Raw genomic sequence first — 57,671 nt, 5'->3', positions numbered from 1 at the left:
TAGTATCTGGCCTTTATATATAGAAAGCCGTTTTTTCATTAACCATTTTGGGTGTATTTACTTCTTCGTAATAAGCCGGTTTAATTGCTTTTGCCAATAAAGCTTGTTTATGATTATCCAGCAAACGCTTCCACCAAAATTTATAAACTCGCGGATAAATTACTTTTTCCATATTCTCCTCCCTGGTGAGGTTCTCCAATACAAGTAGTTTATACATTACCCTGCGCGAATGATCAACCAGGCAGTGTGATCGTTTAGTGTAGCCAAATTGTTTATTTAGCTCCCAATTTGTTTTACCTGAAACAAGTATCTGTTCAAATATTTCAATATGCAGTGTTGAGAACTGTTTGGTTCTTAAATTGGGGCGTGTTCCTGTTTTTATATTCCTATCCATCACTTTTCTTTTTGTGTTGTATGTTATAAAACTTTTGGCGTTGAGCTTGCCTCGCCAAAACGATAGCTAAGCATAATTTCATGTGTAGCATTATTATAGCCACCCAGGTTCGCGCTATTGGTGCCAAATTGGTAACTATAGCCTATATGTATGGCGCCCGCATTCAAATCGAGCAAGATTGCAGCCTGGCTGTTAGTTGTATAACTTGCTCCAAGGCCTAATACATCTTTTATATAAAATAAGCCTGCGAAATCAGCTGTTACAGGCGATCCGCTTGCGTAGGTTGCTAATACCGAAGGTTTAAGTTTAAAATCATCACTTAATTCGGCTATGTATGCTCCCGCGAAATAATAGTGGTTTTTGAAGTAATTGTTATTTTGTAATGATGCTGTACCAAGGCTGCGTAAAGTAAGCTCCGGCATCGAAATACCGATATAATAAGTATCGCTGTACAGCAATACACCAAAGCCTAAATTGGCTTTAGTTTCACTGATATTACTATCAAACAAAGGGTCATTATTGTCATCAATTGATAAGTAGTTGGCTTTGTATGATCGTATACCCGCATTGGCAGAAACAGCCAAAAAGTTCTGATCATCCAATTGTATCGATTTGGCGAAAAAGAAACTGGCCTCGGTTTGTTTCTCAATAGCGATCTGGTCATTCTGTACAATAAAACCTGTTGAGGCGCCCATGTCAGGAAGTGGGATACTTGCATCAATAAGATAGGTTGATGGTGCCCCGTCTATCCCTGTAAACTGTTTCCTTATCACCCCGGTTACTGATCCAGCCTGGTCAATTAAGGAATAGGCCGAATTAATAGGAGTAAGGTTATTCATGTATTGTGTGTAACTGAATGGCGCAATGCTTTGAGCCGATGTATTAAGCGCATAAAGTACCAAAGTAACCGCTAGTGCAAACAGTTTTAAAGCCTTTTGCTGTAAGCTTTGGATAATATTGAGTCTGTATATAATTAGGTCCATTTAATATTCCCGGTAAAATTTTTGAAACTGTCGGCGGTTTAATTCAGGTATTCGATGGGTAATTAATAATGCCAGCAGTAAGGTTTTTTGATATAATCCTTTACTGCCGGCATTATGTTTACCATATGTTTGGTTAATATTTAAGTACTATATAACCGGTTTTAGTTTTTGTTATACCCTTAGCTTTATATTGCAGCACATAGAAGTATGTTCCCTGTGGTACCATGGCTCCGGTTACACTGGAATGCCCATCAAAAGTTTTGGTCGTATTGTCGTATCCCGCCGATTCAAAAACCTTTGTGCCGCCGGTATTCATAACCATTATTTTGTTGTCAGGATAGCTGGTAATGTTATCAATAGTTAACACATCATTTACACCATCACCATTAGGCGAAAGCGCCGAGTGTACCAATGGATCACCATTGTTAGGCGTAGCAATATTGTAGTTTGCTACAGCGGTGGAGTCAGCAAGATAGTTCCTGTCATTTGATTGCGCCATACTTACCGGAGTGCCATTTACAAATTGCCATTCGGCGCTGTAAAAACCTGTAGCTGAACCACTGTATTGAGCATATCCGGCTAACGCCTGTATGTTTATCCAATCACCTGTTTGCCATCTATTTTCCAGATAATTCCAACCATCACCGGTCGAAACTACCGACCACATAGCGCTATACCATGTGCTGTTACCAACATTGGCTTCAATAGCGCCATTCTGATCTTCAACATCCATCATATTACCTGTAGCACGGTTTACAATAAATATGTATCCGGTAGGGCCTGCAACCTGCGCCCATTGATAATTGGTATTGCCAGATGGACTTGTGCCATATTTAACCTGGCCATTGCCACCATCGTACAGGTAAGTATTAGCCTGCCATCTATTTAAAATATTGTAATAAGTGGTAGTAGTACCTGATGAAGTAACCGTTATAGCGCATGTTGCAGTTTTGCTTCCACTTGTTGTTGTAACAGTTATAGTGGCTGTACCTGCTGCTACAGCTGTTATTAAGCCGGTACTATTTACAGTTGCTACTGCCGTATTACTTGATGACCAGGTAACCGCCGTATTAGTAGCATTACTTGGCGCAACGGTAGCAGTAAGTTGTTGGGTCGATCCTGCTGTTAACGATGCTGTAGTAGGGCTAACAGTTGCGCCCGTAACAGCTATAGCGCTTACTGTAATGGCCGATGTTGCAGTTTTGCTGCCATCGCTGGTAGTAACGGTTATAGTGGCTGTACCTGCCGCCACTGCAGTTACCAAACCGGTTGAGCTTACGGTAGCAACCGCCGTATTGCTTGATGACCAGGTAACCGCGGTATTAGTAGCATTACTTGGTGTTATGGTAGCTGTAAGTTGTTGGGTAGCTCCCCCTGCTAAAGTTGCTGTAGTTGGGCTAACCGTAACACCGGTAACCGATACCGGTGTACCAGGGTTAGTGGTGTACCATGTATTGTTTTCGTACCACGCGGTTGTACTTTGGCTAAGGTTACCCGTTTGATTTGTGCCATCGTCAAATATCAGGTTGGTTGATGTTATGTTGGTAAAGGTATAGCTCCACCACCCATTGCCATCATTGGTCATGTTTACACCTGGCCATGTACCATCAGCCAATACTCCTGAAGGTAGTGCACTCCACCAATAAATTTTTATGGTTGAACCCCATCCCGCAGGAGGATAAAAATAAACTGTAAAAGTTGGTGCGGCTGTAACAGTAACTGCACATGTTGCCGTTTTGCTGCCATCTGCTGTTTTAACGGTTATTGTGGCTGTGCTTGCTGCTACTGCTGTAACCAAACCGGTAGCGCTAACTGTCGCTATCGCGGTGTTGCTTGATGTCCAGGTAACTGATTTGTTGCTGGCATTTGCAGGAGCAATTGTTGCGGTAAGCTGTTGTGTTCCGCCTGTATTGATAGATGCTGTTGTAGGGCTCATAGTAACGCCTGTAACTGCTACCGTAGCTGCTGTTATTGCACATGTTGCGGTTTTGCTGCCATCGGCTGTTGTAACCGTAATGGTGGCTGTTCCTGCACCTACGGCAGTAACTATACCTGATGCACCTACAGTTGCTACGGCTGTATTGCTTGATGTCCAGGTAACGTTTTGATTGGTTGCATTAGCAGGAGCGATAGTAGCGGTAAGTTGTTGTGTTGAGCCAACTGCTACGGATGCTGTTGTTGGGCTCATGGTTACGCCCGTTACGGCAACAGTTGCAACACTTTGATTGGTTAAAACAATGTATTGAAAGGCTGTTAAGGATTGTGTTGCACCCGATGTTAAGGTAACAGTTGCACCTGTATATGCATTTTTCCAGGTACCTGCGAAGGCTGATGGGATCACATAACTCTGCGTGCTGTTCCTCATGTTTACCATTACCACAACTTTTTCTGATGTTGTGGTAGATGCTTTGGTAAAGGCGCAGGTATTATTATCAGAATAATTGGTCATCGTACCCCGCCTTACGGCTTCACTTAAGGTGCGGTAATTATTTACTTTCTTAAAATCAGCGGAAGCACCAAGATTTGCTGTCCAGTTTATTTTTACCGTTTGATAAGGCCAGGGGATGGTTTGATTAAAGTCAACTTCCTGCCCGCTGGTTAAAAACGGAACACCACGCATATATGCGCAAACTAAATAGTTAGCTATTACACCTGCATGGCCGCCAAATTCCTGAATGGCAGTTGTAGTGGTTTCAATATCATGGTTTGAAGTGTACCTAGCCATTTGCTGGCTACCGGTTGCACTGGCATATTCGGTATTGGTTGTAGTTTGTATAACGCTTACTGATGATCCTGAAACAATTGGAGTTAAGGCATCATAATAAAAATCATCACCAAAATCATAATCAAAACCAGCTGTATAATTTGCCTGCCGGTCACCTTCGGCCAGCATGATTAATTTATGGGTGGTGATCCCTCTTAAATTAGCGATAGTATTGGTCCAGAAATCAATGGGTGGGTTATTTGCGTCATCGCACCTGAAACCATCAATATTGGCAGCAAATATCCAATACCGCATGGAGGCCACCAATGCCGCACGCATAGCCGTATTGGTGAAATCAAGAGCGGCAACGTCGCTAAAATTGGCTAATTGCTGAATTACACCCCCGCTTTGAACATACCAGCTAGGGTTTGCTGTTATCCACGGATGATCCCATGATGTCCCGTTCACGGCAAAGTCGAGTATCACTGCCATTCCCCTGCTGTGGCATCCCGCAACCAGATTTCTGAAATCTGTTAATGTACCATACTCTGTCGCTACCGAGGTATCACCTTTAATTGAGTAAGGCGATGCGGAGCTTCTTGAATCCGTACCATGCGGATAGATAGGCATGATGTACACTACATTGGTGCCTAATGCTTTAATGCTGTCTAACCGGGCTATTATACCGGCAAAGTTTCCTGCCGCGCTATACGGGCGGTTATGTACCTGGTACATATTTACATCCCTGATGTCGGGCACGCCGGTAAATGGTGTTCCATACTGGGGGGGATCTGTTTGTGCTTTGACGATGCTTGAAAACAGCAAAGCAATAGCCATTAGCGAAAAAAACATAATTTTTTTCCAGACATGCCGGAATTGTTTTTTGTGTAATTCTTGATTCATAATTATAAAGTTTGGTTGGTTATTAGGTTGTGATTATTTCAGCTATGGATAACAAGTTTTTTTAGCTTGTAAATATTTCATTTCCATAAGGTTATAATATAATTGGTGGGTGGATTTGAATTGGTGGCAAATCCGAATCAAAGAAAAGGAGGGTAATTTGTATTATCAATACAATTAAAACCTAATATAGAAAATTGACAAAATATTTTATTTGTAAAATATTTATAATCAGTTGATTATGTATGTGTGGGTGTGTCGGCTAATATAGATTATAAAATCTAAGTCGCTTGAGTTAAAGCGTTTAGCATCTGGAATTAATGCAACGAAATCACAGTATTTTTCATCATAGTTAAGATTTAACAATACTGCATTTATGACAAAATAGATATTAATAACAAAAAGCCCTAATTATAATATTAAGATCTTTTGTTATTACGATGTTGCTGTACCATGGAACAGGTGAAACAGTTGGTACACTTGGTACAAAAAACTGTCTAAAAACGCCCTAAATAGCCCCGAAAAGGTGGTTTTTACATTGGTTTTGGAGTGCTTTTTGGCTAAAAAAAGACTGTTTTAGACTAAAAAAGGGGTAAAAAACAACGCTTTTTACCCCTTTTTTGCTCATTTTTGATGGAAAATTGAGCTTTTTTATAGCTTTTTACTCAATAAATTCCAGCTCGTTTTCCACCGGGAATTTATTATAGAAATCTTTAAAATCAATACCAGGATATTTACCTTGAGCAAGGTGAACTGTATGCTTAAAATTACCATACTCAAATTTCCCTATTTCAGGATAAGTCCAGGCTTTTTGCTTCAAAGCATAAGGCATCAAAAATAATATAGCGCCCTTTATGCCTTTGCCATCAAGGGTTTGGGTATGCCATAAATCAATATTCAATTCATCTGCAATAACAGCAAGCCTTGCCCATGCATTCAGGTTCATATTTGAATAATCCCAGGCACGGGTGCGTACCAGCTCCAGTGGTTGCATGCCATCTGTTGTAAATTGCTGGTCTATCCGTGGGATGGTAAACTCATTTATAACCTTTTTTGCCAAGGTGCTATTATCGGTAAACAAAGCAAAAGTTGCGAGTTGTAAATCATAGTTAGTACCGTGATTATTGATCTGTGAGCGTTCGGATTTGCCATTTTTACTAGTCAGCATCCACTCCGCATATTGTTTATACCAGTTTTTTACATCATTAATAAGTGATGCATCAAAATATTTACTGTTATGTAATAAACTGATAGCATCAGGTATCGCTGTTAAACTCAGTGTTTCTATAATTCCTATTCCCCGGCCATCATTAATTCCTGGAATGTATTGGGCATAATTCAGATTAGGGTTCATCCGTGTAACGGTATCAATGAACCAAACTTTCAACAGTGTGGCGGCCTTTTGGGCATATTGCTCTTTTCCGGTAAAGTAATAAGCCAGGGCCAGTCGTTTAACAGCAGAGCTCATTTTACCCATTTGGCTGCCATCGTGCAATAAATAAATCTCAGGATTACGCCTGCCATCCTTTCTGATGTATGGCTTCCCATTCGCTTTTGATGAATCCGCCCACCAGTATGGTGCCTGGCTCACATAATCATGTTTATTATTGCTTGGGGCCAGTTTGGCTTTATTAAAAGTAACGGAGTAGGGGCCAGCTTTCAACAAGCTGTCAGCATCATTTATCAGTTCATTAACCTGTTTTACGGTGATCGCATTGCCTTTATGGTAATTGTCATTCACCGTTTGCAGTTCATGCTGGTCTAGTAGTATAAAACCGGAATTACCGGCCTTGCTTTGCGCAAAACCGGTAATTACTGAAAATATACATAGTGTTAAACTAATATATCGCTTTATCATATTGTGGAGCTTAATATCCAGGGTTTTGTTTTAAATTTTTGTTGGCATCTATCTCTGTTTGAGGCAGCGGCAATAAATATTGGTTTGGACTAACTGTAAACCCATTTACAGCCTGTTCAACGGATGCAAATTGACCTAAACGAATCAAATCCCAACGACGGTGTCCCTCAACGCAAAGCTCTCTTAAACGATCGCGCAATAAGGTATCAACAAATGCGGCCGAAGTAGGGGTGTTAGCTAAACTAAGCATCTGCGTAGCACCTAAACCAGCTCTTGTTCTTACTAAATTAAGCCCGTTAAATTTGTTTGGATCGCTTGCGTTAATATTATTCATCGCTTCTGATTGCATCATCAGCACATCCGAGTAGCGTAATACTATCCAGTTCATTTGCGAGTTATTGCTACCCTTAACCCATTGCGGGTCGCGGTATTTATAAATGTATGGAGTAACGATAACACCGGCTACGTTGTTAGAAACATTCCATGTTTTTCGTACATCGCCTTTATCATACACGCTATTTAACAAATATGGATTCGCGTTAAATGATCCTGAACCACCTAGCGCAGCTGGTGAAAACATACGTACGGTTATATTTTGTGTAGTGCTGGTATTGTTAGCGCCAAACTGTACCGCGAATATAACTTCAGTTTGCGCGGGAAAGTATTTCAGCGTCCAGTTAAATACATCGCTATAATTCGGCATTAGTTTGTATAAGCCGCCATTGATGACTTTATTACATTCTGCCAGGGCATTCGTATTATCATCCGATGCTGCAAAAGTGGTACTTGCACGCTGCAAATAAACCCTCGCCAACATTGCTGATGCTGCTCCTGATGAAACTTCGCCTTTATTAGCAGCGGTTATTTTGTCTTCAGTATAGCAGTTAGCTTCGGCATATTTCAAATCGCTTATAATTTGTGTATAAATGGCACTTGATGCTGTACGCGAAGGATATAAGTTCGGGTCAGTGGCGCTAGTAATTGGTTTCAATATCAACGGTACATCACCAAAACTCCTAACCAAATCAAAATAGGCCATGCCGCGTAAAAACATGGCATTACCTAAAATATTGTTTTTAGTAGGTATATCCATTGTAATACCCGGTACATTAACAATAACATCATTTGCCCGGCTAATTAACTTGTAGCTATTGGTATACCAGTTGTTGATCTCGATGTTTGACGATGTATATTGAACTTTATACATATCAATACGTTCCTGGTTTTGTGTTAACAGGGGTATCATTTCATCACCAGATAAATCACTCATTATATAAACTGTTCGCTGGTAATAAGCCTGCGGTTGTAATTGGCTAAACACCCCAACCAAAGCTGATTGCGCGTCATTAGCATTTTGGTAAAAATTGGCATTGGTTAAAATGCTGTAGGGCTTTTCTGTCAGTGCCTTTTTGCATGCTGCCATGGTAAACATTGCACCGGCAGCTAATAATATATATATCTTTTTCATGTCTTTTATCTCTAATAATTAAAAACCAAATCTTACACCTAATAAATAAGTACGCACATTAGGGTATGGGTTATAATCAGTACCTAATGATGTATAGTTGCCGCTTGAGTTGGAGTATGAATCAACTTCAGGGTCATAACCTTTGTATTTGGTTACGGTAATTAAGTTTTGCCCTGTAACGTAAATGCTGGCGCTTTTAAATACACTGGTAAGTTTAGGTAAAGGCAAATCATATGACAGCGTGATGGTTTTAAAGCGCAGGTAACTGCCTGGTTCAAGCACATCACTTGTTGGGCCTAAGCTGCGGCGCAGGGTGCTGCCTACACTTGGTAAGGTATTGCTGGTTCCGGGGCCATTCCAGCTTTGGGTCAATACATAAGCTTGTTTGTTATCGTTAGTGGTACCGTTTTCAGATTCTATTAAATTCTCATTTAATATTTGATTACCATATACACCCTGTATCAACACGAATAGGTTAAAGCGCTGTACGGTTAAATTACTGCTAAAACCATAGTTAAACTTAGGTACGGCGTAACCAATAATGGTTCTGTCGGCGGCTGTAATGTTGTTGTCGCCATTCAGGTCAGCATAGCGTGGGTCACCTGGTTTAACAGCTTCTTTAGTTCCGCTTGCGGTAATTTGTGCCTGGCTTTGCCATATACCTTCAAACTTGTAGCCGTAGAACGCGCCAATTGGCTGGCCAACCTCTAATATACCTGAATTTTGCCCACCAGGGTATAAACTGGAGCTTACGTTACCGGTAAGTTGAGACTGTACACCACCTAAGCTTAAGATTTTATTAACGTTGCGCGAAAAGTTAAAATTGGTTGACCACCTGATATTTTGCTGCTGGATGTTAATGGTGTTTAATGAAAGCTCGATACCTTTATTTGATACCGCGCCTATGTTTTCTAACACTGTGTTAAAGCCGCTTGATGCCGGTATCGGTTCATTAAACAGAAGCTTAGTGGTTTTTTTGTCATACCAATCAGCATTAAATGTGATCCGGTTTTTTAACAAACCTAAATCCAAACCAATATTGGTTGATGCTGTTTGTTCCCATTGCAAGTTGGTATTGCCAATATTATTGGGCGATGTGCCAACTACGCGGCTACCATTAAGTACATAATTATTAAACCCGTATTGAGATAATGATGAATATGCGGGAATATTAGAGTTACCTGTGATACCATAACCCACACGTAATTTTAAATCACTTATAGCGGTTACATCTTTCATAAAGTCCTCGCTTGAAATACGCCAGGCTAATGCTCCTGATGGGAAAACACCGAAATCATGAGCTGAACCTAATACCGATGAACCATCACGACGGATAGATGCCGTTAACAGGTACTTATCCATAAAGCTATAATTGATCCTGCCCAGAAACGACTCTAATGAATTGCTGTTGGTTGATGAGGATGACGACAAGCTCCCGCCAACACCTAAATTATCTGTACCTAAATTATTGGTGGTAAGCGATTGCGCTATAGCAGAACTTGTTGTGTATTTAAACTGCTGAAAAGTATAGCCCGCCAGTGCGGTTATTGTTTGGTTTTTATCAATTTGCCTGGTATAAGTAAGCGTATTTTCATTTAACCAGTTAAAGTTTATTGGGTTATTTATTTGTGCATATCCGTTGGTAGTTAAACCCAAATAGGTAGTATTTGGCCTGAAGATATCTTCACGATTAAAACTATCATCTGTACCAACACTAACCTTCAGCTTAAGGTCCTTAATAATCTCATAATCTAAAAAGCTGTTTACAAATACTCTAAAAGTTTTACTTATGTCAGTATTTAATTCGGCTGCGGCAATAGGGTTACCAACCAAATCAACATAGCCATTAGGGCCATTCTCAAAAGTGTAAGCGCCTGTATTATCATATATTGGCACAATTGGGCTTATACGTAAGGCATCAAGCAATGTACCGCCGGTGCTGCCACCGTTGGTATTCACGTTAGCCAAATTTTGCTGACTATAGGATAGTTGTGAGCTTAAGCCAAAGGTTAATTTACTGCTGATATTATGGTTGAAGTTAAAACGCAGGTTGCCACGTTTGTAACCAGAATTCAGGATGATACCATCCTGACCAAAATAACCCATGCTTATAAAATATTTGCTATCCGCTGAGCCGCCGCTAATAGCCCCGTTAGCATTAACTATAGGTGCTTGTCTAAAAAGCGCTTTTTGCCAGTTTGTACCCGGGCCCATCGCGTCAATTTGCGCCTGGGTGTATGGTAAAGCTGTTTGTGTAGTATTATATTGATTGTTGTAGGCAGTTACCCTATTAAGATAAGTAGCAAACTCCGGTGCATTCATCATAGGCAATGTACGGCCTACATCCTGCACACCATTATAAACATCCGCGGTTACTGTCTGTTTACCTGCCGAACCTGATTTGGTGGTAATAATAACCACACCATTAGCACCACGGTTACCGTAAATTGCTGTCGATGACGCGTCTTTCAATACATCCATTGATGCAATATCATTAGGGTTTAACGCGGTAATATCGGCACCTGCAAAACCATCAACCACATATAATGGATCGCTGGAATAGTTAATAGAGTTTGTGCCGCGTATCCTAACGGTAAATGAAGCGCCCGGCTGTGAGTTTGTTTGCGTTACCTGTACACCAGCCACCTGGCCTTCTAAAAGTTGGCCGGTACCAAATACCGGTGTTTTTGCCACATCGGTAAGCCCTACAGATCCAACAGCACCGGTAATATCACGTTTCTTTTGCGTGCCATAACCAACTACTACTACCTCGTTTAGGTTTTTAGAATCGGTTACCAACTGCACATCAATTTTTGATCGTTTTTTTACTTCGATCTCTTTGGTTAAGTAACCTACGGAGGTGAATACTAAAGTGGCATTTTCATCCACCGATATTGAATACTTGCCATCCGCGTCGCTTGTAGTGCCGATGTTGGTCCCCTTAATCATAATCACAGCTCCTGGTATAGCCAAATTCCTTTCGTCTGTAACTGATCCTGTCACTTTAATATGATCGTTACTTTTTATACCTTTTAATGATGTTCCTGTGCTAACAACATCTTTGTTGATAGTTATTATTCTGCCGGAACCATTTGCCAGGGCAGTGCTTGCCAATAAAAATATTGGCAGTATAGGCAAAAAGGTATGCTTAATGATTTCAATGTGTAAAGCTCTTTTCTTCATACGAGTTGTGTTAATGTTGAATATTTTTCTATATTTTTGACAAAAAAAAGCCCCGTACAACTTCTGTTGTTTCATTTTTTAGCTAATCTGAAATGGGGGACTTTTAAAAGCCGGAGTGGTTGCAACACTGCCGGTTTTTATTTTTTAAATGTGCACTGGATTTTACATTCGTTTAAATTTTAAATTCTGTTTACATTATTTATTTTTTAGTCGCCTGGCTCAATAGCCAGCTTGCAAGATCATTGGCGGCTTTATCATTTTCATAACCTGCCGGCAAACGCCCGTTAACATATTCATTATAAAACCAAGGGTCGCCTACGGCAAATACAACTCCTTTACCATAATGTGCAATTGCCGCTATAACAGCCCCGTTTGTTGCACGTAATGCCGGTTTAGCATTTCCGGTAAGGCCAATACTACATACATCTTTCAAGAAAACCTGTTTTGCGGTTTTAAATATTGGGTTATTAGCTATTACCACAGTTCCATCGGCAAAATGCTTGTCATCAATCACATGGTTTTGCAGGTCGTCATTAAAATGCATTCCAAAATGCGCGGTAAGTATGTTAAAGTGGGGTAACTCTACGTTTGCACTATCATTAGCCATTAAAACAAGTACACCTCCGGCTTTTACCCATTGGGCAATCTGGTCGGCATCCTGTGCATTAATATAGTTGGGGTTGGGATTTTCCTTTTTAGTATCCGGGTCAACAATAATGTATACAGCCGATCCTTTTAAATTTTGAACAGTAGGAGCAACGCCTAATGTATCTAAAGTTGCTCCCTGGTTTTTGAATATATCACCCCATATGGAGAACCCGCTGCTGGCCTTATCTGTCCATAAATAATGGTACCGGGTTGTTACCCCTTTAACCGTATGTACCTCGTGGTTAAAAAAATAATCAAGTGTTACCCTTTGGGCAAATACTGAATTAGTAATGCTTAATAACACGAAGGAGGCACAAAGAATTATTTTGCGTATCATTTAATAATAATTTAATATATGCAGTGGTTTATAATTGGATTAAAATAGTTGGTATTTCACTATCTGCACTAATCAAAATTAGGTTATTAAGCTTTGTTTTATAGCGCTTCGGCTTATTTATTTACGAAATCGTTTTCGGAGAAATAATATTATGGAACAATATTAATAAGCTGATTGAAAATAAATATAACAAAGTTCAAAACACTAAGTATATTCATTTTATAGGCAAATACAGTGGTTTATTTCTTTGTTTTTGTGGATGATTCCCGTATGAATAAATGGGTTGGTAAAACAACGGTTTCAAACTCTGTAACGGGCCATTTACTTTTAATAAGGCTTAGCAACATCTCGGTTGCTTTTTGGCCAATCTCAAACCCTTGTTGATGAACAGAGCTTAGTGGGGGATTTAAAACATCGGCAAGGGTGGTATTGGTATAACCAACTAAAGCAACGTCTGCTGGTATGGCTACTTTTAGTTTATTTAATAAGAATATAGTTGTGGTAGTAATCCTATCCGATGTTGTAAATATAGCATCCGGCTTATCTTCAAGATTCAGCAAAAAATTGAGCGCGTTCTCAATTTCGCTAATATCTCTTCCGCCATGCGGGCAATAGCTAATGTAATAATCCGGTGTAAAAATGCCTGCATCGGCAAGGGCGGCCTTGTAACCAGCCAATCTTTCTTTAGTAATTGAAATATTGGGGGGGCTGGTAATATGCGCTATCCGCCGGAAACCTGAATCAATAAGATGCTTGGTGGCATCATAGGCACCTTTATAATTATCTGAAATTACTTTATGAGTATTTATTTCTTCAGTTACCCGGTCAAAAAATACCATTGGCAGGCCCTGGGCATGCAGTGTTTTCAAATGTTCAACATCGGGCGTTTCAGTAGAGAGCGATATCAGTAAACCATCAATTGATCTTGATGTAAGGTGGTTTACATTCTTTACTTCCAGATCGTATGATTCATGTGTTTGGGTTATAATAACATTATAGCCTTCTTTATGGGCTACGGACTCGATACCATTAATAACCTGCGAAAAAAATTGATTCTCAATGGTAGAAACAACGATGCCGATGGATTTAGTATTGCCCTGTTTTAAACTTTGTGCTATGGGATTTGGGCGATAATTATTTTTTCGCGCGCATTCTACAACCAGTTTTTTGGTTTTCTCACTAATCTCATAACTATCGCGTAATGCTTTCGACACTGTTGAAACAGACAGGTTTAGCTCCTTTGCAATGTCTCTTATTGTAACCGCGTTAAAATTCATATTGTATCAATAGCCTGCAGATTATTGAACCCCAAGCATAGGGTACAATATATAAAAAGTTAAATGAAGATTGATAACTTAATCGAACTTTACCTCAATTCAGGAATGTTGAGGGCCTATTACCTCTATATTAAATTTGTTACTAAAACGATTGCGTAGAAATATAGTGGCCTACCCCATCTATATTAAAAAGATAGATTGTAATATTGGATTAAATTAACGGGAGTATTCACCAGTAAAATTGCTTTTAAGAGTTTTAAACATCTTGTAGCTGGCTTTAATCCCCTCAATGTAGAATGCGGGGGACTTGTGTGATACCTTTCCCTAGGATAGGGAAAGGAGGAGGATAGGGTAAAATAAAGCGATAGGTTCTAAAAGCGATTTCCAGGTAGTATTCACCGTTAATCATAAAAACCAATTAACCGATTAAAATATTTAATCATGAAATTACTAACTGTTATTTCAGCATCGCTGCTTGCTTTTACCTTTTCAACAATGACAACAAACACCGTACACGCACAAACTAACGAGAAATCAGCCCGCGAATGGGTTAACAGTAAACAATGGGCCAATGGCATTTCATTAACCGTAGCCCCATCAGTTGATGCTCAGGAGTTTTATAAACAATACCATGCCAGTAAAGCCGTTTGGGATAAAGTATTCCAGTTTTTGAAGGATCATAACCTGGACACCTTATCGGTAGGTAAATACCCTATTGATGGTGATAATGCTTTTGCATCCATCACCTACGGGCCATCAAAAACGCTTGATGAAGCAAAATGGGAATCGCACCGTAAGTACATCGACTTACAATATGTAATTAAAGGCGAAGAAAAAATAGAGGTGGCGCCGGTAAGCACTGCAACTGTGGTAACCCCTTATAACGAAGCCAGAGATGCCGCGAATTACACAGCCGATGGCACCTATTATATTGCTAAACCCGGTACTTTTTATTTATTTTTTCCGCAGGATGCGCATCGGCCAAATATTAAGGTAGATGGTTATGACGAGGTGAAAAAGCTGGTTATAAAAATTAAAGTGGTTCAATAAATTATAATTCCCGATATGAAATTTACAGCTATAGCCGGCGTACTTTTAACTTTATGCACAACGGCTTCAATTGCACAGCAGGCAGCCAAGCCATTTTTATTTGCAGAAAAGCAAACAGATGAATTATTGCGTAATACCGCTGAAACAAAGGCATCATCGGTAAAAGCTGATGTGTTTTCTCCACGCTCATTAAATCCGGATGGTAGCCTTATTTTGGTAGCGCCGGGTGATTGGTGTGCCGGCTTTTTCCCGGGCAACCTATGGCAGCTATACGAATATAGCGGCGACCCGAAATGGATGGACCAGGCCAAAGTGTTTACACATACAATGGAGGTCGAAAAAGAAGATGCCCATTCGCACGATGTGGGTTTTAAGGTGTACTGTAGCGTTGGTAATGCTTACAGGCTTACCCACGATGAGCATTATAAAGAAGTAATTATTGAAGCAGCTAAAACCTTGAGTACACGGTTTAACCCTATAGTTGGTTGCATCAAATCCTGGGATAATAAAAAATGGAAATATCCTGTGATTATTGATAATATGATGAACCTGGAATTGCTCTTCGAAGCCACAAAACTAAGTGGTGATTCCAGTTTTTATAAGATAGCCGTTACTCATGCCAATACCACCATGAAAAACCATTATCGTGCTGATTATAGTTCATATCACGTGGTTGACTATGACCCGGAAACCGGCAAAGTCTTACATAAGCAAACAGCACAAGGCTATGCCGATGAATCTGCATGGGCGCGCGGGCAGGCGTGGGGCTTATATGGTTTTACCATGTGCTACCGCGAAACAGGTAATAAAGTTTATTTAACACAGGCAGAAAATATAGCCAAATTCATTCTCAATAATCCTAATCTACCTAAAGACCTTGTGCCTTACTGGGATTTTAATGATCCTGCTATCCCTAATGTTCCGCGCGATGCTTCGGCGGCGGCAATAATGGCGTCGGCTTTGTATGAGTTAAGTACTTATAGTGCTAATGGTAAAGTTTATAAAGCGACAGCCGATAAAATATTAAACAGCCTTAATAATAACTATCAAGCTCCTTTGGATGCCGATAAAGGCTTTTTATTATTACACAGCACCGGGAATAAACCGGGAAATAGCGAAATTGATGTGCCTATTATTTATGCCGACTATTATTACCTGGAAGCATTGCTTCGCCAAAAACATTTGAAGCAAGGTAAACCGGTACTTAATACAGCAGGTGTTGTTAAATACTAATTGTCATTGCGAGGAACGAAGCAATCGCACATAAACAAAGCGAGTATGCAAGGTTCGCGATTGCTTCGTTCCTCGCAATGACAGATGGTTTTATGATCAAATAAAGAAGAAGATTCAAGAATAGACTTTCTTTTATCTTCAATAAAAAATATAAAAATAAATGAGCTTAGAACAAACATGGCGCTGGTACGGCCCAAATGACCCCGTTTCGTTATATGATGTAAAACAAGCCGGAGCAACAGGCGTGGTAACAGCCTTGCACCATATACCTAATGGCGAAGTATGGCCGGTGGATGAGATCATCAAAAGAAAATCAATAGTTGAAGAAGCTGGCCTGACATGGTCGGTTGTGGAGAGTGTGCCTGTGCATGAAGACATTAAAAAACGCACCGGTAATTACGAATACTATATCAATAATTATAAACAATCTTTAACTAACCTGGCTGCATGCGGCATTCATATTGTTTGCTACAACTTTATGCCCGTGCTCGACTGGACACGTACCGACCTTGATTACCTGATGCCCGACGGCTCGACAGCTTTAAGGTTTGATACCGCGGCTTTTGCGGCGTTTGATATTTTTATTCTGAAAAGAGAGAACGCTGAGAAAGATTATAATGATAAGGTCATCCAAAGATCAAAAGAGTTTTTTGAGGGTTTGAGTGACGGGGGCAAAGCTCATTTAGTAAAAAATATTATTGCAGGCTTACCCGGATCGGAAGAGGGTTATACACTGGAATCATTTCTACAGGTGATCAACAGTTATAAAAATATTGGTCCCGGGGATTTGAAAGCCAATCTGGGCTGGTTTTTAAAACAGATTATTCCTGTTGCTGAACAAAATGACGTATTGATGTGCATACACCCTGATGATCCGCCATTTCCTATCCTAGGCCTGCCGCGGGTGGTAAGTAATGAACAGGATATCAGAGATATTTATAATGCAGTAGATAGCCCTAGTAACGGTTTAACTTTTTGCACCGGTTCATTCGGCGTAAATGCCGATAATGATCTGCCCGGTATGGTTCAGCGCCTCGGAGACCGGATTCATTTTATACACCTAAGAAGCACCAAGCGCGATGAATACGGTAACTTTTTTGAGGCGGATCATTTAGCAGGAGATGTTGATATGTATTCGGTTATGAAGGTTTTGCTTGAAGAACAAAAAAAACGGATAAGCGCAGGGAGAAAAGATATTACCATGCCTTTCCGGCCGGATCACGGCCATAAAATGCTTGATGATCTGCAGAAAAAAACCAATCCCGGTTATTCGGCTATTGGCCGTTTAAGGGGTTTGGCTGAATTACGTGGATTAGAACTTGGTATAAAAAAAGCTTTCAATTATTAGAAGTTGTTTAAAAATGATTTAATATTTTTTACATAACACAAAACAAAATGTCATTGCGAGGAACGAAGCAATCGCGCATAGGCAAAGCGAATTTGCAAGGTTCGCGATTGCTTCGTTCCTCGCAATGACAGATAGTCTTATTATTTTTTAACAGTTTATTAAATGAAAAAACTTATCGTTTTTATCGGCTTACTGATGTCATATGCTTATGCAAATGCACAGGTTGTTAGTATGACCAATGTAGAAATTAAAAGTTTGCGGAATGATATTGATACCAATAATTCGGCGCCATCGACTTATAAAAAAGCATTTTATCCTTTTTTGATCAACGCGCAAAAGGCATTAACAGAAACGCCTGATCCGATAGAAGAAATACGTTCTGAGGGTTTACTGGAAGGTAACCCGGCAAAAACAGCCACCATTAAAGCAGTTGCAGATGCTTATAAAATTTACGCCCTCGCATTGGTTTACCGGCTTTATGGTGATAAAGCTTATCTTGATAAAGCCACGGAATTTCTTTTAGCCTGGAGTAATACAAATAAAGCAACCGGCGACCCTATAGATGAAACCAAACTGGAGGATATGATTACCGGCTATGATTTAGTGCGGGATCAATCATCAACCGAGAATAAAAAAACAATTGATAACTGGCTGGAGAGTGTTGCAGATGCTGAACTAAACAGCGCTTCCTCAAAACCGGGCAGGGGCACGGCCATTAATAATTGGAACTCGCACCGGATAAAGATTATCACACTAATTGCCTATACCATTCATACTAAAAAATATGATGGCTTTATTACCACCGAACTGGAAAAACAGCTTGCTATAAATCTGAATCCGGATGGTACCACGCATGATTTTGTAGAGCGGGATGCTTTCCATTACCATACGTATGATCTGGAACCGCTTTTAACAACATGCATCGCTATTTACAGGGCCACGGGTAAGGATTATTTCAACTACCAAACACCTAACGGCTCATCCATTAAAAAATGTGTGGATTTTATGATCCCTTATATGGTGGGTGATAAAACTCACGGCGAATTTGTAAACAGCAAAGTCCCGTTTGATTTGCAGCGTGCCAAAAACAACGAGAAAGGATACAAAGCGGGTACACTGTTTAACCCGGAAAGTGGTTTAACTACATTATCACTAGCGGCTTATTTTAACCCTGACTATATATCTGTTATTAAGCGAACCATGGTTAAAGATCCTTACTATTTTAACTGGCAGCTGGCATTAAATAGTGTAAAAAAGAAATAGTAAAGCATTTATTAATTAATCATTACTGGATATGAAATCATTAGGTCGGGTGTTTTTTATTATGATATTGTGGTGCTTTCAAAGCGCGTTTATTAACGCACCGCATTCAAAAACGAAGTCGGGTGTTGAAAAAGCTGCCGAGGCTATCCTGAGAAAACAAATTTTAGCAGAAGCCGACTGGGCAATGCAACAAAAACCGATCACCGTAACGGCCTCTTTCAGCCCGAGAAGCGCGGGAGGGAAGCACGATTTCTTTTCTGAAGCCGACTACTTCTGGCCTGATCCTAAAAATCCGGATGGCCCATATATTAACAGGGATGGGGAAAGCAATCCTGCCAATTTTATTGAGCACAGAAAAGCAATGATCCGTTTCAGTGAAATAATTGGTGCCCTTGCATCAGCCTATAAAATAACCGGCGACCAGAAATATGTGCGGCAAGCCATTATCCACCTAAAAGCATGGTTTATTGATCCTGAAACATTGATGAACCCTAATCTGCAATTCGCGCAAGCTATAAAAGGTAAATTTACAGGTCGTAACTATGGCATAATTGATAGCATCCATTTAATGGAAGTAGCACAGGGGCTAATTGTAATGGAAGATTGCCCGGCTATGGATGCGCAAACAAGCGAAGGGGTTAAAAAATGGTTTGCTGAGTACACCAATTGGTTGCTTACCAGTAAGCCCGGTATACAGGAAAAGCTCACTAAAAACAACCATTCCACCTGCTGGGCTATGCAGGTAGCCTCATTTGCCAAACTTTGTAATAACCAGGCAGAGCTCGACTCAATATCGGTTATGTACAAAACTGTTTTATTGCCAAGGCAAATGGGTACCGATGGGAGTTTCCCGCTGGAGTTGGCCCGCACTAAACCTTATGGCTACTCTATATTTGATTTAGATGCCATGACAACACTTTGCCAAATATTATCAACCCCGAAAGATAACCTATGGGCCTTTGAAACGCCGGATGGCAAGTCAATTAAAAAAGGTATAAGCTACCTGTATCCTTACGTTGCAGATAAAAGTAAGTGGCAACTAAAACCAGATGTGATGTATTGGGACAGCTGGCCTGTTGCACAACCATTTTTATTATTCGGGGCGAATGCTTACCAACAAAATGATTGGTTTAATACATGGAAGCGACTTGACCATAAGCCGAAAACAGAAGAAGTTATCAGAAACGTGCCTATACGCCATCCTTTAATCTGGATGTAAAACAAAAAATCATTGCAAGCGAGTTTAAAGACTTAGCTTTTAAACTTCGCAAGTCTGACGGGATAGGGGTATTAAAAAACCTTTAAGGCATTATGTTATTGTCATTGCTTAGTTTCTCGGAATGACAATTGGGAATAATAAAATTGTCATTCTGAGCGCAGCGAAGAATCTGTACAGTAGCATCCGGGCGTACAGATTCTTCGCTGCGCTCAGAATGACAAACCCGCCTCCATCACATTCCTATTTCCTTTGCTTCCCTGCATCAAAATTGAATTTCAGGTTAATCCCTCCCGAACCAAAAAGAATATGCTGATCACCCAAACCATTCAACGGATATTTAAAAAATGGCTCAATAACTAAGTGATTTTTACCCAAAGGATAACCTACGCCAAATGCCAGGTTAACCATTTGCGCAAAATAAAAGTTATCAAACGATTTATGACTACCTTCCTGAGATTGCAAAACCGTACCATTGTCGGGGGCATTATAACTGTAGGTAGTGTTATAGCTTTCGTTAATGAACGTACCTGAACTCAACCCGGCTGCAACGTAGGTATTACCTGTTTGTGGATTAAAGTTGTATTTTAAATTCACCGGAACATCTAAATTCACCAGGTTTGCATTCAGGTTTTTAGATGCCGGAACAACTAAAGGCAACGCACTTGTACTAGCCGAAAAATTATGAGAATTTATTGCCATCAAAGCAACCGGCATGGATGGCGTTGTACTGTTGTAGGCCAGGGTGTTTTGGCCGATAGCCACTCCTGTGGAGATGCTGAGATTATCTGTTAATCTAATATCTGAGGATATACCGGCGCCATTATTAAATTGTCGCTGGCTTCCCTTAGCGTAATTAACATACGAAGCCGCATATATTCCCAAAGCGATCCTGTTCGCTGCGGTTTGCTGTTCCTCTGTATTCTTCTTTGATTTATCTTCTTTATCAAAAAGTTGCTGCATGGCTTTGCTTACCGCGACAGGTTGTTGCTGATCAGCCATGATACTCTTTTTGCCGATTGAAGAAGAGTTGGGGGTTTGTATATTAGTTTTAACGCTATCAACCACCGCAGGTGCTTTATTTGCTGCGGTAAACGTTGCTGTAGGCGTTTGTTTTGATTCACTATCTACAGGAAAACCAGGCAGACCATATTTATTAAGCGATGATTGATCAACATGAGCCAGGATACCTGATTTACCGGCAACAGGAGATTGCTTAGTGCCAACAGTTATTACTTTAGAAATAGTAGTCGGTTTAGACCCATTAACTCCCCCGATGGAAGAATCCCGTTGAATCGTCTTACCTCTGGTAGTAGCCATTGCGTCAGAATCAATACGATGTTCAATTTTATGAATGCCCGCTATCTTTTTCTTATACCCGCTGTCATCTCTATACCACAGAAAAATATTTAGGAACAATAGTAAAAACGCGGCAACTCCCGCTACACGATACCAAAAGATAGCCCGGTCTTTTTTCTCCTCCGGGTATTTTTTCCTGAGTAAAAGCCAGCCTTCTTCCGCGGTGTCATCCTGATAATCATCAAACACCTGCTTAATGCGGTCTCTTAAATCATTATCTAACTGATCGTCGCTCATTATCGGTTCTGATTAATAATAATTTTCTTAATTTTTCTTTAGCTCTAGTTAGATATACCCGCGAAGAGCTGGCTGCTATCCCCAACATTTTACCAATTTCCTCATGGCTGTAACCATCAACCTCATACAGGTTAAACACAGTGGTTTGTATTAATGGTAAAAGCTTTAATAGATTGAGTATATCCTGAGCCTCCAGATTCCCAACAGTGTCTGATGAACTCAACACCATCACGGCTTCGCCCAAATCAATATTCAATTGATATTTTAGCTCCCTCCGGCGTTTATCTATAGAGGTATTGATTACAAAAGTGCTGAGCCATGCTTTAAATGGTTTGCCTGCATCATAATCTTTAAAGTTTTTAAATATTTTTATAAAAGCATCATTTACGGCTTCAAGCGCGTCTTCACGGTTCATGCTATAGCGTAGGCTTATCCCCATAGCAAATCCGTAAAATTTGGTATATAGGATCTCCTGGCACCTCAAATTACCTGTTTTACATTGCGCTATAAGTTCGCTCTCTGCAATGTCCGACGGTCTCAGCATTAACCTTTTCCCACTATATATTGATGAATACCAGAAATTAACACAGCAGTGTAACATTTACTATCACAACTGCTGTTTCCATAGAATAACAAAGTTAACCCTTAGATAGTGTTAAGGATTAATTGCTTTTGGCAAAATTGTATTGTAAACTTAAGGTATCCGCATAGTTCACGTACATTACCAGTTGAGTGCCATTATAAAGGTAATTATAAACACCTTGTAAATGATACTTACTACCTGGCTTTGCCGCGTTATAGGTCTGGTCAACAAATTGTATATAATACGCGTTTGCAGCATATGATCCGTAACTGCCTGCATGCAGCGTTGTAGTATCACCTGTAATAGTGAAACCTGTACTTTGTGAAAGCGTCAATTGAAGATTAGCCTTCGACGTATCATATTTCGATGTTACAGGGTTTAAATGAATCTTCAAAAACTGGCCGGTAAAAGTACCGGTTGGTAACACAACGGTTGGCTGGTTATCATTAATTTTAGAACAGGCAGATGCGAAGAAAACAAAAACCGCGATTGGCAAAAGATAAAATAATTTCATAATATTTGATTACAACTACATTACGTTAGTAAATACAGTTATGCTACATGATTTTTAATTTAAAACGTATTAATAGTAAGCGTTAGCAATAATGTCGGCACTTAATTTAGGGCTGGTACCTGTTGTTGAACCATGATACCAAATAGTATATACACCACCATTTCTAATATTGATGCTATCGAGCGAAGCCAATACAGTTGTAGTGCCTGTGGCGCGAACCTCAAAATTATATTGTACATTTCCTGAAACGGGTGTAAATACTGGAGCAGCTTTAGCGGGTGTAGATATTGAAACACCTCTATAAGGTTCGTTAGTTACTAATGTTGTGGTGTTTGCTACAAGGTCAACATTTCCGGAGCCTGCGCTTACATTAACAAAACGAATCGTCGCTTTTCCGGATGCTGGTCGTGCAAGGCTATCTGTAAGTAACACAAAGTCAGGTTTGGTATAAGTGTTGGCCAGAAATAATGAATAAGCATTGTTATTAGCTAAATGAATACTATCTGAAGCAATTAAAGTAGACGAGCCATAGCCAAATAACTGAACCAGTCTGCCACCTGTATAGGCATTAAAGTACCCCAAATGATCCCCGTAATTAAATGCTGATTGATTAACCTGGTTTGGTTTAAGAAATATACTTTCTGAAGGAGCATCAGGCGAGGCTTGTATAACCATTAACAACGCAGTTGGATTTATTACGTAGTGGTTATTATCTTTTAAACAGGATGTTAACCCAATAGCTGATAAAAATATCACGCAAGCTAATGTCGCCGCCGATTTTAGATTTTTTAAATTTTTCATAGCCAATAATATTAGTCCCTTTAAATACATTACGGGCAGCGATAACAAAACGCTACTTGAGCCGCAAAAATAATTTCAGTGGTGGCTAATATATTTAATAGCACCAGCCGAATAGGTTAGCTTCTTAGAATAATAATTGCCAAACCGGGCAAATGCTCAATAATTCATGTAATATCCATAATTGTTCAGATATTTAGCGCAGTGAGTAAATTGATCAGCGATCAGCATGACGATTCCAGGAACCATGAGGTCATTTTTAAAGGCGTTCGTATAAGTACATTAACCGAGGTCCTTATTGCACAGTACGCTACAGGTCATATATTCACTGATAACGCCGCGCAAATTTCACCGAAGCATCTGGAAATCAATCATGGTTCGTTCATCAATTTATTCGCTACCATCGCTTTTCCTGAAGTGATCGTTACCCAGCAGGAAGACCAGCTATCTTTATCATGTGACTGTTATGCAGAGCGTAACAAGCTTTGCGAACACCAGGCATTGGTTTTGACTGCTATCCTGAAAAAAGAGGAATTCCGTGTTTTTTATGATGAAAAGTTGCGACATGAAAAATTAAAGAGGTTCGCGGTAGATTACGGCATGGAAAAGGAAGCTGCTTTAGACGATTATTTCAACATAACATATGCCTCAAAAAAACTGACGATAACAACTAAAAATCCGGCCCTGTTGCCCGTCACCAAAGAAAGCTTAATGGCTTTAAAGGCCGCTCTTGTACCGGAGCCAATCCTAGCTGTTGAACCCGATACCGTTTGTGTCATCATCAAACAGCATAAATACTACAAGTACCTGTTTATTGAATTGTACTCGGCACAAACAACGCTGGAAGGTAAGATCAAAAACCCTTTAAAAGTAATTGCCCCGCTGGATTTTATCTGGGAAACAGAAGATCATGAGCAGTTGAAGTTTTTTACGGGTATACATAAATTTCAAAATCACCTGAATAATAAAACATCCGAAGCTGACATTACAGCCTTAAAAGCCATTGTCAAAAATCCTTTGGGCTATGATTTCTATTATCATGATAACGAAAAATCTGAGAATATAACCGCGGGTTCGCTGGTGCCGGTTAATGTAAAACTATTACCCGGCGAATTGCAACTAAATGTAAGCCCTGAGGATCGTTTTTATGAAATATCCGGTAAAATAACGATTGAGGACAGGGCTTTTGAGCTGAATGATTTAAGTATCAGGTTCACTTATTTTATACAGGCAGGAGATACACTTTATCTTGCAGGTAATTTGCAGCTGCTTAATGTAATTAGCCTGTTAACCAAAAAGCAGGATAAGTTATTGGTACATGCCGCTAAGTTTGAGGAGTTCAAATCGCAATTGCTCACAAAGCTGGAAGATAATATTGATATTAACTATAAGCATATTCCGCGCGCAACACCTGTTCAGCTTAAACAACAGGGTTTTAATAGCGAAAATGAAAAAATAATTTACCTGTCGGATTTTGGCATACACGTCATGATCGTTCCGGTGATGCGGTATGGTGAAGTAGAAATATCAGTACGTACTAAAAGGCAGATTTACGGGGTGGATAACAAAGGCCATGAGTTCCTGGTTAAACGGAATGATGCCGAAGAGCTGGATTTTACAGCTTTGCTTATTAAGCAGCACCCTTACTTTGAAGAACAACTTGATAACGACCTGTATTATTTCTATCTGCATAAAAAGACGTTTTTAGATGAAGATTGGTTTTTGGATGTTTTTGAAGAATGGCAAAAGCAGTTGGTTACGGTATTGGGTTTTAATGAACTGGAGGGCAATAAGCTAAATGAGCATAAGGTTAAAATAAACATCCAGGTGCTGAGTGGCTTAAATTGGTTTAACACCATTGTGGATGTACGGTTTGGGCGTAAGAGAGCTGCCTTAAAACAAATATACCGGGCTGTAAAAAACAAAACAAAGTATATACAGCTCGACGATGGTACAATGGGTATACTGCCTGCGGATTGGATTGAAAAATTCAAAGCTTATTTTAATGCGGGCGAAATAGCGGATGATGAAACTTTGCGCATACCCAAAATAAACTTTACAGTTATTGGGCAGCTTTATGATGCCGCCATGCTGGATGAAAAGGTAAAGGAGGAGATCAGCGTATACCATAAAAAGCTGGCCGACTTTGATGTCATAAAAGCGATTGATATGCCAGCGGGTTTAAACGGCACACTTCGCCCGTATCAGCAGCAGGGTCTTAAATGGTTGAATTTTCTGGATGATTTCAACTTTGGCGGTTGCCTTGCGGATGATATGGGCCTGGGTAAAACCATACAGATTATTACTTTTATATTATCCCAACGAGAAAAAGTAAAGCATAATACCAACCTTATTGTGGTGCCTGCTTCCTTAGTATTTAACTGGCAGGAGGAAATAGAAAAATTTGCGCCATCTATAAAAATACATACTATTTATGGTGCCGATCGAATCAAAAACATTGATGAATTTGATAAGTATGAAGTAATATTAACCTCCTACGGTACCTTGCTTGCCGATATTAATTTCCTCAAAGATTATGTCTTTAATTATGTCTTTCTGGATGAATCACAGCAGATCAAGAATCCCGTATCTCAGCGCTATAAAGCGGCTAACTTGTTACAATCACGCAATAGGATCGCCATCACGGGTACTCCTATAGAAAATAGCACTTTTGACCTTTATGGCCAGCTATCCTTCGCCTGCCCGGGCTTACTGGGTAGCAAACAATACTTTAAGGATATTTATGGGGTACCCATTGATAAGTTTAAAAGTAACAAGCGTGCTTTGGAGCTTCAGCAAAAGATTGGCCCCTTTATTCTGCGCCGTACTAAGCAGGAGGTTGCCGCTGAGCTGCCAGAAAAAACAGAAATGATCCTGCATTGTGAAATGCAAGCTGAACAACGCGGTATTTATGATGCCTATGAAAAGGAGTTCAGGGATTATATCTCGGCCATTAATGGCGATGTGTTAAAAAAGAGCGCTATGAATGTGCTGAAAGGTATAACCAAACTCAGGCAAATTTGCGATTCGCCCCTGTTACTCAGCGGGGAAAAGATGCCGGGGAATGCCTCCGCCAAAATCGATACACTGCTGGAACAGATTGAAAGCAAAAGGCCGCAGCATAAGATCCTGGTATTTTCACAATTCGTAACCATGCTTGACCTCATCAAAAAGGAGTTGAATAGTAGAAGTATAGGTTTTACTTATCTCACCGGGCAGACCCGCAACAGGCAGGCTGTGGTTAATGAATTTCAAACTAACCCGGATGTGCGTGTATTCCTGATCAGCTTAAAAGCCGGAGGAACGGGCCTGAACCTAACCGAAGCCGATTATGTTTACCTCGTTGATCCCTGGTGGAACCCGGCCGTAGAGAACCAGGCGATAGACCGTTGCCATCGCATCGGGCAAAACAAAAACATTGTAGCGGTAAGGTTGATCTGCCCCGGTACCGTCGAAGAAAAGATGATGATCATGCAACAGGGGAAAAAGGAACTCGCTACTAACCTTATTCGCACAGATACCTCGATGATCAACTCGTTGTCAAAAGATGATTTGTTAGATTTATTGAATTAAAAGCAGATTGATTGCAAATCTAAAAACCTATCCTATACGGGTTGAAGATGGTGAAGTGTATATTGGTATAGTTTAATTTCCTAAGTTTCGTCGTCGGCAGTTAATAATAGCAGCTTCTCTTTATCTATAACTTTTATGTATTTGTCATGGGCGGCTACTATGTTTTCATTCAGTAGTTCCGTTATTACCCTGAATACGGTCTCATAGGTAGCGCCGATAAAGGAAGCCAGGTCCTGCCGGGATAGTCTGATATTAATAAAGCCATCTTCTTTTAATCCAAATTGTTTCTCCAAATATATTAAGGCCTGCGCTACGCGGCCTTTAACCGGCATATGGGCAAGGTTACGCATCTTGTTTTCAGATTCTTGTAAATCCTTTACAAAAAACATCATTAATTGGTACGTAAATTCATTGTTGACTTTTAAGCAGGCCTCGAAAAAATCCAGATCAAAGTAACAAAGTATTCCGTCCTCAAGCGCAGTGGCTGATATGGGATATATTTTAGTATCGAGCCCCCGATGGCCAAATATCGCACCATCTGATGCGAATCTCAAAATCACCTCCTTGTCCTGTCCCCATTTTTTATGCACCTTAACGTTGCCGCTCAATACAAAATAAATTCCTTTTACCGGATCGCCTTCCTGGAAGATTATTTCATTTTTTTTAACGAAAAAATTCTTTTTGTTAGTAGCAATTGCCCCTTTCCATTCCGGAAGGCAATTTCTGCACAAAAAACAGCTATTCATGTCACATGTAATTAGCTTTTTTTTCATAGGGGAAGTGTTTTTTACTTTTTTTTAATATTGCAATCAATAATTGATGCAATGTAAGTTATTTGTCTGTTTTTGATTAGTGAATTGATTTAAAAATGATATAAATAATTAATATTTTGATAAATGTCTAATTTGATTATTTATTAAGCTGGTTGTCGTCATGTAAATGGCCTGTAATGTGATTTTTGTACTTCAATTTTAATTATTTAATTATTTTTTTTAACTATTTATTGCTTTTGTTGTAAAAGTAATCGTTTTTAAATCTGAAAATTGATTAAAATCATTAAATGAATTGTATTTATTGCAGTAAATATAAAGTTAGGATCAAATTTTATTATCCTATTGGTAAAATAAACAAATAATACATAAAAAAGCCCTGCCGGGAGGTCGTATTCCTAGGCAGGGTTAAACAGTTTTCATTGCTTTAGTTGCGCTATTTCTATGGTTTTTGTCATGTTATTCATTCTTTCTGACAGAAACACAACCTCTTAAGACTAATCAATTTCCGGCTACACATAATATTAAAAATAACCCTAAGTATCATTGCTCAAATTTTGATCCTTTTCAATCAAATTTTGACCCTTAATTAATTACTTCCTTTTTATGTTTGATTGATCAAAAAGATAATCGCGTGTGAATTTTGCTTGCTTCAGGTAATTAAGCGTTAGCCACAACAATTAACGTCAAACCATAAAATAAATCTTCAATGAATATGTCGTTTTACAAGACCCCCTTAAAGTTTTTAGTCATTTTTTTTCTTTTTTCTGGTGGTATATTTAAAGCAATAGCTCAGGCACCGCAGAACATTCAGCAGGTTATTTCAAAAATAGATACCTTACACTCCCGCATGCCGGGCGAAAAACTTTACCTACAGCTGGATAAGCCTTATTATGCCGTTGGCGATACGATATGGTTTAAAGGCTATATCCTTAACCCTCTGCTTAATTATTCTCCTTTAAGCGGCCGGTTATATGTAGAGTTACTTAATGATAGCAATAAGATTGTTAAAAGAATCGCTCTGGCGGCTGGCTTAGGTATAACCTGGGGTGATATTGAATTAGCCCCGGGTGAAATTAAGGAGGGAGCCTATACCATCAGGGCCTATACCAACTGGATGCGTAACTTTGGGCAGGAATCATTTTTTTATCAAAGCTTTTATGTCGCTAATCCTGCGTCACAGAATTGGCTGGTTGATGCAAATGCATCACTAGTCCCTATTGATAATAAAGTGAAAATGAATATTAAATTGAGCAATATGCAGAATAGTGCGATTGCTTCAAAAGAGTTGCAGCTAAAACTTCTGAATGGTAATCATATCATATACAAAGGAGCTGCTCAAACTACTGCCGACGGGGCATTAAATGTTGATTTCCTCTTACCGGCGAATGCTGCAATAAAACATCTGGCTTTGGTAGCGCAGGATAAAATCAATATTAAACAATCAGTAACTATTCCTGTAAATGTAAGCCGGGCAAAGGACGCGGATATACAATTTATGCCAGAGAGTGGTGATATGGTTGCAGGTATTCCGTCACATATCGGCTTTAAGGCAATTGGCGAGGATGGTAAAGGGATTGATATAAGCGGGGTGATTACAGGTAATACGTCAGGAAAAGAGATCTTGTCCTTTCAGTCGCTGTATAAAGGCGTGGGAATAATTGACCTGCTCCCTGCGGCGGGCGAAACTTATACCGCCAGGGTAAAATTGCCCGACGGTGAAAATAAAGAAGTTCCTTTACCTGTGGTAAAATCATCCGGTACCGTATTACGTATCCGCAATCCTGCCGATAAAGATACGATTGCCGTTTCTGTTTTTATAACTGATGACATCGTGAAAAAAAACATGCCCCTATACCTCATCGGGCAGTCAAGGGATGTAGTATGTTTTGCCGCAACCATTCCGGCAGGGGTGCCAACAGTTTCGGTACGCGTAGCCAAAAGCCTTTTTCCTACAGGCATTGCACATTTTACATTGCTAAATGCCAATAATATGCCGGTTAATGAAAGGTTAATATTCATCAATCATAACGACAATCTTAAAATTGATATTAAAACAGGTCAGCAAAGTTATGGGCCAAGGGATAGTATTCCTGTGAAAATAATCGTAAGAGACATCTCTGGTCAACCGATAATTGGCAGCTTTTCCGCAGCCGTTACAGACGATGGCCAGGTAAAAAAAAACAAAGCTACTAACTCATCAATATTAACTCATTTTTTATTGACGGATGATCTTAAGGGATTTGTTGAAGCCCCCGGATATTATTTTACTGAAGATAAAGATGCCTGGCAAGCACTCGATGCGCTTTTACTTACGCAGGGCTGGATTGGTTATGATTGGAAGAATATCAGCACATTGCCCAAACCTCTTTTTGAACCGGAACTTTCGAACCGGGTAAAAGGTAGCGTAACCACGCTATTCAATAAGCCGATGGATCACGCGGATGTGGTCTTAATATCAACCGGTAAATTCCGTTTTGTGCGCGATACGTCAACTAATTTACAGGGCCAATTTATATTTGATAAACTACCGGCGGTAGACAGCACCACGTTTGTTTTGGAAGCGCATAAAGGCAAAAGCGGTAAAGCCATAAATGCCGGAATAAGTCTTGATGAAGTGAGCCCGCCTGACACCAGAAATTTGAGTTTGCCTGTTGTTGCCCCATGGTATATTAACAGCAGCGATACGGTATTAAATTATGTAAGATCAAGCTCAGATTATTTCAAAGAACTACAAATGGCACAATATGGGCATGTGCTCAAAGAAGTTGTAGTGAAAGCGCAGGCTGAAATTAAGGGCTCAGATAATTTAAACGGGGCAGGCAACGCCGATCAGGTAATAGGGGAAGACGAGGTTAAGGATGCCGGAAAAATGAGTTTGTACGATTTGATATTGAAAAAAGTTGAGGGCTATACAGTTAGCTTTTTACCTAAGTCTCAGGATCGTAACTTTTTTTTAAGAGATAAAAAGGTAAGGTTTGTTTTCGATGGTGTCGACCTTACCCGTTTTTACGAACCCATTACGGGGCAAACTGATGAGTATTACTATTACATTAAACAATACCTGGATAATTTTACAGATGAAGATATTAAAGGTATCGAAGTATTATACAGTGCTAAATATATTGCATCCTATATTAATAGGAACATAGCCGATAATGATGAACTGTTAGCATTGGACGCGACCGGGCAAAGAGGATCGGACAATGCGTTCCTGGAAATAACCACCCGATCGGGTAATGGGCCATTTATGACTAAGGCTAACGGCGTGTATGTGTATAAACCAATGCCAACAACGCTGCCCGCGAACTTTTACCGGCCACGTTATTTAAATAAAGATATAGGACGGAAGTTTGCCGATCTGCGCTCAACAATTGATTGGGAACCTAATATTATTACCAATAAAAGTGGTGAAGCTTCCTTCACTTTTTTCGCGGCTGATAAACCGACAACCTATACTATTGTGCTGGAAGGCAGTGATCTAAACGGGGCCATCGGTTATCAGGTAAAACAGGTTACTATAGCCGGTAAATAATTTATCAGCTAAATATTTACCTATACTAACAGTGCTTACTCCTTTGTTATCACGGCGCTGTTAGTATAAATTTCTAATCAATTGTATATGAAATAGGTTGTTAATGCAACACCATCACAACGATGATAGTAATCATGTTTTTCGGCCTTATAACGGTAATTAATGAACTTCTGAAGCTCTGGATTTTAAATATTCCGATGGGGTGATGTGGTATTGTTCTTTAAAACAAGTGCTGAAATACTTGGCGTTGTTAAAGCCTACAGCATAGGCAATCTCGGCAATGTTATGATCGCCGGCATCAAAATATTGTCTAGCCCTTTTTAACCGCATTTCCCGCACAAATTCAACCGGAGCCAAATCAGTCAGACTTTTAAATTTTTTGTAAAAGGCAGACCGACTCATGGCTATGGTTTCTGCAACAGTATCTATATTAAATTCAGTATCCAGCATACCGTCTTCTACAATCTTTATCACCTCTTTTAAAAATATTTCATCCTTTGAAGTAATCATAATTTCTCCGGGACCCAGGTTGATTGTTTTCTTCCCGTTTAAAAAAGATTCGAATATCTTTTTACGCTGCCTCAATAAATTTTCTATTGACATGAATAAATAATCATTACGGAATGGCTTGGTTATATAACAGTCGGCCCCATATTTTAATCCCTCGATCTGGCTTTCAACAGAAAACTTGGCCGACAGCAGCACAACCGGAATATGACTGGTCGAAAGATCATTCTTCAATTGATCAAGCATCTGGATCCCGGTCATTTTAGGCATCATAACGTCGCTTAAAATCAAATCAGGTAATAACTGAATAGCCTTTTGTAATCCTTCTTCGCCATTTTCCGCCTCTTCCACCCGGTAAAACTCACTCAATTGAATAACCAGGAATTTTCTTAAATCAATATTATCTTCCACAAGCAAAACCAGCGGAACATTAATGTCATTTTGCCTGGTTACAGATAGTGTAAGCGAATAAAGAGATTCTTCGATTTCCTGAATTTGCTGTGATGCCTCCCCTAAATGGGCCAATGCGCCCTGATCTCCGGTAAAATAATCGTTTTCTAATTTTAGTTCAATGGCAATAGTAAGGCCGCCTTCGGCGTTGTTTTTAGCCACAATTTTTCCCTGGTGCAGTTCTATAAATTCTTTTGAAAGCGCCAGGCCTATGCCAGTACCTTTTTGATGATTGCCCTGGCGGTTATCGCCTTCATAATACAGCTCAAAAATATCATTTAACTTATCATTAGCCACGCCAATTCCCTGGTCAATAATTTCAATCCGAAAATAATCATCGGTATCAAACTGGTTCAGTATAATGCAAATGGTCTTACCTTCAGGAGTAAATTTAAAGGCATTGGCCAGGATGTTATAAATAACAATATCAATTTTATCGGCATCAATGTATGCCCAAAGCTCGTCTGCATTGGCTGATATCTTTAGTTCGATCCTTTTTTCACGGGCGATATCTGTAAAATATTCTCCGATATTCCTTATAAAGGACACCATTTCGGTCCGGGTTATGGTTAACGTAGCCTTCCCGCTTTGTACCTTTCTAAGGTCCAGCAACTGGTTTATAAAGCGCACCATCCTGTTGGCGTTTTTGCGTACCACATTAATGTATTCATTGCCTTGCATAGAGAGTTCTTCTTTCCTCGCAATCTCTTCAATCGGGTTCAAAATCAAGGTTAACGGCGTTCGCAGTTCGTGCGAAACATTAGTAAAAAAGCTTAGTTTTAAATCAGATAGTCGTTTTTCAACCGCAATTCGATGCCTCAACTTTAGCATGGTAAGTGCAATCCTGCGGATAGTTTCAATAGCAATCACCGCTAATAACAGGTAGATAAGATACGCCCACCAGGTACGCCAGGGAGGTGGAAGAATGGTTATAGCCAGGCTTTTTGCCGGTAATTTAGTATAAAGGTCATTACTGAGGATTTTTACCTCAAAGGTATAGTTGCCGGGGGGCAGGTTAGTATAGGTGGCCCGGCGTTGCCCCTTATTGTTATGCCAAACCGTATCAAAACCTGTCAGGCGATAAGCATAGGCTTGTTTAAAACTCGATCTGTAATCCAGCACCGTGTAATCTATGCTGATGATGTTTTGATTATATTTAAGCTTGAGCTTATTCATATAATCAATATTGTAGTTTACAGCGTCGTTGTCCCCGGGCGCTATATCCTCATTATTGATCTGCAAATTGGTTAAAGCCATATTTGCTTTGAACCGGTAATTGGTAATATGATCAGGATTAAAGGTTAAAAAACCTTTAATATTCCCGAAAACAATATCACCGCCCGGTGTCCTGATGCAGGAAGCCTCTGAAAAACCTGTTTTCGGCAAGCCATCATAAGAATCATAATTCCTGAATTGCTTTTTAACGATATTAAATTTAGAAAGCCCGTTTTGAGTAGCTATCCATAAGTTCCGGTGATTATCTTCCGCGCAGCTTAATACATAATCATTAGGCAGTCCATCCCTGGTTGAGTAATCTTTAAACGTTAGATATTGGAATGGATCGTCGCCTATCGCCTGATCCAGGCCACCGCCTGATGTCGCCAACCACATCGTGTTTTTCGAATCCCGGTAAATAAATTGGATATCATTATTACCCAGGCTTTGCTTGTTCCCCGGTATTTTACGGTAAATAACATAGCGATAAGCTGGCGAATGACCGGAAACCGGGTCTACCACCAGTAAGCCGTCGGTGGTTCCTATCCATAGGTTCCCCTGCTTATCTAAAGCCATATTTCTGATTTTGCGAAAAGCCTCCTTAGGGTAATGTTTAAAAGCAGCCCCTGTATGACTGAATTTGACGACATTATGATCATTTACAGCAAGATTTAAGCCCTCATCAAACGTCCCGATCCAGATTCTTCCCTCATGGTCTTCCTGTAAGGCATAAATTTCATTGCTGTTCAGACTGTTCGGATCCTGCTTGTTGGCCGGGTAATTGGTTAACCGATAGGTTGTTTCTTCCGTATTAATAGGCGAGGCTTTATATAAACCACTCGCTTTTGTGCCTAACCAAATGTTACCCAGCCTATCCTGCAACATCGAATAAACCAAACCAATCCCACCCGGAGGCTCGTTGATAAACTGGATATTTGTTCTTTTATTATTTTGATAAATGTACAGTTTGCCGCTTTTTACCCCAAGCCATAACCTGCCTTTCCGGTCGTAAAGAATACCTCTAACTTCATTGTCTGATTTAAAAGGTGCCTGTTCAACCAGCTGTTGCTGGTTAAAATCAGTATTCTGGAAAATAATCTTATCAATTCCCCGGTCATCTGTACTCAGCCATAATATACCGGCAGGGTCATAATACAAACAGGTCACAATGTTGGAGAGCTGGCGATTGGGATCATCAGGATCATCATAAAAATAATCTACTTTAGCTTTAGCTTCGTTATAATAGCCAAAGCCCCCGCCTTTCATATTTATCAGAATTAAGCCGCTGTTATCCTCCAAAACCTTAAAGTGATTACCGCTATTATTGTAAAGGGCGTCGTTTTTTTGTGAAAAATATTGGAATGACCGCTTATAAGGGTCAAACCGCACTACTCCCTGGCTTTTTGGTTCTATCCATAAATTTCCGCCGCGATCTTCGTATATGGAATTAAGGCCCCCTGCCGGGGTGAAAATCGATGTGGTGATCTTGTTGTCATTCAGATTTACCTTGATCAGCTCTCCCGCCGAAGTTGTGCCATAAATACAACCGTTTATTTTTGACAGGATCAATGCATTAAGCGTATTAGAAGTGATTTTTTGGCGAGTGGTTTTTTTTGAGGTTTTGTTGTAAATGATTAAATATCCCTGGCTAGTGCCGAAATACAATTGATGATCATCCTCATTAACAGTAGTGAAATTTAAGTTTGCCGCAAGGTTTGTTTCCAAAGGAATACTCCGGTAAGCTCCCGATGCTGACTTGGTTAAAAGGCACACTCCATCCGGTGTCCCTATCCATATATTGTGATCATGGTCTTCATGAAAAAAATTAATAGTATTTGAAGGCAATTGATAATCAGGTTTAAGTCCCTTCTTATAACTGATAAACCAGGGAGATGGTAAGTTGGTTTGGGGAATAAAGAGTAGTCCGTTCCTGAACGTAACCAGCCAGATGCTTCCGTTTTCACCCGCTATTATCCGGGAACAATTTATTTTTTGTTTGCCGTTAGTATTAATAAAAGGCGATATCGGGAGAAATTGTTCCGTTTTTTTATCAAACCTATAAATTTCCTTATCATAGGCCCTAAGCCATAGGTGGTTTGACCTGTCTTCTACAATCTGATCTATCCTGTCATTTTTTACTTGGGACTGATCCCCGGGTGAAGATTTGTAGGAAACAAAATTGTGACCGTCAAAACGATTAATGCCATCCCAGGTGCCAAACCACATAAAGCCGTCCCGGTCTTTCATCATACAGGTAACCGCATCATGCGATAAGCCATCCTCTGTTGAGTATCGTTCAATTTTGCATTTTGGCTGACCGGTTGCTTTTACAATGAAAAACAATAACAATATTGAAAAGTGGATTTTTAATCGGTTACTCGCATGCATAATAAAAAAATCAATTGCTGATTGAACCGGTTTAAACATTCAATAGCGGTAAAGTTTATTGGTTATTCAAATCCATTAACGTCATAAATAATCAAATCAGTTATGCCGGAAAAAAATGGGAAGGTATTTTAATAATTAGGTTTTAATATTAAATATTTATCTAATATCAGAATTTGCTTAAAATCTATTATCTAATTTGAAATATTTATTTTTTCTTAATTCGTTCATATGCTAAACTATAATCACTAAAGCTCAATTAATTTACATTGACGAGCGAATAGATAAAGTAGACAAAGATCTTTTGTAAACATATTGCATAACCTGCCATGCATCCCAGGATTTAATTAGCATGAATTGAAAGCTGAACGGTACGTTGTTGTAACGGAAGTATAACACTCTTTCTTGAAAATAACATAAATACGGATCTGACTATAAACACTTCTATACCTCGTTTTAACTTGAAATAATAAAATTTGGACCTATTAGCCTAAATTTTGAACCCTCATTTTATAGCCCCTTTATAAGTTTGTACAGCCAATACCCAATAAAAACCATTAATAAACAAAGTTTCTTGTAAGGGTCTTTTTGAATTACATGATCATATCAAACCCATCAGTGTTTATGGCTGATGGATTTGGAAAATGATTAAAAGTGCATCAAAGTTGTATTCGCTTTTATCAATCGTGTAACTCGGACAACCACCGTTACCGGGAAAAGCACTGAAATCTAAAATTTAATTATACCGATTAAGACCAATTATATAACCCGAAAATCAATTAATTATGGAAAAAACTAATACGCAAACTAATCATTTAAACAGTGATGATTCCGGAGGACGAGGGGCCGGGATGGAAAGGAGAGCCTTTTTAAAATATGCAGGTACTGGCGCCGCGATACTAGGTTTAGCAGGGTCTTCGTGTAAAAAGTCTACCGGCAATAGTCCGGTAAATAAAAATACGGTCGATTTAGGCAGCGGAGATACCGGCATTTTAAATTATGCTTATGCTCTGGAACAACTGGAAGCTGCATTTTATACCCAGGTTATTGCTACACCTTATACAGGTATAACGGCGGCTGAGACGGCAATTCTTACCGACATCAGAGATCACGAAGTAGCGCACAGGGCTTTTTATAAAGCCGCTTTAGGAAGCGGAGCCCTGGCCCCCCTGGTGGCGGATTTTAGTCAGATTAACTTTGCCGACAGGACAAATGTGCTTGATGCAGCCAAAGGGTTTGAGGATCTGGGCGTTGCTGCCTATAATGGCGTTGCATATCTTATTCAGGATGCAGCAAATCTGACAATTGCGGCCAAGATTGTTTCGGTAGAAGCGCGCCACTCGGCAGCTATCCGTAATATATTAACCACTGGTACAGCTTCGCCATTTTCCACTTTTGCCGATGCTACTGTAATTCAGCCTTCTGCACTAAATAATGTTGCCAATCCATATAACGGACTGGAAGCATCGCGGTTACCGTCTCAGGTATTGCCTACAGTAAACCAATACATAACGGTTAATTTAACAGCAACTAAACTACCTTAATCAGTCACACTATGAATATTTTTAACATACTTGAAGAAATAGAAAAAGCGGATCCGGATTTTCATGACCGGATCAATCCCCGTCGTGCTGCAATTAAAAACATAACCAGCTTTGGTTCAAAAATTGCCGTGGCTGCTTTACCTTTTGCTATGGGAACTATTTTTCAAAAAGCATACGGACAAACATTGCCTCAATCAGTAACCGACATCCTGAATTTTGCATTAAAGCTGGAGTTTTTGGAATCAGCCTTTTACACCCAGGGATTAGCGGCGAAAAGTTTAGTTCCGACTGGCGGAGATACAACGGCAATTACCACGATGTCGACCCAGGAGAAAGCACATGTTGTTTTCTTACAAACTACGCTTGGCAGCTCAGCAATATTGCAAACTACACAGGGTACAAATGGTACCTATGATTTTACCGCCGCCGGCCTTTTTTCAACAGTATTTACCAATTATGATACATTTTTAGCGGTTGCTAATGGCTTTGAAGATACGGGTGTTCGCGCTTATAAGGGGCAGGTACCTGCTTTAATTGGTAATCAAACTGTGCTTACAGCAGCATTATCCATCCACTCGGTTGAAGCACGTCACGCGGCAACCATACGTCAGTTGCGCAGTTTGCGGCCAGCCGGCCCGGCAACCATAAAGCCGTGGATAACCGGGGCAAATGATACAGGTAATGCCAATTTATTTAACAACTATGTTGGTGAGGACAATGTAATTCAGGATAATATAACTATAACCAGTCTGAATGCGCTAAACGGAACAGTGGCTGTTAACGCTGCTACCGAAGCGTTTGACGAACCGTTAACGCTGGCCCAGGTATTGTCGCTGGTGGCACCCTTCGGAGTTAAATAACTGAAATATTATTACCAATAAATATGTATTAATTACTAAAAAATATCTGGCTAATTAAACCTTAATATGAAGAAAAACTTACTACTGCTGATGCTTGTGTTAACAATTTTATTTGTAAAAGCACAAGCACAAACCCGGCAAATATCTGGGACAGTTATCGACAAAACAACGAAAGATCCGTTGGTTAGCGCTTCGGTAACTGTTAAAGGTACTTCGATCGGAACCCAAACCGATATTAACGGCAAATTTAAACTGACAGTTCCGGATAAGCCCGAAAGTGTCCTGGTTTTTCATTCGGTAGGCTATAAAAACCGTGAAGAACCGCTAGCCACCAGCACAAGCTTTAAGGTTACCATGGAAAGTGACTCAAGGCAGTTGGATGAAGTTGTGGCCATAGGTTATGCCTCCGTAAGGCGCAGCGAACTCCCTGGAGCCGTTTCGTCAATAACAAACAAAGACTTAAAAGATGTACCGACTAATTCGCTGGCTGAGGCATTGGAAGGCAGGCTCGCGGGCGTACAGATCACCGTTTCAGAAGGTGCCCCGGGGGCGGCTGCTGATATTAACATCCGCGGCCGGAATTCGATTACCCAAAGCGGTTCCCCACTTTTTATTGTTGATGGTGTCCAGGTTGATAATGCCTTGACTGTTATTTCGCCACAGGATATCGCTACAATAGATGTACTTAAAGATGCCGCTTCAACAGCGATTTACGGTTCGAGAGGATCTAACGGGGTTATTTTAATTACAACCAAGGGCGGTAGAAATACCAACGGCAAAATATCGGTTAATTATAATGCTTTTGTAGGCGTCTCAAAATTAGCTAAGGAATTAAGTGTTATGAATCCTTACCAATATATTATGGCGATGTATGATAGGTATAAACTAACTGGTGACTCTTCCATTATTGACAGATACACCAGGGTGGGCTATAATTTTGACACGATCAAGACTTATAAGGGACAACCGGGGATTGATTGGCAAAATCTGATGTTTGGCCGTAAAGCCATTCAACAAACACAAAATCTAAGTCTGTCCGGTGGAACAGAGAAAACACAGTTCAATTTGAGCGTGACCGATAATGGCCAGCAAGGCATATTATTAGGATCGGATTATAACCGCCAACTGCTGAACTTCCGGTTTAATCAACAGGTTAATGAACGCTTATCGGCGGGTTTTAATGTGCGTTATAGTCAGCAGGTTATTGATGGTGCCGGAACTTCGGATGTAGGAGGCTCCGGAACTAACAACCTGCGGCAGATTGTCCGGTATCCACCCTTTCTGGCATCCGGGCTGGGTGAAGGCGACTTTGATCCGGCACTATACGCTTCAAACCCCGGAAACGGACTTACGTTGGTTAATCCATTGCAGCTTTTACCGGCAACGTATCGTCAGAACAAGGCAAACACCACCGATATCAACGGAAATATTACCTACAATATCGTAAAAAACGTCACATTCAGGTCTACCATAGGTTATGATATTTATAATACTGTGGCCAGAGCGTACAATGATACGCTTAACGCAGATGCGCAAACCAACCTGCTAATGCCTACGTTAACCTTAACAACAGGGCAGGTAACCACGTTTGATAACTCAAATACCATTGATTACAGCAATCCGTCATTCCTGCACACGAAGGGCAGTTTCGACTTCCTGGCGGGGCAGGAGTTTTATCAAACAGATACTAAATCCAATTACATTAGCCTGCGCTATTTTCCTGTTGGCTTAACCCCCGATGAAGCTTTTGCCAACCTCGGTCTAGCCTCGGCCCCTCCTGGTTATACGGAACCCTCACCCACGTCATCGGAAGTGCCGGTGCATACCCTATCATTCTTTTCGAGAGCCAATTACACTTATAATGAACGATACATTTTGTCATTAACGGTACGGGCTGACGGGAGCTCTATCTTCGGGCCTGATAGAAAATGGGGCTATTTTCCATCGGCATCTGCTGCATGGCGCATCATACAGGAGGATTTTATGAAAAATCAGAATGTTTTTTCTGAATTGAAACTAAGGTTCACTTATGGTTCATCGGGTAATAACCGGATCACGCCCTATTCCTATGACCCGGCATATTCAACAGGTAAAAATTACTACTTAAACAACGCGGGGGCGCTTGGCCTGGCACCTGGCAGCACCTTGAATAACCCTGATCTTCAATGGGAGACATTAAAGTCTAAAAACCTGGGCTTAGATATGGGCTTTTTAAAAGGCCGCATACAGCTAACTGTTGATGCCTATGATAATGTAACCACTAAATTATTGCTAAATAATACCATACCCTTAAATACCGGCTATAGCACCCAGTTTCAGAATGTGGGTTCAACAGGTAATAAAGGTTTGGAGTTTACCTTACAGGCTAACATTATTCAATCACGTAATTTCTCATGGAATTCCAGCTTTAATATATCATTTAATAAAAACACTATATTGAGTTTGGGCGATCAAACCCAGTTTTCAGCAAATTCTGGCTGGTACAGCAGTTCTAACGGACCCGCTGATTATATTGTAAAGATTGGGCAGGAAGTAGGAACGATGTATGGCCTGGTTAACGATGGGTACTACAAACCATCGGATTTTTATACCGCTCCTTACACCGACAGGAATAATCCGTGGGCTACAACACAATACCTTGGTTTAAAACCAGGTGTGCCAACCTCCAGTATTTCATCAACCACAATACAGCCCGGAACCCAAAAATTCAAAGATCTGAACCACGATGGTAAGATCGATGTTAATGATGAAACCGTTATTGGCCACGCTTTACCAAAATTTGTAGGAGGGTTAAATCAAACGTTCCGGTACAAAAACTTTGATATGAGCATATTCCTTAATTTCGATTATGGAAACCAGGTATATAATGACAATAAACTGGAGTTTACCAGCGAATATGAAAATGGTGCCAACCTCCTTTCTATCTTCAATAACCGCTGGGTAGTATCCGATCCCAATACCGGCCAATACCTGCAACGGGTTTTAACTAATCCAACCACGGTAATTGGCGTGTCACCGGCGCAATTGAACGCTGTTAATGGTAATGCAAAATACTGGATCCCGGTAACCGGCATAGAATATACATATCCGCAGTCGTTCGCAGTCGAGAATGGTTCTTTTATCAGAATTAATAATGTATCAATTGGTTATACTTTTCCTAAGGTGCTATTAGGGAAATTAAGCCTTACCAATTTCAGGATTTACATTACCGGCAATAATTTAGGCACTATAACCGGTTACAGTGGTTATGATCCCGAAGTAAGTACCAGGCGTAATACTACTTTAACACCGGGTGTTGATTATTCTGCTTATCCTAAAAGCCGCACTTTCATCACTGGCGTAAATGTTTCATTCTAAATAAAATATTGAATATGAAAACTAAATTTTTAACATTAACATCATTTTTAATGATGATACCGATTGCCATACTATTTGTAAATTCATGTAAAAAATATATCAGTCCGAACCCTCTATCCACTTTTAGCCCTGCGATTACTTTTGGAAGCGTTACCCTTGCGCGTACAGCTGTAATGGGTGCTTATAACAGCTTAACCGGCGATTATGGCTACGGCATCAGGATCAGCATGTATTATCCCTACGACAGCGATGAGATGATGGGAGCAGGTGGCAATACCCAGGATAATGACAGGAGGGATATTGCCAGATATAACCTTACTTCCAATAATGCCCAGCTACAACCTATTATGGCTCAGTCTTACCAGGGTATCGAAAGATCAAATCTGTGTATTTATTACATTCCGCGCATGCCTCAATACACCAGCGGCACGCCGATGGACCAAGGCGAGCTTAAAAGGCTTTACGGGGAGTCATTAACGTTAAGGGCTCAGTACTATTTTGAGCTCATTCGTAACTGGGGAGATGTTCCGGCACAATGGATACCATCTCAGTTTCAAACCAACTTGTTTTTACCTAAAACAGACAGGGATACCATATACAATCATATTTTAAATGATTTGTTAATTGCCGAAAACCTGGTTCCATGGCGCACCGACGTTGGAACTGTTGGTGACCCGGTTGATCAACGTATTACCAAAGGTACCGTAAAAGCACTAAGAGCAAGGATTGCTTTGTTCAGAGGAGGATACTCCCTAAGGGCAAAAAGTGGTGTAATGGAGCGCGGTAGCGATTATTTGACTTATTATAAAATTGCTTTTAGCGAATGTTCCGATTTATTGGCCAGGAGGGATGAGCATACGCTTGATCCCAGCTACAAGGCCGTTTGGCAAACCTATATATGCGGGCATAACGGAAATGACCCCAGCGGAGAAATTATGTTTCAGGTAGCGATGGGAGGGGCAACCTCCACAAGTGACAGTAAGCTTGGTACCTATAATGGTACAAAATTTGGCACTGTCGGCGGCGGATCTTTAGCCATTATGCCTACCTATTTCTATATGTTTGATTCAACTGATGTAAGAAGGGACGTAACCTGTGTGCCTTTTGAAACAAATACTGACTACGTGACACGTAAAGGGCATAGCATCAATGCTATAGTTGACGGCAAATGGAGAAAAGAATGGTTAACGAACCCGGCGTTCCCGGCGAACCCTACATCGCCGTCAAACCTGGGGCTTAACTGGGTTATTCAGCGATTTTCAGATGTGCTGTTAATGTATGCTGAGGCTGATAATGAAATTAATGGCGGACCGTCGGCTGCTGACATTGCCGCCGTTAAAGAGGTAAGTACACGGGCGCATAGCGGTAATGCCAGCTTGGTGCCCCCGATACCCAATGATTACACCGGCTTTTTTAAATATATTGTTCGGGAGCGTATGCTTGAATTCGGAAGCGAGGCAGTCAGGAAATATGATCTGATAAGATGGAACCTGCTCACTGCCGCCATTAATGAAACCAAGGCAAATTTAACCAATATGGGTGCGGCAACGCCCGCGGCTATGAACCCGCCATCGTATATGGCTCCCCCTCCGGCTTATTGTATGAGTGCTAATTTACCTAAAACGATGTATTACAATGCTGATTTTAAAGGGGATGACAGTTATTGGAGCCCTGCTAACGGCGCCGGAGCAGGTAAGGGTTTATGGGCCAATTCATTATATCAACCTGCTCCTGCAAAGGCGCCTGTTGATTTAACTATACCGGGAAATACCACTACGCTAACTACTCACGTATCCTGGCTTGGATATACTGGTATCAACACAAGCTTTACGTCAATATTTGCCTATGCGTTTAAAACCAATCATAGCGAATTATTGCCATACTACTCTCAAACCTTAATTAATAACCCGGCCCTTGGCGGTAATAATTACGGCTATTAACTAAACATTATACTAATAACAAAGGCAGTAATATCACTGCTTTTGTTATTTGCTGATCTACCGACGATTAGCTATTCGGGATGTTATTATTCAATGAATAGAAAGACGGCAAATTATCCAGGCGCCTGCTTTGCTTTACGCCAAAAAGATGCGGTAAATGACAGGAGTAGGAGAAACAATTAAACGAAATGAATAGCTCACATCAGCTAAACAAGTTAAAAAACATTAATGAAAATTCTTAAGGCTTTAATTGTCTTTTCTAGCTGCCTGCTGTCAGTTGTAAGTACTGCGTTTGCGCAGCAGGACCTGAAACTTTGGTATAATAAACCGGCTGCCAATTGGAATGAAGCGCTCCCTATCGGAAATGGAAGGCTTGCCGCGATGGTGTTTGGTACGACTGGCATTGAGCGCATCCAATTAAACGAGGAAACTGTTTGGGCTGGCGGTCCGCATAACAATGTAAATCCCGATGTGAAAACAGTTATACCGGAATTAAGAAAATTGATAGCCGAAAAACAATTTGTGGAAGCGCAGCGCCTTGCCAACAGTAAAATGTTTTCAAAACAGAACGGTATGCCTTATCAAACCATAGGAAGTTTGTATATCCAGTTTCCGGGCCACGATACGGTACAGGATTATTATCGTGATCTGGATATATCAAAAGCGATATCATCGGTTAGTTATAGCGTTAATGGTATCCGTTATAAACGGGTGATGTTTGTCTCGTTTACAGATCAAGCTGTGATTGTTCATCTTACTGCCGATAAACCCGGGTCAATCACCTGTAACCTGTCAATGCATTCGCCAATGCATAACTACCAGGTGGCGGTTACGGATGGGAAACTGGTCATGAACGGAAAAGGCGATTCCAGAAGCGGTATTGATGGCGCTATTAAATTTCAGGCCTTGGTAAAGGCGGTAACAGATGGCGGCAATATTATACAGGATGATACCTTGCTATCGGTCAAAAATGCGAACGCGGTAACCATTTACATTGCAATGGGCACCAATTTTAAAAACTACCACGATGTGAGCGGCGATGCCGGAAAGCGGACTGCAGGGTTCCTGGATATGGCTTTAAAAAAACCATATGATATGGCAATCAAAGATCATATCGCTTTTTATCAGCGTTATTTTAACCGCGTGGGCTTCCGGCTCGGAGAGGGTGTTGTTTCATATAAACCGACAAATGAAAGGATTAAAGATTTTGATAAAGGCGGTGACCTGGGCTTGGTCCCGTTATTTTATCAGTTTGGCAGATACCTGTTAATTTCCTGTTCACAACCTGGGGATCAGGCCGCTAACCTGCAGGGTAAATGGAATGAGTTGGATTCGCCGCCATGGGGAGGGAAGTATACCATCAACATCAATACGGAAATGAATTACTGGCCCGCGGAGGAAACCAATCTTTCCGAGCTTACCGAACCATTAATTCAACTGATCAAAGACCTTTCAGTTACGGGTCGGCAAAGCGCCTCAGAAATGTATGGTGCTCGCGGCTGGATGGCACATCATAATACAGATATCTGGCGAATCTCTGGTCAGGTTGATAAAGCGTTTTATGGTATTTTTCCTACTGGCGGCGCATGGTTAACCCAACATTTGTGGGAACATTATCTTTTTACAGGCGATAAGGCCTATTTAAAAGAAATATACCCAGTGCTGAGAGGCGCCTCGATGTACTTTGTCAATGCACTGCAGGAAGATCCTGATCACCATTGGCTGGTTGTATCGCCGTCTATGTCGCCTGAACATGATTTCATGCATGATAAAACTGTTGGTGCGATTTCGTTAACAGCCGGCACCACAATGGATAACCAGATTGTATTTGACCTTTTATCCAATACAATCGCCGCTGCTCATGCATTGAACACAGATGAGGCATTTGCCGATACGCTTTTAGCAAAAAAAGACCGCTTACCGCCTATGCATATTGGTAAATGGGGGCAGTTACAGGAATGGCTTGATGATATGGATGTAAAAGGCGATAAGCATCGCCATATTTCACAATTGTTCGGTTTGTTTCCGGGTAAACAGATATCTCCCTACAGGCATCCTGAATTAATGGAAGCAGCCAGGAATATGCTGATCAGTCGCGGAGATGTGTCAACCGGCTGGTCTATGGGTTGGAAGGTGAATTTCTGGGCGCGTGAGTTAGATGGTGATCATGCTTTCGAACTCATTAAGCAGGAATTAAAACCAGCTCCTGTATGGAAAGGTAAAATTGAAGGTGGCGGCGGAACCTATCCCAATCTATTTGATGCTCATCCTCCATTCCAAATCGATGGAAACTTTGGTTGTACGGCCGGTATAACAGAAATGCTGGTGCAAAGCTACGACGGCGATATTCATTTATTGCCTGCCTTACCCTCGGCTTGGGATAAGGGCTCTATCAAAGGCATCGTTGCGAGAGGGGGATTTCTAATAGACATGGATTGGGACAAAGGGAAGATTACTAAATTGGTGATCACATCCAGGTTGGGGGGTAATTGCCGCCTGCGATTACCAAATCAGTTGCGACCGGCCGGCAAGTTTTCACTTAGAGCTGCAAGTGGCCAAAATCCCAACCCATTATTCCTGGTGAACGAAATCAAAGAACCCATAATCGCCGATCCGGATCAGCTTAAAGGGATGACATTTGAACCGACAAAAGTTTATGATTTTAATACACTGCCCGGTAAAACATATACGCTGGTAGCCAACTGAAAAAACTTAAATACTGAAACTATATATAAATGAACATCAACAAAAAAATATTATTATCATCACTCGCTATTGTACTGTCAAGGCAGATAATGGCGCAGACAGGCAGTGAGAAATATTCATGGGAAAATTTACCCCGGGCTGAACAACCGTTGTTCAAAACGGACACATTTAACATTATCAAATACGGTGCTAAAGCCGATGGCGCTACCCTAAATACAGAAAGTATCAATAACGCGATTACGGATTGCAGCAACAAAGGCGGGGGAGTGGTGCTGATACCGCAGGGTTTATGGCTTACCGGCCCGGTTGTACTCAAGAGCAATGTTAACCTGCATATTGACCGGGCAGCATTGCTACAGTTTACTGATGATAAAAGCCAATATAAATTAATGCAGGGGAACTATGAAGGGCACAAGGCGATTCGCAACCAGTCGCCTATATCCGGAACCGATTTAACCAATATCGCTATAACCGGCGAAGGCGTGATAGATGGACATGGCGAGGTTTGGCGTGCCATGGGCAGAGATAGGATTACTGAACAAGAATGGAAAGAACTGTTGGCTTCCGGGGGCGAACTAAGCAATGACGGCCGCACCTGGTACCCGTCGGCCAGCTACGCAAAAGGTGCAAAAATACCCAATGCTGGTTATGTGGATCCTGAAAAGTCATTAAAGAACTATGAAGCCATTAAGGACTACTTCCGACCGAATTTAGTAGTGATTAATAATTGTAAAAAGGTGTTGTTACAAGGTGTCACATTTCAGAATTCGCCGGCTTGGTGCCTGCATATGCTGTTATGTGATGATCTGACGCTGGAAGGTGTCAGGATACGCAATCTTCCCAATGCCCAAAACGGCGACGGAATGGATATCGAATCCTGTTCGCATGTATTGGTTGAAAACAGTACGGTAGACGCTGGTGATGATGGTATTTGTATAAAATCGGGTAAGGACGAAGAGGGGCGGAAGGTTGGTAAAGCTTCCCAATATATTGTCATTCGCAATAATATAGTGTATAAGGCGCATGGTGGCTTTGTGATTGGCAGTGAAATGTCGGGCGGCGCTCATGATATTTTTGTTTCTGATTGTACTTTTATCGGCACAGATAACGGCCTCCGCTTCAAAACGGTTCGCGGCCGTGGCGGTATCGTGGAGAATATATTTATCAGGAATATCACCATGCGCGATATTGTGCATGATGCTATTTTATTTGATATGTACTACTTTGCAAAGGCTCCAACGTTGGCTCAAACAAACGGTAAAGTGGATATCCCCGCTGTTGATGAAGGTACTCCACAGTTTCGCAAATTTTATATCAGCAATATTGTGTGTAACGGGGCGGAAAGGGCCGTGTTTATACGTGGGTTGCCAGAGATGAGCATTAAAGATATCTACCTGGAAAACGTATTTATAAAAGCTAAAGCGGGGGTTAATATCATGGAGGCACAAAACATTAATTTAAACAATATAACCCTGGAATGCAATAATCCCGGACCGCTGATTAATATTGAAAATAGCAATCACATCACGTTTAACCAAATAGTTACACAAAACAGCCCCGGTTTATTTTTTAGCATAAATGGAGATCGCTCCGGACAGATCAGCGTTCAGCATACCAGCATATCAGCAGCAAAAAACGTAACCGAATTTAAATATGGTGCTGATAAATCAGCATTGACAATAGATAAATAATTTATCGGAAAACTAATCTCTATGCATATAAAATTGAATTTTAGCTGGTTCCTGCTTCTTGTGTTTATTTACCTCCCCGCGGGCGCCAAAGTGACGGTGGCATATGACGCATTGGTTGCCAAAGATGGTAGCGGAAAATTCACAAGCATTCAGCAGGCAATAAATAATGCGCCGGAAGGTAGGACAACGCCTTATAAGATCTTTATTAAGGCGGGTATTTATACTGAGCAGATCATTATCCCCGCCACAAAACCCTTTATAGAATTGATCGGGGAAGATGTAGCACGGACAACAATAGCCTACGGTGATGGTAAGGGCGGTACATCCGTAGTGGTTATTAATGCCAACGATTGTATGCTGATGAATATCACCATGGAAAACACGCAAGGACGTCTGTTTGACGGGCCACAGTCGCTTGCGGTCAAGACCAACGCTGACCGGATTGTATTTTTTAACTGCAGGTTTATCAGCGGGCAGGATACCGTTTTGACAAACCGGGATGGGAACCGGGTGTATTTTAATAATTGTTATATTGATGGTAATACCGATTTTATATATGGCGCGGCAGTGGCTGTTTTTGACCATTGTATTATCTTTCCACGGGATCGGGTCGATGGTGGTAAAGGTGGTTATGTAACAGCGGCAAGTACTCCGGCTGGACAGCAATACGGCCTGGTATTCAGAGACTGTACGATGCCAAACAATCATGGCTTAACGAGTTATACGCTGGGCAGGCCCTGGCAGAACGATAGCCGCACCGAAACCCGGGGGCGCAAGCGGGCGGAAAATAAGGTGGTATTTTTAAATACCGCAATGAGCGCTTCTATCGTTCCATCCGGATGGTCAATATGGGATGATGGTACAAAGACATCTGTAATAACTTATGCGGAATATAAAACAACTAAATTTGACGGTACACCGGTTGACTTAACGCACAGGGTGCCATGGTCTCAACAACTTACCGATAGCGCTGCTAAGACCTATTATGATAACAAACTATTGTTCGGCGATTGGGATCCTTTTGCCATTTGGAAGGATTTGCCCAAAGAGACAACTGGGCATTCAATAGCCATAGCTAACTTTATGGCGCGAAGCATTAATAATATGGCGATATTGCAGTTTAACAGCAGTTGGCCACAAAATGGGATTACCTACCAGTTGCTTACAAGTCCTGATAAGCTTATGTTATTTAAAAACACTAGCAGGTTGATTACAAAAACGGATACCATAGCGGCTTACCAGTTTAACATAGCTATGCCTGCCGAAAACCAGGTTACCTACTATCTTATCCGGGCATCCAAAGGCAACGCTATTGAAATGTCAGATACGCTGTCGGTTAGTCTTTCCGTTTTAAATAAATCACATAATTTAAGGGAGAAATAAATTTAAGAATGAGCATACACCTTGAAAATACTGTACAATAACCATAAAGAATGAAAAAACAACTGCTGTCATTAGTTTTAATGATGTGGTGTTGCAGGGTTGTAGCACAACATATCCCCCTTGTGCAAAAGGGCGGATCAAGTTATGTGTCAAAAGTCTGGGTGGCCGATCAGGGAAACGGAACCTATAAAAACCCGATATTGGATGCCGATTATTCCGATCCGGACGCGATAAGGGTAGGTGATGATTTTTATCTTATCTCATCCAGTTTTGAAGCTATTCCCGGTTTGCCTGTTTTGCATTCGAAGGACCTTGTTAACTGGGAGATTATAGGGCATGCCTTATTGCGGCAACCCCCGTTCGATCATTATAATATTCCCCGGCATGGTGACGGTGTTTGGGCACCATCCATCCGCTGCTTTCATGGTGAATTTTACATCTATTATCCCGATATCAATTATGGCATATATCTAATAAAAGCCAAAAATCCTGCCGGTCACTGGAGTGATCCAGTGCTGGTTTATCCGGGTTTAGGCCTTGAAGATCCATGCCCGCTGATGGACGATGACGGCCAAATGTACCTGGTACACGCATTTGCCGGCAGTAAGGCTGGCATAAAGAGCATTCTAGCAGTGAATAAACTTAATGCAGATGGAACGAAGGTGACGGATGAGGGCGTAATCGTATATGACGGCCATGAAACCGACCCCACCATTGAAGGGCCAAAGTTTTATAAGCGTAATGGCTATTACTACATATTTGCACCTGCGGGCGGGGTGTCAACAGGTTGGCAATTAGTGCTCCGCTCAAAAAGCGTTTATGGACCTTATGAACGCAAGGTCGTGATGGATCAGGGTAAGAGCAGCACAAATGGCCCTCACCAAGGTGCCTGGGTAAGTACCCAAACCGGCCAGGATTGGTTCCTGCATTTTCAGGATAAAGGCCCCTACGGCAGAGTGCTTCATTTGCAGCCCATGCAATGGAAATATAACTGGCCCGTGATTGGTATCGATAAAAGCGGAAATGGGAAAGGTGAACCGGTTGCAAGCTATAAAAAGCCCAATGTAGGCAGATCGTATCCCATTAATACACCTGTCGAAAGTGACGAATTTAATGGTAATACGCTGGGCTTGCAATGGCAATGGATGGCTAATCCCGGCGAAGCTTGGTATTATATGAACCCGGTTAAGGGTGCCCTGAGGTTGTATTCGGTAATGATACCAGATAAGCAAAATTTATGGAGTGCCGGAAATGTACTACTGCAAAAGTTTCCCGCTGATGAATTTATGGTAACGACTAAGGTAGATTTCGTGCCCAATCCAAAACTGAAAGATGAAAAGGCAGGCTTGACCATTATGGGTTTAGACTACGCCGCGATAGCTATGGAAAGCTCAGCCGATGGGAATTACCTGGTTTATAAGGAATGTAAGGATGCGGGTAAAGGCGGAACAGAAGATGAAAAAAAAATAACTAAGTTGTCATCTTCGATAATTTACCTGGGGGTGAAGATTGAGGCCGGTGCGAAGTGCCATTTTGGTTATAGCCTAAATGGCATCGACTATGTGTGGTTAGCTGATGAATTTCAGGCGAGGGTGGGACAGTGGATTGGTGCAAAAGTAGGTCTGTTTTGCACTCGCGAAAGCCAGTCAAATGATTCAGGTTATGCGGATTTTGATTGGCTTAGGGTGGGCGCTTTAACAAAATAGGATGACAAATTACATACCATAGCTAATACACCGCATATATTTATACTTTTCGACCATTGGTTTAACCAGGCCTTGAACTATACAAACAGGTTTTTTAGATCATATATTTAAAAATAACTAACCGGCTGTCAATTATTCATTGTACCTCAACCATAAAGAGAGTATTTTAACAAATATTAATAGAAATAAGACCTATTCAGTCAATTTTTGAACTCAATAAATCGATTACCTTTTTACGTTTGTAACGATAAAACCAATAAGTAAACAATTCAAAAAAGTGATTCAGGTTAGTTAACAACCAGTAGACCTTTGATATAAACTTACTTTGTAATTTGACTATAACCAATAATTATGAAATTTAAAATAACAATTCTTGTCCTTGCCTATATTTTTTTAGCCGCGATAGCCAATACCGCTGATGCACAGGGTAGTGAAAAAGATCTGGCTTATTATCTTGCTCACGCCCCGTTTAAAATGACGATAAATGAACCTCATTTTAACGATAAAGCTTTTAATATACAGGACTACGGTGCAATTGGCGATGGTCAAACACTCAATACAACCGCCATTGAAAAAGCGATCTCGGCATGTAATGCCGCTGGCGGCGGTGTAGTACAGATCCCCCCTGGGTTGTGGCTTACCGGGCCTATCGAACTGCAAAGTAATGTGAACCTGCATGCCGATCGCGGTGCACTGATAATCTTTACTACCGATCATGCTCAATATCCGGTTGCTAATGGTAAGGCAAAGTTGCCCTTGTCAGGAAATAACCTCCATAATGTTGGAATTACCGGCGAGGGGGTTTATGACGGGGGGGGCGATACCTGGCGGCCACTCAAAAAAAGCAAGGCTGCACCAACTCTTTGGGGAGACCTGGTAAAAGCTGGCGGCTCGGTTAGCAAGGATGGCAGCATGTATTATCCTACAACAGAAAATACTCGTCCGACAATGGTGTCGGTACAGAACAGCACTGGGGTAATCATAGATGGACCCACATTTAAAAATTCACCTCAGTTTGCACTCAATCCCCGGAACTGCACCGATATGATCATTCGTAATGTGACTATAAACAATGAATATTATGCGCAAAACGGCGATGGTATTGATTTGTCGTCCTGCAAAAACGCAGCGGTTTATCACTGCACAGTAAATGCTGGTGATGACGGTATCTGTATGAAATCAAGTGGTAATAAAGGAGATGCGGCTACTGATCCTGCCCTGAAAAATATCATTATTGCCGATTGTATCGTTTACCATGCGCACGGTGGGTTTGTAATAGGCAGCAATACAGATGGTGGTATGCAAAACATATATGTTACCAATTGTGATTTTGTAAATACGGATGTTGGCATACGTGTAAAAAGTAGCCGTGGCCGTGGTGGCTTGGTACATGATGTATTTGTGGATCATATTTATATGCGCGATATTTTAAATGAAGCCATACTTTTCAATACCTATTATGACGAAGATGCTAAGGACGGCACATCCGCACAGGTGGCGGTGAATAGCAGAACACCACGTTTTCAGGATTTTCATATCAGCGACATTTATTGTAATAATGCCAGATCCGCCATCGCCATTACTGGGCTGCCTGAAATGCCGGTGAATCATATATATATGTCGAATATGGTTATATCTGCAAAAACTGCATTCAGCGCGGTGGACGCGGCGGATATTTCTTTGGAAAATGTAAAGCTAATTTCGCCAGCATCAACATTGATCGAACTGAATAACGCGCAGAATATAACTTTTAACAGCATTGGATTTAATAGTAACACCTCAATATTTATTTCGGCAAGCGGAAGTACAAAGGGTGTTAAAGTGTCAGATACCAACCTGAAAAGTTTAGCTGAGCCGCTTAAACTTGAAAAACACTTGGATAAAAGCGCAATAACTATACAATAATATTATACTAATATGTTAAATAAACTTTTCGCAAAAAAAAACGTGTACCAACGTGTACTAATCGGTTCTTTTTTTTTAGTCCTGATGGGATTTACGCAATTACAGGATCCTATAACCATTTATATGATAGGCGATTCTACCATGTCGATAAAAGCGAAATCGGCATATCCCGAAACGGGATGGGGAATGCCCTTTGCCATTTTTTGGGATCAGACGGTAACTGTTGACAATCGTGCACAAAACGGGCGAAGCACGAAAACATTTATCAACGAGGGCCGGTGGCAATCTGTTGCCGCCAATATGAAAAAGGGCGATTATCTGCTAATACAATTCGGCCATAACGATGAAGTAAAAACCAAAGGCAGCTATGCTACACCGGATGAGTTTCGTAGCAACCTTACCCGTTTTGTAACAGAGGCCAGAAATAAGGAGGTTAACCCGATATTAATAACACCAGTTACCCGCAGAAATTTTGATACTACCGGTAAAGTAGTGGATACCCATGTGGAATACGCGCAAATAATGAGGGATGTAGCGGCAAAAAATAATGTGCCTTTAATTGACCTGGACAGTTTAAGCATGCAGTTGCTGCAAAAGCTTGGTCCTGACCAATCAAACCTGTTGTTTAATCATTTGCTGCCCGGAGAAAATCCTAATTACCCCGAAGGCAAGGAAGATAACACGCATTTTAATGAGTTGGGTGCCCGTAAAATGGCCGAACTGGTATTGGCCCGCATAAGAGTTATACAGCCCGAACTTGCTGCGAGGATAATAAAAGGAAAAGATTTACCTATAAAATAGCAATACAAGGAAATGAAGCTGAAAAAGATCTTTACCGCCGGTTTTCTGCTAGTAGCGGTTACCTTACCACCCAAACCTATCAAAATTTATATGATAGGTGATTCTACGATGTGCCTTTATACCAAGGACCGGCTACCGCTTACTGGTTGGGGTATGCCTTTTGCCGATTATTTTGATAGTTCGGTAAGTATCAGAAACGAAGCCAGGGGCGGCAGAAGTACCCGTACATTTATAAGTGAGAACCGCTGGGCACCCATTGTTGACAGCCTGCAGGCCGGTGATTATGTACTGATACAATTTGGCCATAATGACGAGGCAAATCAACCTCAGTTCGCCGACAGGTACACACCGGTAAGCGATTACCGGAAAAACCTGATCTTGTTTATTACCCAGGCACGCGGCAAAAATGCTATTCCGGTGTTGATCACCCCGGTTACCAGGTGTAGTTTCGATAAGGATGGTAAAATAAAGGAAACACACCTCGAATATTCAAATGCGGTAAGAGCCGTCGGCGATTCACTAAAAGTGCCGGTTATTGATTTGGATGAACGGAGCCGGGAGTTAGTCGATAAGCTGGGGCCGGAAACAGCTAAAATGATCTACATGCAGGTTGATTCCGGGGAACATCCTAATTATCCATTAGGAAGGCGCGATAATACCCACTTTAATGAATACGGTGCGAGGCTGATGGCGGAACTGGTGTTAAACGAAATCAAGCGCTTGCACCTCGACCTCGAAGACCGGATTGTTAAAAGTAAGCAAACCGGCAAATGAAGAAAGTTTTATTGTTGTTGTGTTTCGAACTTTTAATGAGCTTTTCTTTTGGCCAGGCCAGGCGCCTGATTGTGGCAGCCGATGGCAGTGGCAATTATAAAACGGTGCAGGAAGCCATAAATGCAGTCCCCATGAATAATCAAACCCGTATCGTGATTTTCATTAAGCATGGCATTTACAAGGAAAAACTTCATTTGGACTCTGGTAAAAACTTTGTAGAGTTAAGGGGCGAGTCGCGCTTTAATACCATTCTGACTTATGACGACCACTCGGGTAAGGTATCCGCGAGTGGAAATAATATCAGTACACGTTCCTCTTATAGTTTTCTTATCAATGGCTATAACTTCCAGGCACGTGATATTACCTTTCGCAATGATGCCGGTTTTAGCGCAGGGCAGGCCGTAGCAGTCGAGGCGGATGGCGATAAAGCTGTTTTTACAGACTGTCGCTTTGTCGGTAACCAAGACATTTTATTCCTGAACAACGATAAAAGCCGTCAGTATTACAAAGATTGCTATATAGAAGGAACAACCGATTTTATTTTTGGCTCCGCTACAGCATGGTTTGAAAACTGCCATATCCACAGCAAAAAAAACTCACATGTTACTGCTGCCTCAACACCTCAAGATCATCCCTATGGCTTTGTGTTTAACAATTGTACCCTAACCGGCGATAGTGCCCTGCATATGGTGTCGCTTGGCCGTCCATGGCGTCCTTACGCTTGTGTGATTTATATGCATTGTTACCTGGGCGAGCAAGTGAAGGCCGAGGGCTGGAGCAACTGGAATAAAACCGAAAGCTATAAAACAGCACGCTATGCGGAGTTCGAAAACTATGGTCCGGCAGCTGATGTTACCGCCAGAGTGACCTGGTCAAAACAATTAACACCTGCTCGGGCGGGGCAAATTACGCTTCGGAATGTTTTTGGCGATTGGGATCCGCTTCAAGCTATAACTAATATTGAGTGATCATCAAGGTCTATAACAGAAAAAATGGCAAACTCATTTAAATACAGCTTTATTATAATCTTAATGTGCTGTTCCTTGGCGGCTTACGCTCAGGATTTTATACCAATATGGCCTAAAGATAACATCCCGAATTCCAGGCACCTGAAATTAAAAGACAGCATAGCTAATGATCGTGTTTTTCGGGTTATGCTACCCGGCATGTATGCTTTTTTTCCGGGTAAACAGGAAAATAAAGGCGCGGCGGTAGTTATTTGCCCGGGTGGCGGGTATGAACACCTGGCATACGTTATTAGTGGTTTGCAACTGGCTAAATGGTTTAATACCATGGGGATAAGTGCGTTTGTGCTTAATTACCGCCTGCCAAATTCGGCGGACCTGAAACAGCGGGAAACCGGCCCGCTAATGGATGCCCAGCGTGCCATCAGGTATATCAGGGCGAATGCGGTCAATTGGGGCATTAACACTGACAAGATCGGGATTATGGGGTCGTCTTCTGGCGGGCATCTTGCGGCATCAGCCGGAACCATCGGCGATGATGTATCGGCTATAGGTGATAGTCTGGATAAAGTGTCCTTTAAGCCGAATTTTATGATCCTTGTTTCTCCGGTTATAGACCTGAGCACATCATATGCCCACGCGGGCAGTGTTAAAAGTTTACTGGGTCCCGGCGCATCGGATGAGCTAAAGAAAAGGTTTTCGCCGCAATTACTGGTAACGCCGGCTACGCCACCGTGCTTTATAGTCGACGCGGTTAACGACAAAACTGTAAACCCAATGAATAGCCTGCTGTTTTACCAGGCCTTGCTACAAAATAAGATACCGGTTAGTTTTCACGCCTTCCCGCAGGGAGGTCATGCTATCGCTTTAAGAAATAATCCCGGTTCTACAGAGTTATGGACACAGCTTTGCGAAATGTGGATGGTAGAAACAGGGATTATACCGGAAAAACTTAACGCTAAATAAAAACGATGCTAATGCCTGGTTACTGCTTGGTGTAGTTGGTAAAGCGGAGTTTGCCAAATCATTGGTTGCTGCGAACAATGATGAATACGCACGATCATAAAATAATGTTGTGGAGCTGATTGAACAAAGTTGGATAATAATTAAAGATTGTCCTTTAAATCAATATCTCAACTGAAATTGATTTAATGCTATCTGTATTGGTAGTAAGAGTTAGTACATCCGTGTGAATTTAATGGGAAAGGTTCTTCTTTCTGCTCATTTCAAATATACGTTTCATTTTCGGCGGGAGATCAAAAACGAATATCCGCCCCCCGGCTTTCAACTTTAATACAAAACTATTTAAACTTAATACATAAGTTTACGTTAATTAGTGCAATTGACTGAACGATCAGCATGAGCAAAATATTTACGATAACCACGGGATTAGAGAATATGGGTGCCCTGCGTACAGGCGGGCAGGGCTCAGTGTATAAAGGCAGGCGAATAGGACCAATAATTACTGCTGTTAAAATATTGCCCACTCCGATCCATAGCGAAAGCCTGGAAGATAAAAACTACCGGAACTTTATAAATGAAGTAGAAAAGCTGAAAAAAGTAAATGAAGTTCCAAACCCTAATGTAGTTAAGATACTCAATTCAGGTATTACAGAGAGCGGTTCATTCCCTTTCATCGAGATGGAATTTATTGAAGGCCCAGACCTGGAAGAATTGCTGAAAGTGCCAAATGAAAAAATATTCACCATTAAGGAAACCATTAAGCTGGCCGACCAGCTGGCCTGCGCATTGTCGCACTGCCATAAAGTAGGTGTAAAACATGGCGATATTAAAAGCAACAATGTAAAGTTCAATATCCATTCAGGGAATTATGTATTGCTCGACTTTGGGTTGTCAGTAATGTCAGATGAGCAAAGGCGGAGCAGCATGCGGCATGCGGGGGCGATAGAATTCATGGCGCCGGAGCAAAACGAGGGCAAGATGCTTTTCGGAACAGATATCTATAGTTACGGCATCATACTTTACGAATTGCTGGCAGGGCAGGTGCCGTTCCCGTTACATGATAACGGGGAAACAGCGAGGAATACGGTAATGCTCGCGCACATGGAATCACCTTTGCCGGACTTGCTGAAACTGCGCAGAGAAAACCTGCCAAAAAGCTGGCCAAGCGCACAGCAGGAAAGAGAGATGCAGGTACCGGGGTGGTTACTGACTTTAATTGGCAGGTGCCTGGAAAAGCAACCTGAAGGGCGCTATAGTGACGGTACAGAACTACATGAAGCGATAGCAC

The 57,671-nt window shown here is 41.0% G+C and carries 36 protein-coding genes (2 of these 36 running past the window's edge); 22 read left to right on the top strand and 14 right to left on the bottom strand.

The features are described from left to right. A protein-coding gene (locus GSQ74_RS22955; protein ID WP_158989446.1) for a GNAT family N-acetyltransferase crosses the window boundary here: on the top strand, window positions 1-3 show its 3' end. 282 nt of this gene lie to the left of the window's left edge; only the last 3 of its 285 coding nucleotides appear in the window; its start codon lies off the left edge, out of view; the stop codon is at window positions 1-3. Between the two features lie 10 nt (window positions 4-13). Here the strand turns inward: GSQ74_RS22955 and GSQ74_RS01790 are convergent, their stop codons facing one another. The 8 genes from GSQ74_RS01790 to GSQ74_RS01755 all read right to left on the bottom strand — a co-directional run bounded on the left by GSQ74_RS01790 (window position 14) and on the right by GSQ74_RS01755 (window position 13,752). Beyond that, the gene (locus GSQ74_RS01790) at window positions 14-394 is read right to left on the bottom strand and encodes a hypothetical protein (RefSeq protein ID WP_158989444.1); all 381 of its coding nucleotides are present in this window, start codon (window positions 392-394) and stop codon (window positions 14-16) included. Between the two features lie 23 nt (window positions 395-417). Further along, entirely contained in the window at window positions 418-1,377 is a 960-nt protein-coding gene (locus GSQ74_RS01785) for a PorP/SprF family type IX secretion system membrane protein (RefSeq protein ID WP_158989442.1), read from the bottom strand. A 133-nt stretch (window positions 1,378-1,510) separates the two neighbouring features. Continuing rightward, window positions 1,511-4,984 (bottom strand): Ig-like domain-containing protein, encoded by a 3,474-nt coding sequence (locus GSQ74_RS01780; RefSeq protein WP_158989440.1) that lies wholly within the window; start codon window positions 4,982-4,984, stop codon window positions 1,511-1,513. 658 nt (window positions 4,985-5,642) lie between these two features. Further along, window positions 5,643-6,839 carry an alginate lyase family protein gene (locus GSQ74_RS01775; protein WP_158989437.1) on the bottom strand — a complete coding sequence of 399 codons (1,197 nt, stop codon included), beginning with the start codon at window positions 6,837-6,839 and terminating at the stop codon, window positions 5,643-5,645. Between the two features lie 10 nt (window positions 6,840-6,849). Beyond that, on the bottom strand, window positions 6,850-8,307 hold the full coding sequence (locus GSQ74_RS01770) for a RagB/SusD family nutrient uptake outer membrane protein (protein ID WP_158989435.1): 1,458 nt from the start codon (window positions 8,305-8,307) through the stop codon (window positions 6,850-6,852). Window positions 8,308-8,325: 18 nt separating this feature from the next. Next, window positions 8,326-11,490: a TonB-dependent receptor gene (locus GSQ74_RS01765; RefSeq protein WP_158989433.1), complete on the bottom strand. Its 3,165-nt coding sequence runs from the start codon at window positions 11,488-11,490 to the stop codon at window positions 8,326-8,328. A gap of 199 nt (window positions 11,491-11,689) precedes the next feature. After that, window positions 11,690-12,475, bottom strand: a complete 786-nt coding sequence (locus GSQ74_RS01760; RefSeq protein ID WP_158989431.1) for a DUF4350 domain-containing protein — start codon at window positions 12,473-12,475, stop codon at window positions 11,690-11,692. 239 nt (window positions 12,476-12,714) lie between these two features. Continuing rightward, complete coding sequence (locus GSQ74_RS01755; protein WP_158989429.1) at window positions 12,715-13,752, bottom strand: LacI family DNA-binding transcriptional regulator; 1,038 nt, start codon at window positions 13,750-13,752, stop codon at window positions 12,715-12,717. Window positions 13,753-14,193: 441 nt separating this feature from the next. Between GSQ74_RS01755 and GSQ74_RS01750 the strand changes: the two genes are divergently transcribed. The 5 genes from GSQ74_RS01750 to GSQ74_RS01730 all read left to right on the top strand — a co-directional run bounded on the left by GSQ74_RS01750 (window position 14,194) and on the right by GSQ74_RS01730 (window position 19,865). Further along, window positions 14,194-14,802, top strand: coding sequence for a YhcH/YjgK/YiaL family protein (locus tag GSQ74_RS01750; RefSeq protein WP_158989427.1), 609 nt, complete (start codon window positions 14,194-14,196; stop codon window positions 14,800-14,802). Between the two features lie 15 nt (window positions 14,803-14,817). Further along, complete coding sequence (locus GSQ74_RS01745; RefSeq protein ID WP_158989425.1) at window positions 14,818-16,035, top strand: glycoside hydrolase family 88 protein; 1,218 nt, start codon at window positions 14,818-14,820, stop codon at window positions 16,033-16,035. A 160-nt stretch (window positions 16,036-16,195) separates the two neighbouring features. Then, window positions 16,196-17,383: a mannonate dehydratase gene (gene uxuA / locus GSQ74_RS01740; RefSeq protein WP_158989423.1), complete on the top strand. Its 1,188-nt coding sequence runs from the start codon at window positions 16,196-16,198 to the stop codon at window positions 17,381-17,383. Between the two features lie 162 nt (window positions 17,384-17,545). Further along, on the top strand, window positions 17,546-18,646 hold the full coding sequence (locus tag GSQ74_RS01735; protein ID WP_158989421.1) for an alginate lyase family protein: 1,101 nt from the start codon (window positions 17,546-17,548) through the stop codon (window positions 18,644-18,646). A gap of 31 nt (window positions 18,647-18,677) precedes the next feature. Beyond that, window positions 18,678-19,865, top strand: a complete 1,188-nt coding sequence (locus tag GSQ74_RS01730) for an alginate lyase family protein (protein WP_158989418.1) — start codon at window positions 18,678-18,680, stop codon at window positions 19,863-19,865. A 240-nt stretch (window positions 19,866-20,105) separates the two neighbouring features. Here the strand turns inward: GSQ74_RS01730 and GSQ74_RS01725 are convergent, their stop codons facing one another. From GSQ74_RS01725 to GSQ74_RS01710, 4 genes are all read right to left on the bottom strand, one after another. Beyond that, the gene (locus tag GSQ74_RS01725; RefSeq protein ID WP_158989416.1) at window positions 20,106-21,458 is read right to left on the bottom strand and encodes an outer membrane beta-barrel protein; all 1,353 of its coding nucleotides are present in this window, start codon (window positions 21,456-21,458) and stop codon (window positions 20,106-20,108) included. After that, window positions 21,436-22,002 (bottom strand): RNA polymerase sigma factor, encoded by a 567-nt coding sequence (locus GSQ74_RS01720; RefSeq protein ID WP_158989414.1) that lies wholly within the window; start codon window positions 22,000-22,002, stop codon window positions 21,436-21,438. The genes GSQ74_RS01725 and GSQ74_RS01720 overlap by 23 nt, the downstream gene beginning before the upstream one ends. A gap of 118 nt (window positions 22,003-22,120) precedes the next feature. Continuing rightward, a complete protein-coding gene (locus GSQ74_RS01715) occupies window positions 22,121-22,555 on the bottom strand; it encodes a hypothetical protein (protein WP_158989412.1) in 435 nt (144 codons plus the stop codon). 69 nt (window positions 22,556-22,624) lie between these two features. After that, window positions 22,625-23,356 carry a DUF4397 domain-containing protein gene (locus GSQ74_RS01710; RefSeq protein ID WP_158989410.1) on the bottom strand — a complete coding sequence of 244 codons (732 nt, stop codon included), beginning with the start codon at window positions 23,354-23,356 and terminating at the stop codon, window positions 22,625-22,627. 201 nt (window positions 23,357-23,557) lie between these two features. Between GSQ74_RS01710 and GSQ74_RS01705 the strand changes: the two genes are divergently transcribed. Beyond that, window positions 23,558-26,926 (top strand): DEAD/DEAH box helicase, encoded by a 3,369-nt coding sequence (locus GSQ74_RS01705; RefSeq protein ID WP_254060786.1) that lies wholly within the window; start codon window positions 23,558-23,560, stop codon window positions 26,924-26,926. Between the two features lie 80 nt (window positions 26,927-27,006). Here the strand turns inward: GSQ74_RS01705 and GSQ74_RS01700 are convergent, their stop codons facing one another. Beyond that, window positions 27,007-27,699: a Crp/Fnr family transcriptional regulator gene (locus GSQ74_RS01700; RefSeq protein WP_158989408.1), complete on the bottom strand. Its 693-nt coding sequence runs from the start codon at window positions 27,697-27,699 to the stop codon at window positions 27,007-27,009. 712 nt (window positions 27,700-28,411) lie between these two features. Here GSQ74_RS01700 and GSQ74_RS01695 point away from each other — a divergent pair. Next, window positions 28,412-31,231, top strand: a complete 2,820-nt coding sequence (locus GSQ74_RS01695) for a hypothetical protein (RefSeq protein WP_158989406.1) — start codon at window positions 28,412-28,414, stop codon at window positions 31,229-31,231. 159 nt (window positions 31,232-31,390) lie between these two features. Here the strand turns inward: GSQ74_RS01695 and GSQ74_RS01690 are convergent, their stop codons facing one another. Further along, window positions 31,391-35,830, bottom strand: a complete 4,440-nt coding sequence (locus GSQ74_RS01690; RefSeq protein WP_158989404.1) for a two-component regulator propeller domain-containing protein — start codon at window positions 35,828-35,830, stop codon at window positions 31,391-31,393. Between the two features lie 743 nt (window positions 35,831-36,573). On the opposite strand from GSQ74_RS01690, the gene GSQ74_RS01685 reads away from it, so the two are divergent. The 14 genes from GSQ74_RS01685 to GSQ74_RS01620 all read left to right on the top strand — a co-directional run. Beyond that, window positions 36,574-37,332, top strand: coding sequence for a ferritin-like domain-containing protein (locus tag GSQ74_RS01685; RefSeq protein WP_216846660.1), 759 nt, complete (start codon window positions 36,574-36,576; stop codon window positions 37,330-37,332). An 11-nt stretch (window positions 37,333-37,343) separates the two neighbouring features. Continuing rightward, window positions 37,344-38,192 carry a ferritin-like domain-containing protein gene (locus GSQ74_RS01680; RefSeq protein WP_158989402.1) on the top strand — a complete coding sequence of 283 codons (849 nt, stop codon included), beginning with the start codon at window positions 37,344-37,346 and terminating at the stop codon, window positions 38,190-38,192. Window positions 38,193-38,258: 66 nt separating this feature from the next. Further along, window positions 38,259-41,549 carry a TonB-dependent receptor gene (locus GSQ74_RS01675; RefSeq protein ID WP_158989400.1) on the top strand — a complete coding sequence of 1,097 codons (3,291 nt, stop codon included), beginning with the start codon at window positions 38,259-38,261 and terminating at the stop codon, window positions 41,547-41,549. A 14-nt stretch (window positions 41,550-41,563) separates the two neighbouring features. Next, window positions 41,564-43,489 carry a RagB/SusD family nutrient uptake outer membrane protein gene (locus GSQ74_RS01670; protein WP_158989398.1) on the top strand — a complete coding sequence of 642 codons (1,926 nt, stop codon included), beginning with the start codon at window positions 41,564-41,566 and terminating at the stop codon, window positions 43,487-43,489. 228 nt (window positions 43,490-43,717) lie between these two features. After that, entirely contained in the window at window positions 43,718-46,195 is a 2,478-nt protein-coding gene (locus GSQ74_RS01665; protein ID WP_158989396.1) for a glycoside hydrolase N-terminal domain-containing protein, read from the top strand. A 29-nt stretch (window positions 46,196-46,224) separates the two neighbouring features. After that, window positions 46,225-47,886: a glycoside hydrolase family 28 protein gene (locus tag GSQ74_RS01660; RefSeq protein WP_158989394.1), complete on the top strand. Its 1,662-nt coding sequence runs from the start codon at window positions 46,225-46,227 to the stop codon at window positions 47,884-47,886. A 21-nt stretch (window positions 47,887-47,907) separates the two neighbouring features. Next, window positions 47,908-49,269: a pectinesterase family protein gene (locus GSQ74_RS01655; protein WP_158989392.1), complete on the top strand. Its 1,362-nt coding sequence runs from the start codon at window positions 47,908-47,910 to the stop codon at window positions 49,267-49,269. Window positions 49,270-49,319: 50 nt separating this feature from the next. Beyond that, a complete protein-coding gene (locus tag GSQ74_RS01650) occupies window positions 49,320-50,975 on the top strand; it encodes a glycoside hydrolase 43 family protein (protein WP_158989390.1) in 1,656 nt (551 codons plus the stop codon). Window positions 50,976-51,326: 351 nt separating this feature from the next. Further along, complete coding sequence (locus GSQ74_RS01645) at window positions 51,327-52,880, top strand: glycosyl hydrolase family 28 protein (RefSeq protein ID WP_158989388.1); 1,554 nt, start codon at window positions 51,327-51,329, stop codon at window positions 52,878-52,880. Window positions 52,881-52,892: 12 nt separating this feature from the next. Further along, window positions 52,893-53,681, top strand: a complete 789-nt coding sequence (locus tag GSQ74_RS01640) for a rhamnogalacturonan acetylesterase (protein WP_174236895.1) — start codon at window positions 52,893-52,895, stop codon at window positions 53,679-53,681. A gap of 12 nt (window positions 53,682-53,693) precedes the next feature. Next, on the top strand, window positions 53,694-54,455 hold the full coding sequence (locus tag GSQ74_RS01635) for a rhamnogalacturonan acetylesterase (protein ID WP_158989386.1): 762 nt from the start codon (window positions 53,694-53,696) through the stop codon (window positions 54,453-54,455). Further along, window positions 54,452-55,423, top strand: a complete 972-nt coding sequence (locus GSQ74_RS01630; protein ID WP_158989384.1) for a pectinesterase family protein — start codon at window positions 54,452-54,454, stop codon at window positions 55,421-55,423. Before GSQ74_RS01635 ends, GSQ74_RS01630 begins: the two co-directional genes overlap by 4 nt. Window positions 55,424-55,447: 24 nt before the next feature. After that, window positions 55,448-56,386 carry an alpha/beta hydrolase gene (locus tag GSQ74_RS01625; RefSeq protein WP_174236894.1) on the top strand — a complete coding sequence of 313 codons (939 nt, stop codon included), beginning with the start codon at window positions 55,448-55,450 and terminating at the stop codon, window positions 56,384-56,386. Window positions 56,387-56,779: 393 nt separating this feature from the next. Next, a protein-coding gene (locus GSQ74_RS01620) for a serine/threonine-protein kinase (protein ID WP_158989382.1) crosses the window boundary here: on the top strand, window positions 56,780-57,671 show its 5' portion. Its footprint extends 407 nt past the window's final position; only the first 892 of its 1,299 coding nucleotides appear in the window; it begins with the start codon at window positions 56,780-56,782; its stop codon lies off the right edge, out of view.

The sequence above is a fragment of the Mucilaginibacter sp. L196 genome (genome assembly GCF_009765905.1).
GTDB lineage: Bacteria > Bacteroidota > Bacteroidia > Sphingobacteriales > Sphingobacteriaceae > Mucilaginibacter.
The sequence above is the reverse complement of the archived record's forward strand: the minus strand, read 5'-3'. Positions and strand labels throughout refer to the sequence as shown.

What these genes read in the sequence shown, in the direction of transcription:
- GSQ74_RS01755 (WP_158989429.1), bottom strand. Translation starts at nt 13,752, where the DNA reads ATGAATTTTAACGCGGTTACAATAAGAGACATTGCAAAGGAGCTAAAC.
- GSQ74_RS01625 (WP_174236894.1), top strand. Translation starts at nt 55,448, where the DNA reads ATGGCAAACTCATTTAAATACAGCTTTATTATAATCTTAATGTGCTGT.
- GSQ74_RS01780 (WP_158989440.1), bottom strand. Translation starts at nt 4,984, where the DNA reads ATGAATCAAGAATTACACAAAAAACAATTCCGGCATGTCTGGAAAAAA.
- GSQ74_RS01775 (WP_158989437.1), bottom strand. Translation starts at nt 6,839, where the DNA reads ATGATAAAGCGATATATTAGTTTAACACTATGTATATTTTCAGTAATT.
- GSQ74_RS01790 (WP_158989444.1), bottom strand. Translation starts at nt 394, where the DNA reads ATGGATAGGAATATAAAAACAGGAACACGCCCCAATTTAAGAACCAAA.
- GSQ74_RS01720 (WP_158989414.1), bottom strand. Translation starts at nt 22,002, where the DNA reads ATGCTGAGACCGTCGGACATTGCAGAGAGCGAACTTATAGCGCAATGT.
- GSQ74_RS01640 (WP_174236895.1), top strand. Translation starts at nt 52,893, where the DNA reads ATGTTAAATAAACTTTTCGCAAAAAAAAACGTGTACCAACGTGTACTA.
- GSQ74_RS01750 (WP_158989427.1), top strand. Translation starts at nt 14,194, where the DNA reads ATGAAATTACTAACTGTTATTTCAGCATCGCTGCTTGCTTTTACCTTT.
- GSQ74_RS01645 (WP_158989388.1), top strand. Translation starts at nt 51,327, where the DNA reads ATGAAATTTAAAATAACAATTCTTGTCCTTGCCTATATTTTTTTAGCC.
- GSQ74_RS01770 (WP_158989435.1), bottom strand. Translation starts at nt 8,307, where the DNA reads ATGAAAAAGATATATATATTATTAGCTGCCGGTGCAATGTTTACCATG.
- GSQ74_RS01635 (WP_158989386.1), top strand. Translation starts at nt 53,694, where the DNA reads ATGAAGCTGAAAAAGATCTTTACCGCCGGTTTTCTGCTAGTAGCGGTT.
- GSQ74_RS01660 (WP_158989394.1), top strand. Translation starts at nt 46,225, where the DNA reads ATGAACATCAACAAAAAAATATTATTATCATCACTCGCTATTGTACTG.
- GSQ74_RS01710 (WP_158989410.1), bottom strand. Translation starts at nt 23,356, where the DNA reads ATGAAAAATTTAAAAAATCTAAAATCGGCGGCGACATTAGCTTGCGTG.
- GSQ74_RS01715 (WP_158989412.1), bottom strand. Translation starts at nt 22,555, where the DNA reads ATGAAATTATTTTATCTTTTGCCAATCGCGGTTTTTGTTTTCTTCGCA.
- uxuA (WP_158989423.1), top strand. Translation starts at nt 16,196, where the DNA reads ATGAGCTTAGAACAAACATGGCGCTGGTACGGCCCAAATGACCCCGTT.
- GSQ74_RS01665 (WP_158989396.1), top strand. Translation starts at nt 43,718, where the DNA reads ATGAAAATTCTTAAGGCTTTAATTGTCTTTTCTAGCTGCCTGCTGTCA.
- GSQ74_RS01630 (WP_158989384.1), top strand. Translation starts at nt 54,452, where the DNA reads ATGAAGAAAGTTTTATTGTTGTTGTGTTTCGAACTTTTAATGAGCTTT.
- GSQ74_RS01700 (WP_158989408.1), bottom strand. Translation starts at nt 27,699, where the DNA reads ATGAAAAAAAAGCTAATTACATGTGACATGAATAGCTGTTTTTTGTGC.
- GSQ74_RS01690 (WP_158989404.1), bottom strand. Translation starts at nt 35,830, where the DNA reads ATGTTTAAACCGGTTCAATCAGCAATTGATTTTTTTATTATGCATGCG.
- GSQ74_RS01730 (WP_158989418.1), top strand. Translation starts at nt 18,678, where the DNA reads ATGAAATCATTAGGTCGGGTGTTTTTTATTATGATATTGTGGTGCTTT.
- GSQ74_RS01735 (WP_158989421.1), top strand. Translation starts at nt 17,546, where the DNA reads ATGAAAAAACTTATCGTTTTTATCGGCTTACTGATGTCATATGCTTAT.
- GSQ74_RS01695 (WP_158989406.1), top strand. Translation starts at nt 28,412, where the DNA reads ATGTCGTTTTACAAGACCCCCTTAAAGTTTTTAGTCATTTTTTTTCTT.
- GSQ74_RS01725 (WP_158989416.1), bottom strand. Translation starts at nt 21,458, where the DNA reads ATGAGCGACGATCAGTTAGATAATGATTTAAGAGACCGCATTAAGCAG.
- GSQ74_RS01765 (WP_158989433.1), bottom strand. Translation starts at nt 11,490, where the DNA reads ATGAAGAAAAGAGCTTTACACATTGAAATCATTAAGCATACCTTTTTG.
- GSQ74_RS01745 (WP_158989425.1), top strand. Translation starts at nt 14,818, where the DNA reads ATGAAATTTACAGCTATAGCCGGCGTACTTTTAACTTTATGCACAACG.
- GSQ74_RS01670 (WP_158989398.1), top strand. Translation starts at nt 41,564, where the DNA reads ATGAAAACTAAATTTTTAACATTAACATCATTTTTAATGATGATACCG.
- GSQ74_RS01650 (WP_158989390.1), top strand. Translation starts at nt 49,320, where the DNA reads ATGAAAAAACAACTGCTGTCATTAGTTTTAATGATGTGGTGTTGCAGG.
- GSQ74_RS01655 (WP_158989392.1), top strand. Translation starts at nt 47,908, where the DNA reads ATGCATATAAAATTGAATTTTAGCTGGTTCCTGCTTCTTGTGTTTATT.
- GSQ74_RS01685 (WP_216846660.1), top strand. Translation starts at nt 36,574, where the DNA reads ATGGAAAAAACTAATACGCAAACTAATCATTTAAACAGTGATGATTCC.
- GSQ74_RS01760 (WP_158989431.1), bottom strand. Translation starts at nt 12,475, where the DNA reads ATGATACGCAAAATAATTCTTTGTGCCTCCTTCGTGTTATTAAGCATT.
- GSQ74_RS01675 (WP_158989400.1), top strand. Translation starts at nt 38,259, where the DNA reads ATGAAGAAAAACTTACTACTGCTGATGCTTGTGTTAACAATTTTATTT.
- GSQ74_RS01785 (WP_158989442.1), bottom strand. Translation starts at nt 1,377, where the DNA reads ATGGACCTAATTATATACAGACTCAATATTATCCAAAGCTTACAGCAA.
- GSQ74_RS01680 (WP_158989402.1), top strand. Translation starts at nt 37,344, where the DNA reads ATGAATATTTTTAACATACTTGAAGAAATAGAAAAAGCGGATCCGGAT.